Consider the following 57,671-nt stretch of genomic DNA (forward strand, 5'->3'; position numbering starts at 1 on the left):
ACGCGTTGACCATCTCGGCCACGATCGAGTCCTTCGAACCCGTCCACTGGAACTCGGTGCCGAGCAACGCGCAGGCGTCCTGCGCGCCGTACTGCGTGGGAGTGAAGAACGGATTCGTCGTGACATGACAGACCAGCACGAACCTCCACTTCGGCGTGGCCGGGAAATCCCCGGCCGCGCCCGCCCCGCCGGTGGCCGCCGGCTTCGGCTGATCGGACGAGCACGCCGACAGCAGCGCGGTCGCGGCGGCCGACGCGCTGACGAGGCCCGCGCCGGTCAGGAGGCGGCGACGCGCGGCACGGTTCAGGTCGAGTGTGTCGAGGGCCTCCTCGACCTTCGGGTGGATGTCTTTCATTGATCCTGCCTCAGGTCGGTTCAGGACACGGTGGAGAACGCGTAGATCGTCGTGGTCTGGTAGACGTCGCCGGGCCGCAGGACGGTCGAGGGGAAGTTCGCGTGGTTGGGCGAGTCGGGGAAGTGCTGCGACTCCAGGGCGAAGCCGGACCGCTTCGGGTAGAGGCGGCCGCTGGTGCCGCGCAACGTGCCGTCCAGGAAGTTGCCCGAGTAGAACTGCAGGCCGGGCTGGTCCGTGATGACCTTGAGCACGCGTCCGCTGTCCGGCTCGACGACGGTGGCCGCCGTCCGCAGGCCGCGGCCGTCGAGGACGTAGTTGTGGTCGTACCCGCCGCCGCGGACGATCTGCTGGTTCCCGCTGTTGACGCGGTCGCCGATGGCGGTGGGCTCGCGGAAGTCCAGCGGCGTCCCGCCCAGCCGGGCGATCTTCCCGGTGGGGATGAGCGTCTGGTCGACCGGCGTGTAGCGGGAGGCGTTGATCTGCAGCTCGTGGCCGAGGATCCGGCCGTTGCCCTCGCCGCGCAGGTTGAAGTACGCGTGGTTGGTGAGGTTGACGACCGTGGGTCTGCTGGTGGTGGCGCGGTAGTCCATCCGGATCCGGTTGTCGCGGGTGAGCGTGTAGACGACCCTGGTCCGCAGCGTCCCCGGGTAGCCTTCCTCGCCGTTCGAGCTGGTGTAGGTCAGCGCGAGCCCCACACTGCCGCCCCGTACGAACGGATCGGCCTTCCAGACCCGCTTGTCGAAGCCCTTGGCGCCGCCGTGCAGGTGGTTGGGGCCGTCGTTGGTGGCCAGCCGGTACGTCTTGCCGTCCAGGGTGAAACGGCCCTTGGCGATGCGGTTGGCGTACCGGCCGGTGATGCACCCGAAGTATGGACTTTTCTTGACATAGTCGGATAAGTTGTCGAACCCGAGGGTCACGTTGGCCAGCTTGCCCTTGCTGTCGGGGACCTCGATCGACTGCAGGATGCCACCGTAGGTGAGGATCCTCACCCGCATCCCGGCCGCGTTCCGCAGCGTGTAGACGTCGATCTTCCTGCCGCCTGCCAGGGTCCCGAAGTGCTTCTTGGAGATGCCCGGCCGGCCGCCGTCCGCGGCCCGCGCCGGGGACACCGCCACCAAGGCAGGCACCAGAGCGGCCACGGCCACCAGAACGGTGGCGAGCCTGGTCCGGGTGAGGGTGCTACTGGGCATGAGGGGTCTCCCTTCACCTGCGCCTCGGTGCCCACACCTGTGCGGTCCGGATTGCGGCTCGTCGCCTCATCGCGCGGGGCTCCGAACCGGAGACTCCTGAATCACGAAATGAAAACGAATGGATGCAATCGTATTCAGTGCCGGTTACGTTGCCATCAGCAGGGGGTCGTGTCAACCGGTTCACTCCAGCGAGAGGAGCCCGGCAAATGAGAACCCATTCCAGATGGCCCGTCCGGGCGGCCACCGCGGCACTGCTGATCACAGCCGCCGCCTGCGGGCAGGAGGAGCCGCCCCCCGCAGCCCCGCGAGCGCAGGCCGCGACTACGACCTGCGCCGCCAAGGGCGACCTGACGATGTGGGAGCGCTCCGGCGGCAACAAGCAGATGGTGGACATGCTGGTCGCGGCGTGGAACACCAAGAACCCCGACTGCGAGATCAAGCTGACCTACATCCCCCACACCGAGATGGTGGGGAAGATCGCCCAGGGCGTCGCCTCCGGCGAGGTGCCCGACCTGCTGGGGATGGACCTCATCTACGCCCCGCAGTTCGAGAAGGAACAGCAACTCGTCGATCTCACCGGCCAGCTCAAGGACTGGCCGGAGCTGAAGACCGCCAGCAAGGGCCACATGACGGTGGCGACCTGGGAGAACCGGCTCTACGGCGTGCCCCTTTACGCGGACGTGTCCGCCCTCTTCTACAACAAGGATCTCTTCACCCGGGCCGGGCTCGACCCGGACAAGCCGCCCACGAGCCTGGCCGAGCTGCGCACGTACGCCGACAAGATCACCGCACTGGGCGGCGGCGTCAAGGGCTACTACCTGCCCGGCAACTGCGCGGGCTGCAACATCTTCACCGTCGGACCCCTGATGTGGGCTTCCGGAGCCACCATCGAGGCGGCGGGCCCGGGCGACGAGCCGCTGGTCGGCGATGGCGTCAAGCAGGTGCTGCAGTTCACCCGCGACATGGTCGCGGCCGGCAACGTCCCCGAAGGGGCGCGCGCCGAGAACGGCGAGACGTTCCACCTCCAGTTCGGCTCCGGCAAGGTCGGCATGATGGGCACCGGCAACTTCAACATCACGCTGGCGCGCCAGCAGAATCCGAAGATGAGTTTCGGCATCGCCCTGCTGCCGGGAATGACGCCGAATTCGTCGGCCTCCTTCATCGGCGGCGACCTCGTCGTGGTGCCCAAAGGCAGCAAGCGGGTCAACGACGCGGTCAACGTGATGAAATTCCTGCTCTCCGACGAGGTGCAGACCGAGGTCTACGCCAAGGCGCTCAATCTCACCACGCGGACCGACATGGTGAACAACAAGTACTTCCAGGCCGAGCCGCTGGTGCAGGACGTGGCGAAGGCTCTCACGGTGGGACGCACGCCGTACACGGTGACGTTCTTCGAGCAGATCAACTCGCCGCAGGGGCCGTGGCTGAAGATGTTGCAGCGCGCCTATTACCGCGACGACGCACTCGACACCGTCATCGCCGACGCCAAGAAAGAGATGAAGGCCATCGCGAGCCGGTCGTAGCTCCGCGATCCTCGCCGGGTCCACCAGGAGGAGTCGTCATGCGTCATGGCCCGCGCGGCCGCCTGGCCGGATTGGCCTATGTGGCGCCGGCCCTGCTCTTCGTGCTGGTCTTCACCGCCTATCCGCTGGTGCGGATGGCCTGGATGTCCTTGCACGACTGGTCGCTGCTGTCCCCGCCGAGATTCGTCGGACCGGCGAACTACGAGCGGGTTTTCAGCGACACCCAGTTCTGGGTCTCCTTTCGCTTCACCCTGCTCTACACCGCGCTCATCACTCCGGTTCTCATTGTCGGCGGTTATCTGCTGGCGTTGCTCACCGTCCGGAACACCGCCTTGCGCAGGCTCACCCGTACGGTGGTCTTCATTCCGGTCGTGATCGGCCTCGGGGTGTCGAGCCTGCTCTGGTACTGGCTTTTCAGCGCCGATTTCGGCCTGGTGAACCGCGCGCTGGCCGACCTGGGCCTGGTGGACGAGCCCGTGCTGTGGCTGGGCGTGGACGCCGGCCTCTCCAATGCCGCGATCAGCGCCTCCGTGGTGTGGAAGGTGATCGGCTTCGGGATGATCCTGTTCGTCGCCGCGATCCAGGCCGTGCCGGCGGACGTGGTCGAGGCCGCCCTGGTGGACGGGGCGAGCCACCGCCAGCGGGTCACCCGGGTGATCCTGCCGCTGACCCTGCGCACCGTGCTGCTGGTGACCCTGGTGAGCGTGATCGGCTCGCTGCTCGCCTTCGACCAGTTCTACATCATGACCGCCGGCCAGCCGGGCAACGAGACGGCGACCTCGGTCTTCTACATCTACCTGAATTCCTTCCCCTATTTGAAACTCGGGTACGGCGCCGCGCTGTCGATGATCCTGGCCCTCACGATTCTGATCGGCACCGTGATCCAGCTCCTGCTGACCCGCCGGAGCCACCAGTGAAGGGACGCGGGAAATACCTGACGGCGGCGGTCTGCGTCGCCGTCTGCACGGTCATGCTGATGCCGCTGGTGATGTCGGTGCTCGCCTCGGTCAAACCCACGCAAGAGGCGGCGGCCTCGCCGCCGACCTACTTCCCCCACGGGCTCAGCTTCGACAGTTACGTACGGCTGTGGAACTACCAGCAGGGCCTGCCGGTCTATCTCGCCAACAGCCTGGGCACCGCGTTGCTGACCATCGCCCTCACTCTGCTGCTGGCCGTTCCCGCGGCCTACGGGCTGGCCCGTTTCCCCGTCCCGGCAAAAGAAGTGCTCTTCGTGGTGCTGCTGCTGGCGCTGATCATTCCTTATCAGGCGCTGCTCACGCCGATGTTCCTGATGTTCGCGAGGATCGGCCTGACCAATTCACTGCTCGGCCTCGCGATCCTGCACACCGCCATTCAACTGCCGTTCAGCCTGTACGTCCTGCGCAACAGCTTCAGCGCCATCCCGGCGGAGCTGGAGGAGGCGGCCATCATGGACGGCTCCTCGTCCTGGGAGACGTTGCGCTGGGTCTTCATCCCGTCGGCCGTGCCCGCCATCGTCACCACCGCGCTCTTCGCCTTCATCACCTCGTGGAACGAGTTCCTCGGCGCTCTGGTGATGATGAGCCGCGGCTCCAGTTTCACCCTGCCGCTCATTCTCGCCACGTCGAGAACGGAGACCAGCCTCGGCGGCACCGACTGGGGCATGCTGCAGGCCGGCGTCACCATTTCCATCATCCCGTGCGTGCTGTTCTATTTCCTGCTCCAGCGCTACTACGTGTCGGGGCTCATGAGCGGAGCCGTCAAATGAACGCGGGCAGCGTGTCAGCAGCGCGGCGCGCGCGGTGCGGGTGTGGATCCCGGCCTGACCGGCTCACGGCGGCGCCGTCGAGTCGCGCACGACCAGGGAAGGCTGGAAGATCTCCAGGGCCGGCGGGCGCTGAGCACCGGCCGGCTCCCTGGCCAGCCTGACCGCCTGCGCGACCGCGTGGCCGACGATCTCCGAGATCGGCATCCGTACGGTGGTCAGCGCCGGCACGGTGTGGGCCGCGATGAGAATGTCGTCGAAACCGACGACCGACAGCCGATCGGGCACCGTCACGCCCAGGGCGTGCGCGGCGTGCAGCACGCCCGTGGCCACCACGTCGGTCGAGGCGGCGACCGCCGTCGGCGGGTCGGGCCGGTCCATCAGGCGCCGCAGCGCGGCATCGCCGCCTGCCAGGGTGCTCGGGCTGCGCTGGGCGTAACCCGGCGGCACGGCGCCGAACCGCTCCCGCATGAAGGCGAGGTACGCCTCCTCCCGCGCCCGGTACTCGTTGGGCAGTTCCGCGTTGACGAAGGCGATCCGCTCGTGCCCCAGCGACACCAGGTGCTCCAGCCCCGCCCGGATGCCGGCGCGGTCGTCGGCGTCCACGGTCGGGAACTCGCGCGGGCTCGTGCCCGGCCAGAGCGCGACCACCGGCACGATCGACTCGCGCAGGTCGGCCAGGAGCTGCGGATGCTCCTGCATGTCGCCGAGCAGCACCACCGCGTCAGTGTGCCGGGTCTCCAGCACGGTGGTCAGCGAGACGCTCTCATCGCCCGTCCGGCCCGGCACGTGCCCCAGCACCACGTTGTAGCCGTGCGCCATCGACTCGACCACGAGCGCCTCGATCACCCCGGCGAAGAAGGGGTCGCTGAAGTCGCGCACCACCGCGCCGATGAGGTTCGTCGAGGCGCCGCGCAGCCCGCGAGCCAGCGGATTGGGGCGGTAGCCCAGCTCCCGGGCCGTCCGCAGCACCCGCTGGCGGGTGGCCGGCGCGATGGGCACCGCCGTGGGCACGCCGCTCAGGACGCGGGAGACGGTGCTCTGCGAGACGCCTGCCACGGCGGCGATGTCACGCATCGTGGGCACGGGCCGCTTGCCCGTCGGCTCTTCAGGCATCCAGGCCAGCGTAGCATCGTCATGCAGGCATACGATTGCACGCTTCAGTGATCATCGTCGTCCGCCGGACTCCCAGTTGTGGACCTCGACCTCGGCATACCGGTCCGGGGTCAGGATCGTGCGGGCCGTGTCCCGATCCGTCGCCCGGATCAGGGCTGCCGTGCCCAGCCAGGTGACGCCGTCGTCGGACAGCAACGGCCCGTACGCGATCAAGTCGTCCAGCCGGTCGGACGGTGGGACGAGGTCGGCGGCCTCGCCCGTACCGAAGCCCAGGACCAGATAGCGGTTGCCGCCCTCGCGGCCGCCCGGGAAGTCCCACATGGTGCGGCCCAGCAGGTTGCGCCAGCGGCGCAGCAGCACGTCCCGGTACACGCCGGCCTGGTAGTTGGGCTCGTCGAAGGCGAAGGCGCGCGCGGCGGCGGGGTCAGGCAGGTCGGCGATGTGCACGCTGCCGGTGGCCGTGTCGCCGTCGAGGGTCGGGCCGCGGGCGATCAGCTGCTTGTCGTAGTGGTCCATGTAGGACCAGTGCGCCTCGATCAGCTTCTCGCGCAGGGGCGCGGAGCCGGGCCGGTCACGGTGGTAGCAGAAGAACTCCATGTCGGGTTTGTCTACCACGGGTCGTGGCAGGGGCGGGGCGTCCTGCGTTCGCGGGTAACGCGTTCGTCACTATGGTCCCGCTCGTCCGGGTTCGGCAGCATTCTGGGGACATGTCGACAGCGGATGGCACCCCCTCCTGCGGTGAGGAAGCGCGGCATGCCCGGTTCCGGGCACAGGCCTCCGGGCAGGGCCGGGTGTATCAGTCCGCCAGGGACCAGATCATCCACCACCACTACCCGCCCGCGCCGGGCCCCGGCCAGATCGTCGAGGGCGACATCCCGCAACGCCCGCCCGGCTTCCAGCCCCGGGACCTGCTGCTGCGGCAACTCGCCGACCTGCTCGGCGACCCGGCCCCGGGTGACGGCGTGCGGGCGACAGGCGACGGGACGGCGGATCACGACGCGCGGAAGGCGGGTGGCGGGGCACGGGATCACGACGTGCGGAAGGCCTGCGGCGAGGCACCGGATCACGACACGCGGGCGACAGGCGGCGGGGAGCCGGAGCAGGACGTGCGGGCGACGGGTGGCGGGGCGCCGGAGCACGGGGTGCGGGAGGCGGGGGGTGGGGCTGCGGTGATCTGCGCGGTGGCCGGCACGCCCGGGGTGGGCAAGACCATGCTGGCCGCCTCCTACGCCTGGGCCTGTCAGGCGGCGCGCTGGCCGGTGGTGGCGTGGATCGCCGCCGAGACCACCGACCAGATCCTGACCGGCCTGGCCGCCCTGGCCGAGCGGCTGGGTGAGCGCCGCTCCGACGAGGACGCCGCCACGGCCGCCCGCCGCGCCAGGGCATGGCTGGCCGCCACCGCCCAGCCGGCGCTGCTGGTCTTCGACAACGCCACCGACGTGGCGGCCGTCCGCCGCTGGACCCCCGCCACCGGCGCGGCCCGGGTGATCGTCACCACCCGCAACCGGGCCTTCGCCCGCGCCTACGCACCGCTGGAGGTGGCGGTGTTCACCGCGGGGCAGGCGGAGGCCTTCCTGCGCCGGCGCACCGGTCTGACCGACCCCGAGGGGGCCGCCGAGCTCGCTCACGAGCTCGGACATCTGCCGCTGGCGCTGGCCCAGGCGGCCGCGGTGATCGTCCGCCTGCGGTTGAGCTACGCCGGTTACCTGGAGCTGCTGCGCGGCCTGCCCATCGGCGATCACCTGACCGCCCAGCACGGCGACGCCTACCCGGCCGGCACCGCCGAGGCCATCATGCTGTCGGTCGCCCAGGCCGAGGACGCCCTGCCGTTCGCCCGCGAGCTGTTGTCGACCCTGGCCGTGCTGTCACCCTCCGGCGTCCCGCTTCACCTGCTGAACCACGCGCAGAGCACCGAGCCGGTACGCCTGCGTGAGATGCTCGCCGACCTGGCCGACACCTCGTTGATCGCCTTCAGCGAGGACGGCGCCACGGTCCTGATGCACCGCCTGGTCCAGCGCGTACTGTGCGACCGGGCCGCCCACCACGGCGACTTCGGCGCCGTCCTGGAGCGGGCGGTCACCCTGCTCACGGACTACGCCGACCCGCTGCCGGACGGCGCGCGGACCTGGGCGGCCCGCGCGGCGGTCGAGACGGTCATCGACCAGAGCGACGCCCTCTACCGGCGAGTCCCCGCCGGCGAGCTTTCCGAGGATCTCCTGACGCTCCGGGTCTGGTGCGGCAAATCTCTGCAGGACCTGGCCGAGCCCGGCCGCGCCGTACAACTGCTCGAAGTCACCCTCGCCGACTGTACGCGGGTGCTCGGTCCCGACCACCCGGGCACCCTGGTCTGCAGCGGCAACCTCGCCGGCGCTTACCGGGATGCGGGAGACCTGGGCCGCGCCATCCCGCTGTACGAGGCGACGGTGGCCGACTGTGAGCGGGTGCGGGGCGCCGACCACCCGGAAACTCTGCTGAGCCGCAACAACCTGTCCAGCGCCTACCACGCGGCGGGAGACTGGCAGCGGGCCATCGCGCTGCTCGAGGCCACCATCGCCGACATGGATCGGGTGCTCGGCGCCGACCATCCCGACACTCTGGCCTTTCGCCACAATCTCGCCATCGGATACCAGGAGGCGGGCGACCTGAGCCAGGCCGTCCGGTTGTTCGAGGCCGCCCTCACCGGGCGCGAACACGTACTCGGCTCTGATCACCCCTCGACGCTGTCTTCCCGCACCTACCTGGCCGCCACTCATCTGGCGGCGGGGGACCTGAGCCGGGCCGTCCGGCTGTTCGAGGACACCGCCGGCGACTACGAGCGGGTGCTGGGCGCCGACCACCCCGACACCCTGACCTGCCGCACCTACCTCGCCAACACTTACCAGGCGGCAGGGAGCCTGGACCAGGCCGTCCCGCTGTTCGAGCGGACGCTGGCCGAGCGCGAGCGCGTGCTCGGCCCCGACCATCCTCACACCCTGGCCTCCCGCACCTACCTCGCCGGCGCCTACCGAGCGGCGGGAGATCCTGATCGGGCCATCCCGCTGCTCGAAGCCACCCTCAGCAGCCACGAGCGGGTGCTGGGCGCCGACCACCCCGACACCCTGACCTGCCGCACCTACCTCGCCGGCGCCTGCCAGGCGGCGGGTGATCTGAGGCGGGCCATCCTGTTGTTCAAGGCCGGGGCCGAGGACCACGAGCGGGTGCTGGGCGCCGACCATCCCGCGACGCTGTCCTGCCGCAGCAGCCTGGCCGACGCTTACTGGACGGCAGGAAACCCGGGCCGGGCCGTCCCGCTGTTCCGGGCCGTTCTCGCCGACCGTGAACGCGTTCTCGGCGCCGGCCACCCCGAGACCCTGGCCTCTCGCGGCGACCTCGCCCGTGCCCACCGGACGGTGGGGCTCCTGAGCGCGGCCGTCGCGCTGTACACGAGCCTCCTCACCGATTGTGAGCAAGCACTGGGGAGCGATCACCCCATGACCCGTGTCGTCAGGGAGAACCTCGCGATCGTCACCTCCGAGGCAGCACAGCCGCACGGTCGCCTGCCTGGATCGGCGCTCTAGACCCGCAGCACCTTGGGGCCGGACGCGCCGTAACGCTGCGCGGACGCCCGGGACAGCTGCTTGCCGGTGATCACCCAGGACAGCTCCCCCACGTCGGCGAACTTGGCGAAGCTGGCCACCCCGAACCGGGTGTGCTCGCACAACAGCACGCACTCGCGGGCCGCCTGCATCGCCGCCGTCTTGGCCTGCGCCACCGCCGGGTCCGGGGTGGTCAGCCCGCGTTCGATCGACACCCCGTTGGCCCCCATGAACGCCAGGTCGACGTTCAGCTCCGCGAGCATCGCCGTGGCCCACCGGTCGACGGTGCCCATGGTCGTCGGTCGCAGCCGTCCGCCGACAACGATCACGTCGTGATCGGTCTGACGGCCGAGTTCGGCCGCAACGGTCAGGGAGCGGGTCACCACGGTCATCCGCTGCAGCCGGCGCATCGGCCCGACGAGGTCCTCCGGCAGCGCGCCCTCGTCGAGGAACACCGTGCTGACGTCGGCCATCATGGCGACCGCGGCTTCGGCGATGACCAGCCGCTCCTCGGTTCTGGCCTTGTGCCGGTAGGCCACCGGCGTCTCGTAGCGGCCGATGTCGGTGGGGTAGAAAACGCCGTACGACCGGGCGATGAGCCGCTGTGTCTCCAGCGCCCGCAGGTCCCGGCGGAGCGTCGCGGGCGAGATCGCGAACAGGTCGGCGATCTCGGAGACGACCGCGCGGCCTTCGTTTCTGACATGACTGAGGATTCGCTGCTGACGATCGAAGGCACGGCCGTGGAACGAGCTTGACATCCTGTTTTGCACCCTTGCACATGTGATTGAAACGTGCGCGAAATAATCACAGATCGGCCACCATCTGACCAGGTTTGAGCACCTGACCGCCAGTAAAGTCTCCAGCGGTTCAACGCCGATGCGGATGGGTGGTAGCCCGTGAGCAGTGGGGCAAGCGATCTCGAGTCGAGATCAGCTCTGTCGGTCAGCGCCCGCCGACCGGCCGATTCCGGGGGGACCACCTCCGGGCAACGATCAGCGGCGGCACGCCGGCGGCGGCGCGGTTACCTGCTGTTCGCCGCCTTCGCGTTCCCCAATCTGGCGTTGATCGCCGTGTTCTCCTACTGGCCGATCGTCGAGAACGTCTATCTGAGCTTCACCACGTGGGACTTCATCTCGCCGCAGGCCGAGTGGGCCGGCCTGCTCAACTACGTGGCCCTGTTCAGCAACTGGTCCTTCCCCGCGGTGTTGTTGCGCACGCTGGTGTGGGTGGTCGTCGTCGTGGTCGCGACGCTGGTGCTCGGCCTGGCGCTGGCGATGCTGTTCTCGCGACGCATCCGGGGCACCACCGCGGTGCAGACGCTGGCGTTCGCCCCGCACGTGCTGTCGGGGGCGGCGATCGCGACCATCTGGCTGCTGATCTTCGACCCTCACCACGGCCTGAGCCGGCTGGTGTTCGAGGCGTTCGGCGCGACCTCGCCGGCCTGGACGACCGACGGCTCGTGGGCGCTGTGGGCGTTGATCATCGTCTCCGTCTGGAAGGGGCTCGGGTTCGTCGCGATCGTCTACCTGGTGGGCATCCAGCAGATTCCGGCCGAGGTGCTGGAGGCGGCCCGGCTCGACGGCGCCGGCCGGTGGGCGCAGTTCCGGCGGGTGGTCTTCCCGTTGCTCTCGCCGACCACGTTCTTCCTGGTGATCACTCAGACGATCTCGGCCTTCCAGGCCTTCGACGTGATCGCCATGATGACCGGCGGCGGGCCGGCCCGTTCCACCACCACGTTGAGCTGGTTCATCTACGACGAGGCGTTCAGCCGTACCAACGTCGGTGTGTCGAGCGCGGCCTCCATGATCATGTTCGTGGTGCTGATGGCGATCACCGTCCTGCAGTTCCGATTCGTCGAGCGGAGGGTCCACTACTGATGACGGTCAAGCCGGCCACGCTGACACCCGAGCGTGCGCGCTGGTGGGGCGTGATCGCCCTGGCGGGCACGGCCCTGGTCTTCCTGATCCCGCTCTACCTCTTCGTCAGCACGGCGTTCAAGACCGACGCCGACATCAACGCCTGGCCGCCGCGGCTGATCCCGGGGTCGCTGACCCTGGAGAACTTCGTCAACGCCTGGACGCTGGCCCCGTTCGGCCAGTTCCTGGTCAACTCGGTGGTGGTGGCCGTCATCGGGACGGTGCTGAAGGTCGTGCTGGCGATCTTCACGGCGTACGCGTTCGCGTTCCTCCCGTTCCCGGGCAAGCGCTGGCTGTTCGTCTTCATGCTCGGCGCGCTGATGGTGCCGGGGCACGTGACTTTGCTGGTCAACTACATCACCATCGGCCAGCTGAACCTGGTGAACACCTACGCGGGCCTGATCCTGCCGGGCGTGGCGTCGGCGTTCGGAACGTTCCTGCTGCACCAGTTCTTCCGGTCGCTCCCGTACGAGGTGCTGGAGGCGGCGCAACTGGACGGCGCCGGGCATCTGCGGACGATCGTCTCGTTCATCGTGCCGATGGCCCGTCCGGCGATCATCACGGTCGGGCTGATCGCCCTGATCGACGAGTGGAACGGCTTCGTCTGGCCGCTGATCGTGACCAATTCGGTGAACATGCGGACGCTGCCGATCGGGCTGCTCTACCTCAAGGAGAACGACGGCATCAACGACTGGGGCGCGCTGATGGCCGGGACGCTGTTCGTCGTCCTGCCGGTGGCGATCGTCTTCCTGCTGGCCCAGCGCTACATCGTCGCCGGTCTGGCCGGCAGCGTGGTGCGCCGATGATCACCACGTACTCGCGAGCCGGTTCGACCAGGGAGGAAGCAGCGTGACCGGGACCAGTTTGAGCCGCCGCCGGCTCCTGACCGGCGCCACCGCCGCCGCGGCCGGCCTGGCGCTGGCCGGCTGCGTCGGCCGCAAGGAAGGTGACTACGCCCAGGTGAGCGGGCAGGTGCCGGCGCAGTTCGCGCGCCGCGAGCGGATCGTGTTGTGGAGCGCGTTCACCGCACACAACGCCACCGTCCTGCAGTCGATCATCGACGGGTTCAACGCTTCGCAGCAGGACATCTTCTGCGAGATCCAGCTGTTCCCCGGCTACCCCGCGCTCGACTCGAAGCTGGCCGCCAGCTTCGCCGTGGCGCAGGTCCCCGACCTCGTCACGCTCAGCGACGTGAACTGGAACCGCTACTTCCTCGCCGAGACGCTGGAACCGCTGAGCGGCTACTTCGACGCGGGCTTCGGCCCCGACGCCTTCCACCCGAGGTTCCTGGCCGAGGGCACCGTCCGCGGCCAGGTCCACTGGCTGCCCTGGGCCCGCTCGACGCCGCTCTTCTACTACAACAAGGAGATCTTCGCCGCCGCCGGGCTGCCCGACCGCGGCCCGAAGACGTTCACCGAGCTGCGCGAATGGGGACGCCAGCTCAAGAACTTCAAGTACCGCGGCTCGCCGGTCAAGATGCGCGGCTACACCGGCAAGGACGACTGGTACTTCCAGGGCTCGACCTGGGCCTTCAACGGCGGCTACTCCGACGGCATGACGCCCAGGCTGGACTCCGAGCAGACCGTCCGCGCCCTGGAGTTCGATCGCGCGTTCATCCACGACGACCGCATGGCCTACCTGTCGGGCGACATCAACGCCGACTTCGTCGCCGGCGTGACGGCGACCATCTGCAACTCCACTGGTGCGCTCACGTCGCTGCTCAAGGCGGCCAAGTTCGAGTTCGGCGCCGCGTTCCTGCCCGAGCAGGACGCTCCGGGCGTACCGACGGGAGGCAGCGGGCTCGCGGTCATGCGTAACTCCACGAAGGCGCGCAAGCAGGCGACCTGGGAACTGATCAAGTACCTGGCCGGCACGGGCGCGCCCGAATGGAGCCTGAACACCGGCTACCTCCCCGTGACCACCAGCTCGCTCAACTCCTCCGAGATCAAGGAACGCAACGCCGCGACGCCCGCGTACCAGATCGCCCAGGACCAGCTCGGCCGCGCCCGCCAAGCGGACGTGATGCGCCGGTACGTCAACGAGACGATCTCCGAGATGCTGATCGTGCTGGAGAAGGTGTACGCCTCCGACGCCGACCCGCGCGAGGCGCTGCGCGAAGCGGCCCGCAACCTCGACCCGGCCATCCAGCGCGTACTGCCGAAGTACCAGCGCCTGGTCGCGTCCTGACCCATCCATTCAGAGAGGAAAATCGTGGCATTTGCCATTGTCGGACACCGTGGCGCCATGGCCGAAGCACCCGAGAACACCGTCGCGTCCTTCCGCGTGGCGGAAGAGGCCGGCGTCGACGAGCTGGAGACCGACGTCCGCATCAGCTCCGACGGGCAGCTCTTCATGCTGCACGACGCCACCCTGGACCGGGTCGCGGCCGGCCCGTCAGGCAAGGACCTGGGCCCGGTCGCGGAGCTGCCCTGGTCGAAGATCGGCTCGGTGGACGTCGGCGCGGGCGAGCGGGTGCCCACGCTGGAGCAGATGTACCAGGCGACGACGCGGTTCGTCCAGCTGGAGATCAAGGACCTGGCCGCCATCGACGGCCTGGCCGGCTTCTTCCCCCGCCACCCCGCCTACGCCGCACGAACCATCCTGACCGGCTTCTCGGCCGAGGCGATGACCACCGTGGCCCGGAAACTGCCGGACATCCCGCGCGGCATCATCGTCTCCAGGTGGACCGACGCCGAGTCCCACCCGGGCGGCTACCGGAAGCTGATCGAGGAGACCGGCTCCTGCCGCATCCACAGCGGCGGGGAAGGGCTGACCGCTGAGATCGTCCGGCAACTGCACGACGAGGGCTTCCCCGTGCACGGCTGGCCGACCCGCACCGAGGACGATCTGCGGCACTGGCTCGAACTCGGTGTGGACGGGACGACCAGCGACGATCCCCGCACGGTGCGCCGCTGGCTCGCCGAGGCCCTGCGATGACGGCCGCCCCCGGCTCCGGGCCGCCTGTCGCTTCTGGCTCCGGTCCGTTGGAGGCGGTGCTGTTCGACATGGACGGCACCCTGTTCGACAGCGAACCCCTCTGGGACGTCAGCCTCGCCGACCTGGCCGAGATGCTCGGCGGCACGCTGTCGTCCGAGACCCGCCGCCGGGTGATCGGCGGGAACCTGCGGGACACCACCCGGATCATCCACGAGGACCTGGGCGTCGAGGCGGACGTCGAGGAGTCCGCCGCGTGGCTGCTGGAGCGCACCCGGCAACTGTTCGCCCTCGGGGTGCCGTGGCGGCCCGCCGCGCAGGCGGTGGTGGAGTCCGTACGGCGGCAGGGCATCGCCACCGCCCTCGTGACCTCCAGCCACCGGGCCCTTGTCACTGAGGTGCTGGCCCAGTTGGAGCCTGGTCTGTTCGACGTCGTGGTGTGCGGTGACGAGGTGAGCCGTCCCAAGCCTGATCCGGAGGCTTATCTGACGGCGGCCGAGCGGTTGGGGGTCGATCCGCGGAACTGTGTGGCGTTGGAGGACTCGGGGCGGGGGATCGCGGCGGCCCTGGCGGCGGGGTGCGTGGTCGTGGCCGTGCCTGAGGACGGTGCGGCGCTGGGCGATGGGCATGGCGCCGTGGTGGTTCCGCTGGAGGCCGTCACCGTCGATCGGCTGATGTCGCTGCTGGCTGACCGCGTCCGTCCGCGCCTCACTCTTTAGCCGCCCAGGCCGCTGCCCGCCGCGGGCGGGTGAGGTGCGCCCGGTAGGGAGCCAGCCGCTCGTTCACCCAGTCGGCCCCCTCCAGGTCATCCAGATCCCGCCCGAAGGAGTCAGGCGTCAGGCAGCCGGCCGGGCAGCGGTCACCGAAGAGCACCACGGACGGTTCCCCGCCCTCCCTCTTCGAAGGCCAGATCAGGCCCTGTGCCCGCGGCTCCTGCTCCCTGATCCAGCTCGCCCACCGCCTGGTCGCGTGGTAGTCGCGCGGATCGGCGTGGACGAGCCAGCCGTCCTGGGCCACGGCCGCCCAGGCCACGCCGGACAGCAGGTCGACCAGGATCAGGTCCTCGGTGTTCACCACGACGCTCGCGCGCCGTTCGCGGACGAGGACGCGCGGGATGATCCGGTATCCCCGATCGTTGAAGGGCAGGTCTCGCAGCAGCGTCTCGGCCAGCGCCGTCTCAGCGGCCAGGCCGGCGTAGTAGCTGGGATAAGGGTCGCGGTCGGTGCCGTCGAAGCGGCCGCCGCCGAAGTTGGCGTCCGTCCTCCTGGGCTCGCCGGTGCTCTCCCGGGGATTGAAGTCGGTGGCCTTGTAGCACCTCAGGTGCACCCGCCAAAGCGAGGTCCCCGCCGGCAGCAGGTAGAGCTGCGGGATCGCCCTGTAGAGACGGGGCGGAGCGGTGTTCGGCATGTCACACCCCCGCCGTCTCGCTACGGGCAGCGGCGATCAGTTGCTCGTCGGGCACCCGTCCGATCAGCCTGGCGGGGGCGTCGCCGAGCCAGCCGTTGTCGCTCAGCCACCAGCTCGCCGCCCCGAGGGGGTCGTCGAACGCCTCCAGAATCCCGTTGATCAGCCGTACCAGCGGCAGGGGTGTGCCGTCGGCATCGAACTGGAAGGCTGGCCATCGGCCCGCACCGTCGTCGTCCTGCAGCCGGATCAGTGCGGGATCGCCGGGGTTCTGGCCCAGGGCACGCAATTCGGCGGCCGTCAGCGCCGGGGCCGCGAGCAGCCTGGCCACGGCCTCCCGCTCCACCTCAGCGGGCGAAGGGGTGTGGCTGAGCAGAGCGCGTAATTCAGCGAGGGGCAGCGAGGGTTCCGCGACGCCCGCCCGCCGTTCCGTGCGCTCGCGCAGGGCCACGGAGAACGGGTGGTCGCCGGGCAGCCGCCTGCGCAACAGGCCGGCGATCTCGTGGGCGATCTCCTCGGCGGCCTCCTGGTCGTCCTCACGGAGGAGCCTGCCCGCCAGGTCCGACAGCGCCTCGATCGCCTCCGGAGACAGCCGGGAGTGGATGTCGTGCCACTGCTCGGCCAGCACCGCCATCGCTTGCCGTAGTCCCATGGATCTCCCCTATCGCGTCTCAGGAACTGATGTCATGGCGGGCCACCGCCGTCCTGGCCTGGTCGACGGCGGCCTCGTCCAGACCTCCGATCTGCAGCTCGAAACGGACCTCCCGGCCCGACACCGGCTCCGTCGCGTGCACACTGAGCAGCCCCGTCGCCGCCATGGCGAACGTGACGTGGATCGGCGTGCCCTTGGGCAGCCTCGGCGGCAGGCCGAGCAGCATCCCCCGCCCGACCAGCGTGTTGTCCGCCAGCTCCGCCGAGATCTCCCGCCCGTTCTGCTCCCACACCTCCAGCTCGATGCCCGGCTGGTTGTCCATCGCGGTGGTGGCGACGACCGGCCCGGTGTCGGCGGGCAACGGCGTGCCGGCGGGCAGCAGGTGTATGACGTAAGAACGCGCGCGCAGCGGTTGCGTGGCGGCCAGCGGGTCGTTGTGGTCGAGCACCTTGACGCCGAAGCCGCGCGGGATCACCGTGGTCACCCGTCGCGAGCGCATGTTCTCGGCCTGGGCCTTCGTGATGCCGAGCCGGTCGGCGACGTGCTCGCTCTCGTCCTGCTGCGTCTGCCTGATCAAGGCGAACATGGCCGCGCCGCGCGCCACCGCGAGATCGGGCTCGTGCTGCCTGGGTGTCCTGCCGAGCAGCCGCTCCAGCCGATCCGCCACCACGGGCATCCGGGTCATGCCACCGACCAGCACGATCTCGTCGATCTCGGCGACGCCCTCGCGGCCGGCCTTCTCCACCGTCTCCTCGGTGATTTTCATCGTCCGGTCGAGAAGGTCGGCGGTCAGCTCCTCCAGCCGGCTCCTGCTCAGCTCCACCCGGGCGGTCTGCCCGGCGAAACGGAGGTTCTTACGACGGGTCAGCGCGTTGCTCAGCTCTTCCTTGACCTGTTCGGCCTTGATCCACAGGTCCTGCATGAAGCCCTCGTCCGCGGTGGGATCCAGCCGCGGATGTTGTTCGGCGAACGCGTCGAGCAGGAACCGCCTGATCTTCTCGTCCCAGTCGGCGCCGCCGAGCCGCCGGTCACCGTCGGTGCAGACAGTGACGACGTCCTTGCCGTCCACCTTGATCACGGTGGTGTCGAACGTGCCGCCGCCCAGGTCGTAGACCAGCAGATGCCGTACGCCGGACGCCGGGTGCTGCTCCTGCCGGGAGATCGCGGCGGCGACCGGCTCGGAGAGCACGTCCAGTACCGTCAACCCGGCGATCTCGCCGGCCTGCCGGGTGGCCTGCTGCTCCGCCACGCCGAAGTAGGCGGGCACAGTGATCACCACCTCGCGGACCGGCGTGCCGAGCTGTCGTTCGGCGGCGTTCGCCAGATCCTTGAGGATCAGCGCCGAGATCGACTCCGGCGTGTACGTCGTGCCGTCAAAGGCGTACTCGACGTCCTTGCGCCCGATCTGCCGCTTGATCAGCTGAACGACGCGGTCGGGGGCCAGCAGGGCCGCGTTCTTGGCGGCGCTGCCGATCACCACGCTCTCCTTGCGCTCGAAGTAGACGACCGAGGGGGTGGTGTACTCGAGGTTCGCGTTCCTCAGCACGACGGGCCGCCCGGCGTCGTCGACGTACGCGATGCACGAGTTGGTCGTGCCCAGATCGATCCCGAACGCGGTCATGGAGGCTCCCTCATCGGCCTTGGTAGGTGAACGCCGCCCACGACTCGGGCTCGTGCAGCGGCGTCTCGTCGAGCAGCCCGGCCAGGTCCTCGCGCAGGGCCGGCGGGACGCGCCGGTGCGGGTCCAGCATCCACAGCTGAGCCGCGCGCAACGCGACAGCCGGGTCGTCGTATCCGGAGTTCAGATAGTGGTGGAACATGATCATGCACAGCAGGGTCGGAAGGTCGTCGACGGGCCAGCGCGTACCCACCGCGCCGCTGGCTCCCGCACCGAGGAACGCGCTGGTCAAGGTCAGCGCCTCGTCGTGGTGACCGCTGCTCAGGTCGCTGCCGCAGGCCGCCAGCACGACCAGGCCGCCGGGTCCTCCGGCAGGGCGTGCGCGAGCCTGGCGCAGGATGTCCGTCATCCGCAGGACTTCGCCACCGGCCAGCAGGAGCCGCGAGTCGACAGGACGGCGCTCGGCGGCGGCGTGACAGCCCAGGTGCAGGAGGGTCACACCATCCGTGCCGGCGCCAGGCAGCAGGCTGAGCACGTTGGCGGGGGTGGCCGCCGTGTCCTCCGTGGCGGGGGATGATGTCCGTGAGCCGGTGGCGGACGCCGGTCCTGGGAGGATGGCGGACGGCGTTCGGGGAGCGTCGGTGCCGCGGCCGGCGAGCAGCCGTCCGTGCCCGTAGAACTGGCGGTGGAGGGTCTCGGCCTCTTCCCAGGCCCAGTGCAGGCCACGGATGCGGACGAGCGCCGGCTCATCGGCCCATGGGCGGTGGCCGGCCCGCCGGGCATCGACGTACTGGCGGGCGGAGGCGGCGTACGAGATCACGGCGTCCTGGCAGGCGTACCGGGTGAGGCCGTTGCCGGTTACGCGGCGCGCGGCGTGCCAGGGCACGGCGCCGAGCTCCCCGACGGGCACCAGCACCAGCCGCCGGCGGGTCAGGTCGAGGACGTTCATGAGGGGCTCCATGGCGGCGGTCCACGCCCAGTCGCACAGATCATCGAGGGCGTACCGCCACCGGCGCAGGGCCCCCTCGCTGTCTTCCCTGTCGCGCTGCGCCCGCGCGAACGCCGCCAGCCTGCTGTCCTGCCCCGTCGCCAGCCGCGGTAGCCGCACGTCGCGGACCTCCCCGTCCGCGTCCACGACGATGGCCAATCCCCCGCGACCGTCCTCGTGAGGCACGAGATAGGCGAGGGCCGCCGCGCCTGCCTCGCTCAGCGTCCGCGCGATCTCACCGATCGACGGGGCGGCGAACAGCCTGCGTTCCGTCTGCGTGCCCTCGATGGCCGCCATGACGCGATCCCTGAGGTTGCTCGGCACGCGAGCCTCCGGCAGCCTCTCCACCAAGTCCGCGTGGCTGGCCGTCTCCGAGGCGTCCCACGGGGCGGGTGCGAGCTCCGCTAGCGCCGATTCCCATTCCGCGGCGAGATCGCCGTACCCGGCCTCTCGCAGCAGCGACGTCATGCCCAGGTCGGTGGTCGCGGTGTGCAGGACCATCGCCCGGCCCGACTCCAGGGCCTCGACCGCGCTGTCGAGCAGCCCCCTGGCAACGCACCGCAGCGCCACCTCCGCCGCTTCTCCCGCGCCGGCCACCGCCGCGTCGAAGGCACGTTCCGCGTCGCTCTGCAGCATCACCCTCCAGGCGCGGATCCGCAGGCCTTCGAGCCCCGCCTCGGCCACTCGCCGAGGGTCGCCGAGGCGCTCGTCGTTGCGCTGGTGGTACAGGTCGCACAACGTCTTCAAGGTTCCGGCCGCGAAGCCGCCGAACGAGTCGGACTCCTGTGCCCGGCGCGCCGCCTCCAGCCGCGCGATGGCATTGGTCAGGTCCGCGCGGTCCCTGGTGATCTCGTACCGCATGGCCAGGCCGTCGCCGATCTGCGACATCAGCACGGGCCTCAGCGGCAACCCGACGGGGGCCGCGTCGTACGCCTCCGCCAGCGCGGCGAGTCCCGCGTTCATCGCCCGCACGTCGCGGCGCACGAACCCGTGATGGACTCTGGCGAACGCGGCCACGCCCAGTTCGGCGCAGAAATACGGGCTGTCGGGATGCGACGTCCGTGCCTTGGCCTCCATCTCGTCGATGAGCGCGGCGAAGCGCTCGGGATCGGCCTGGAAGGCCGTCGGATCGAGGCCCTCGGGCCCGAAGGCGCCACGGGCGAACCGCAGCGCGTGGATGTCGCTCTCGATCCGGGGCCGGAGATGGTGTTCCTCGGGCAGCCGGCCGGCCACCGACCGCAGCCTGGCGATCATTTCCTCGACATGGCGGCCGTCGAGCTCGTGCTGGTTGCGCAGGAGCGGCGTAAGGGCTTGCAGCCAGTCCATGGTGCGCAGCGCCGTAGGGTCGGAGTCCTCGCTTTCCTCCGTCTCCGCCGCTATCCGGCGCGCGTAGTAGTCGGCCGCGTCCAGGTGCTCCAGCCCGCCGCCGTACATGAAGCGCTGAGCGAGCACCATGGTCAGCAGAGTCGCCGCGGCCACCTTCAGCCGGTGGCCGGCGGGGAACAGCGTGACCGCGTATTTGATCCGGTCAACGATGTCGTCCGGCCCGCCCAGGTTCTCGCTCCAGCTGCCCTGCATGCACTCCACGAGAACGAGCAGGAACTGGTTGAGCGCGTCATTCTCCGCGTCGGCGGCCTCGCGCGCGGCGGCGGCGAGCAGCAGTTCCCTGACCCGCTGCAACCGTTCCAGCGAGTACGACTGCGACAGGCTGCGGATGAGGGACCTGGCCAGCCGGCTCAGCGTGGACGCGCGCTCCGGATCGTCGTCCGGCATCTCCTCCAGGACCTGTTCCAGCAGCCGGAGCGCCGCCTCACGCTCCTCGGAGGCGGAGGCCTCCATGTCCCAGGGGTCGCCGGCCGCGTCGCGGTACTGCCCCAGTACGGCCTGCAGCACGTCACGCAACGGTGTGTCCTCGCCGAGCCCTTCCACCGTCTCGGTGACGGACCTCATGGCCGCGGCCACCTCCTCGCGGCCGCCGCCGTGGGCGGTCCGGGCGGCACGCAGAAGCTGGTACATCACCTTCAGCTCGACGTCTGCTCCGTCGCCCTCCGCCACCTCACCCAGGTCCGCCAGGGCTTCGTCCAGCACCTCGGTGCTCAGATCCAGCCCCCCGGCGGCGGCGGTGGCCGCCATCCGCATCGGCGTCACCAGCTCACGCAGCGCCGAGCCGTCGCTCCGGCCGTCGTCGTCCGGCAGGACGATCCTGTCCAGGTGCGTGAGCGCGGCCCGCGCGTCCTCCGGAGCGGCCATGGCTCGCAACGCCATGATGCGGGCGAAGTGCCGCAGGGTGGCGCCCTGCCCGCCGATGCGGAACTCCTCCGGCAGCGACCGGTTGAAGTGGAGCAGGGCCATGAAGACGTGGCAGCGATTGGCGATCGCCTCGCCCAGTTCAGGCTCCTCGAGTACCGCGCCGAGATCGTCCAGACCCCTCCGCGCGTCCTCGGCACTCCCGCCGAGCATGGCGAAGCGCATGGCGTGCATGATCCCGCGCCAGTACCTGACGGCCGGCCGGTACGGATCGTCGGCTGCCATGCCGTGCCAGCCCTTGTCCAGGGTGCCGAGCGCCATGGCCACCCGGCCGTCCAGCTCGCTCCGCTCCCGTTTCCTCTCCCCCGGGGCATCCCCCAGCCTGAGTACGTCCCGCTGGGCGGCCATGGCCAGGGTGACCCCGAGCCTGCCGGTCACATGGGCGGCAGGTTCGGCGTCGCCGGGCAGGAGGCCGATCGATCCGTGGAACGCCTCGGCTGCCTCCCGCAGGTCCTGCTCCGCACCGGCGGGGAACCACTCCGCCCGCAGGGCGAGCGCCGCGCCCAGGACGCAGCGCGCCATCGCGAGCTCCAGCGGACCGTCGGTGGCCGGCGAGTCCTGACCGTCCGCGGCGCAGGCCCGGCGGGCATAGGCGAGGGCGGTTTCCAGCGCGGCCGGATCCTCGTCGAGCTCGGCGCGGGCCAGCAGCGCCTCGGCGAGCACGGTCAGGTCGCCCGGATCGGCCTCGCCCTCGCCGGGCCCCGGCGGCACCCCTTCTGTGCCGGCCGGACCTGGTGAAAGGTTCTGCGTCCCCGCCGTTCCGGGTGCGGGCCCGTCCGGCCCGGACGCGGGCGGGACGCGGTCGTCCGCCGTCATCGGCCCTCCAGGCGCTGGCCGGTCATGGTGGCGAACACCGTGCCGTAGATCAGGCCGAGCTGGTCGGCGTCTCGGAACCGCCACAGGGTCGCGCGGCGGTGCCAGCGGTGCGAGCGCGTTGTCAGCCGGTCCGCCGATTCCGGCACCACGAGGTGGACATCCTGGTAACCGGTCCGCTGCATGATCGGGTCCAGGCGGTAGGCGTCGTCGAAGAACTCGCCGTCGCTGATCACCATCAGGCTGCACCCCCAGGGCTTGACCGGACGCCTGCCACGCAGCTTCACCAGCAGCCGGATCGCCGGTTCCAGCAGCGTCCCCTCGCCCACCGATCCCTGCGGGTGGTCGGTGACCTGGCCGAGCCTGCGCACTTCCACCGGCGGGACCAGCACTGCGGCCCTGCCCGCGAAGGCCACCGAGCTCAGCAGGTCGCCGTCGGCCATCTCCCGGCGGGCGAACTCGCCCAGCGATCGCAGAGCCGCCGTTCGCAGCCCGGAGTACTGCTCCATGGAGTAGGACAGGTCCACCGCCACCTCCAGGCTCACCGGGCCGCGCACCCGGCGCTCGCCGACCATGCGCGCGGACTCCAGGCTCGCCATGGGGAGCAGCCCGCGCACCGGACGCCCGGCGGGGTCCGGCGGCGCGGCCCTCTCCCGCCCGACCGCGGCGTCCGGCACGGGCACCGCCCGCGCGGAATGTGTGGCGGAGCGGCGAAGGTGGTAGCCGGCCGCCTCCGGCCCGAGCGCGCGGGTCAGGTCGGCCTCGCCCGCCAGCCCGTACCCGATCTCGCGGAACCACCAGGCCCCCTCACGCAGATAGCATTCGCCGAGCAGGTGCACCGGCTCCGGCGTCGCCGCCCCCGCTGCGGCTCCGGAGAGCACGACCAGTCCGGAACCCACCGCGCAACGCAGGCCGCTCATCCCGGACAGTGATCCGCCCGCGACCTCGGCCGCGAGAACGACCCGCGTGGTTCCCTCGGGCAGCCCTGCCAGCTCCACCATGAGCCTGTGCTCGTCGGTGAGCGTCGCCAGGCACCCGCCCGACGCGTCCTGGAAGACGCCGACCAGTGTGGCGCCGCCCGGCTCCGGCTGGTGCAGCTCCACCGGGACGATCGCCCCAGGTGGCAGCGGCACGTCCTGTGCCTTCCGCAGGCCGCTCCCTCCGCCCGGCATCTCAGCGCCCCGCCACGGCCAGCAGCAACGAGGCCAGGATGGAGACCACGTACAGGGCCGCGACCACGGTGACGACCACGAAGACGGCCATCCGCCACCGGCTGTACGGGTTGGGGTGCATCGTTGGTTCCCCTCTCGGTTCGGGTGTCACGCGGAGTTGTGGACGCGCAGGCCCTCCTTGGCGAGGATCCAGCCGGACAGATCCAGCACGCTGTGGTCGATCAGCCCGTCATGGAGCCAGGAGGAGGTGCGGAAGAAGCGGATCTCGCCGAAGTGCCGGCGCATCGTGCGTACGACGCCGTCCAGCCCGGCGGGCCCCTCGAGCCAGCGGCGGATGTCCTCGCTCCCGTGGCCGACGCCGGCCAGGACGGGACTGTGGCATACCAGGTCGTCCTTGGTCAGCGCCACGACCAGGCGCGCCCGCGTGGTCGCGACGCCGAGCCCTTCGATGTTCTGGACCAACTGCCCGAACACGAAGTCCGTCGGCACGTCGGAGCGGAGTTGTGCCTGCCTGGCCTGTTCCTCGGGCGGTAACGACGCCCAGACGGCGTCCACGGACAGCAGGTCGAGGGTGAACAGGAACGTGCGCGCGACCTTGATGTAGCGCAGCTCGCGCAGCAGCTCCGACCTTCCGACGAGCTCGCCGGGCGCGTCGAAGATGTGCAGCAGCCGCGGGGAGCCGCTGGGCGGCGCGACACGCAGCGAGTAGGCCCGCAGCGGCGCGTCCTTGGCCTTGATGGTCTTCCACGTGTGCACGCCGGCGCGCAGCTTGTCGGCCAGGCCGCGGTAGGCGTTCGCCGACTGCTCGTCGGCGAAGCGCGTCGTGGCCCCGTGTCCTCCTGGCCCCTCCACCAGGCCCATGACCAGCGCCGTCATAAGGCGGGTCTTGCCGGTGGTGGCCGCGCCGAGCACCGGGATGACGATCTCCGGCACGGCACCGGCGCCGGCCGACATCGGTTCCCCGCAGTGCGGGCAGAACGCCCGCATCCGCCCGTCGCCGCTTCCCATGATCAGCAGGGTCGGCAGCAGCGTCCCGCACGCGCACCTGCGCTTGACCACTCCGAACCGGCCGGGCCTGATGTCGCGGTGCCGCCGCCCGCAGCTCGATGCCGAGCAGTCGTACGAGGGGTAGTGCACGTGCTGGTGACAGGACGGACAGCTGGTCCGGACGCCCTTGACCACGCGCATCCCGGAGTCGGCCGCCCGCAGCACGAACCCGGCGGCGATGACGGCGAACGCCATGAGCCCCACGATCGTCAGTTGGATCAGGCACAACATCGTGACGACGAGGAAGCCGCTGCCGATGCCGACCGCCATGCTCAGCCAGCTCACGATGCCGAGCGGCACCATCAGCCCGGCGGGATCGCGGCCCTGGAAGGTGCGGCGGATCAGGTGGTCGTACCGCCTGCCGACCTGCCACGGCGCCGGTAGGGCCACCCGTACCGCGTGCCGGAGGTCGACCAGCGCGGGCCCGAACAGGTAATGGACGTAGGCCGGTTCGTTCCGGCCGGCCGGCCGGTCGGGCGGCGGCGGGACAGGCGCGGCCGCCGCCCACCGGCCGACGCCCATGACAGAGGCCAGCCGTTTGAGGTACTCGTACAGGCAGTGCCCCGTGGCGCAAACCACCATCACGGACGTCGCCGGGATGAGCAGCCACAACAGCAGAGGCGACAGGCACATGGCCACCAGGCAGCCGCAACCCACGGCGGCCCCGTCGCCGGATGGGACCGGGTTGCGGCGGTATCTCGACTGAGACCCGCCGTAGTATCCCGACATGGTGTGATCCCCTTCGTGAAGCGGTGCTCAGCTGGGCGACGGCCAGCTCGGGAGCCAGCGCCGCCGGGGGCGGCAGTGTGCCAGCCGCCAGCGCCTGAACTCGTCGGCCATGCGGTTGGAGTGGCCGCGCAGTTCGTGCTCGACGTCGTTGAGATCGCGTTTGCGCCACTCGGACAGGTGGGTGAGCAGAACGTCCTGCAGAGCATCGGCGACGTGCACCGTGTCCCGGTGGGCCAGCGCGGTGTAGAGGGTGGCGAACGCCGTGGCGGCGGTCGCGCCCGCCTGCTCCCCGCCCAACTGCCGGTCCAGGTCATCCAGATAGGCCTGCGCGATCTCCGGGGGCGCGTGCGCGATCAGCGTCGGAAGCCGCTCGTGCGGCCCCGACACCAGTTGCTCCGCCAAGTGCGTCCGCAGGTAGGTCCGGACGGCCGGCGTCTTGGTGGCCGCGTGAAACGCGAGCAGCGTCTGGATGGCCGCGCGCCACTTCTTGTCGTCTCCCTGACGGGCGGCGTCCACGATGCGCCGCTCCGTCTCGTGGATCCGCACCATTTCCGCGACCCGATCCCGCGAGCCGACCGGCAACGTCCCGGCCAGCGGCAACCTGGCCAGCAGACCGCACAGTGCCGCGTACGAGTCCATCCCCTGGCGGTCGCCGTCAGGCAGCGGCCTGTCCAGCACCGCCGTCACCCAGGCAACCAGCACCGGGTCGCCGAGTGCCGAGGAGGGAAGTCTCCTCAGCATCGCCGTGGCGTCGCTCACGGACCAGCCGCCCGGCCAGAGTTCCCTCAGCACGGTCTCGTCGAGGCTGCGGCCCCGCCCGGACAGCAGCGCGAGCGCCGTGTCCACACGGCGCTCCGGCTGTCTGCGGGCGCGGACGAGCAGGGCGGCCTCGCGCAGGGCCGGCTGGGCGAGCAGTTCCTCCTCGGGTATGGCCGTGTCCAGCCCGAGCTCGAACACCTCGCGCAGCGACCGCCCCTCGGCCGCGGCGTGATCGAGGCACGCCAGCACCCCTGAACGCAGGTCCGGCCAGCGCTGCACGGCCTCGTACGTGGCGGGTTCAGGCCGCTGCCGCAGCAGTTCTGGGCCGATCGTCCGCAGGCCGCACTCCCGCAGGGCGCGGGCGTCTGGCCTGATGTCGTGCGCCACGGCCAGCCGCAGCAGGCGCAGCACGGTGGCGGGATCGGCCTCGGCCAGCGCCCGGGTGTACCTGTCCGCGGCGAACTCGCGGGCCTTCTGCGACCGCAGCCGCCGGCTGACCGGCACCGCAGACGGAACCTCGGCCGCGACCCCCGCGTGCGAATCGGTCCCCTCCGGCCTGACCGTCTCGGCGACCTGGCGCGTCACCAGGAGCTCCTCCGTCTGCGCGAGCAGCTCCGCCTGCCCGCCCTCGGCGGCTGCGTCGGCCAGACCGGTCAGGTGGGCGGCGGAGACGGCGTCGTGACCGAGCACGGCCGCGGCGATGGTGGCGAGTATGCCGCCATCGAGGCGTGGTCCATGCTCCGCCATCCAGGCGCAGACCGCGTCGAGCTCCTCCGGCCCGACGCCCACCCCGCCGTCCAGCAGCGCGGCCGCGACCGCGACCGCGTACCAGTCGGCCAGCCGCACCTCGCCGCCCGCAGCCAGCGCCGCCGCCCGGCGCCAGAGAGGCCCGGCCGCCACCGTCCCGGCCGCCGCCAGCAACACCGGCAGCGGGCCCACCTCCGACTCGGAGGCCCGGCCTGTCGTGAAGTCGAACAGATAGAACGCCTGGAACGAGCGCTCGTCCGCGACGATCTCCGCTCCTGGCTGCGTGCCGATCACGTGGTATCTGCTGTAGGACGGGCGGAACTGATAGGTCGCGAACGACATCCGGGCGGCCACCGGCGGCGGCAGCAGGAAGGACACCGCGGCGATCCAGCGCGCCACCTCGTCGGCGTCCGCCGCGTAGATCACCACCGAGCGTTCCTCGTCGAGCACGGCCCGCTCCACGGCGCTGAGCAGGGCGGGCAGCAGCGACCGGCCGGGTGCCCTGTCCAGGAAGTCGTCCACGGCGTCGCGGCCGAGCGGCCCGGCCGGAAGCGGGCTCGGCACGGGCGGCAGCTCGGTGCCGTCCACCGTCTCCCGGGTCCACAACGCCGCCCGCCACAGCTCGATGGGCAGCGGCCCCTGCCAGCTGCCCGCCTCGGGCACGAGCGCGTGCGCGAAATAGTTGCCGAACCTGCCGGAGTAGTCGGTGCCGGTGAAGACGACGTTGGCCGCGATCGGCCGCGGGCCTGGCACGAAGCACAGGTTCACTGGGCAACCGGCGATCTGCTCGGGCGTCGGCGAGTGCCCCAGCGTGCTGGGCGGCTCGTACGAGCTGAGCGCCTCGACCTCGCTCATCACCTCGGGGGCCACGCCCGGCGTGACCGCGTTGAACTGGTAGCCGGCATACCCCGACAGCCCCGATCGGCACGACGTGTAATAGAGCTGGTGGAAGTCCATGTCACCCCTTGGTGGACGGGAGCGCGTTCAGCCGGCTGAGCAGCCACAGAAAGGGGTCAGCCACCCGGTACGGATGGATGCCCCGGGGATCGACGCGGTTGTCGGCCGTCGGGCTGTCGCCCAGGGAGGACAGTCCGAAGTAGCGGTAGGACGCGTAGTGCTTGCGCATGATCTGGTCGATCTGCTCGCCCTCCCATTCGTGCAGCAGCGCCCGCACGTGATCGTGCACGGCCAGGCTGTCGGCCTGGTCGAAGACGGGCTGGTCGGCGGGCGGCTCACGGAGCAGCGGGCTGCCCGCGGCGAAGCCGTCCCGCAGCGCGTCGATTTTGGACATGGCGACGGCGACCGGGATCTCCAGGCGCCGGTTCGGGCCGCGGCCGTGAGCCTCGTAGAGCACCTCGGTGACCCGGGCCAGCACGTTCACCGGATGATCGGTCTTTGCGTCGGAGTCCGGCAGCCGGACGCCCGGCCGCGCGGCGGCGCGAGCGCCGCGCATCTGCAGGGGGTCGAGGAGCAGGATGATGCCGTCGGCGCTGCGCAGGTAGCGGACGTTGAGGTCCACGCTCTGCTTCGTGATCAGGTCCTCTCCCGCGGTGTCGAAGAACGAGGTGATCGTGTGCCGGTCACGGGTGCCGAACAGCCCCGAGCGGTCGAGGGAGACCTTGAAGACCAGCGGGCGCCGCAGCTCCGCCTGTCCGGGGACCGTCGTGGCGGGCAGCACGTTCTGCCGGTAGAGCATCTCCTCGTACCGCTTGGAGAACTCGCTGCGCGTGTGGTCGTCCGAACCGACCACGGCGGCGTCGAAGCGTCGCCCCACCGAGTGCATCAGCTCGTGCAGCAGGACCGTCATGTAGATGGTCTTGCCGGTGCCCTTGGCGCCGATCAGCGCGATGAGCCGGCTGTCGACCCGGCCGAAGTGCACCGGCAGCTGGCTGTGGCAATGCGGGCAGATGCGCTGGGTCGACTCGCCGCCGCAGCCGGGGCAGCACGCGCTCATGCGCCGGCTGGTAGCCAGCGAGCCTGGGCTGAACACCGGGGGCAGCGCCTCGTTCATCCGGAACCGGCCGGACAACGCCGTGTCGCGCTTGGCCTCACACCTCTTGCCGTTGGGGCCGAGCAACCCGGTGCAACGGAACATGACCTTCCGCGACTGGAATGGCTGGTAGCAGTACGGGCAGGTCAAGGTGGGCAGTAGGGGGATCCTCATCGTTCACCACGTTCCTGGAAGCGGGATCAGGGTCACCACGTCGGCCGTGCCGGAAGCCACGAAACAAGCCAGCCTTGACGGCTTCGCGGCGTGCGGCACCGCGATCCGCAGCGTGAGCGGGCTGTCCGGGCTCAGCTCCTGCGCCGGCACCTCGTGGATCACCTCGCCCTGCTCGGGCCGCAGCGGGAGCACGGTGCCCGCCCGGCGCACGACGACCAGCGGCGGCACCTGGCAGTGTCGTTCCGCGGTCAGGATCAGCACGGCCTCGCGGCGCCGCGACAGCCGGGGGCGGCGGAACTCGTAGCGGACCTCAGGGCCGATCCCTGGGACGCTCGCCGTCACCGGCCTGGAGCGGATCTCGCCGGCCACCGTGCGCACGCTGGCCACGACCGCACCCGGCCCGATCTCGATTCGGCAGCCGTTGTCCTCGTAGGCACGGCGCCGGCACTCGACGGTGACCGTCCCTGCGCCCGGCTCCTCCACGCTCGCTCCGGCTGGCGCCCAGGTCACCTCCACGAGCTGGGCGCCGACCGGCCACTGCCAGCTCAGCGCCATCGTGTCCCCGAGCCGCAGTGCGGTCAGCTCACGTACCGGCTCCACGATGACGAGCCGGGCGGAGGCACCGATCACCGCTCGACCGGCGCCGACGCTGACCGCAGTGAAGTAGGCGCCGGCCAGCGGCGCGCGGATGGTCATCCAGCCGTTCGCGCCCTCTGCGGGCACGGCCGGCACCTCGGAGCCGTACCGCTCCACCTCGGCCTGCGTGAGCGTCGTGCCGCGCGGCCAGGGCGGCGGGCCGTCCGCGGCGCGGATGACCACGCGCCCGCCGGCCGGTGGGGGCCAGCCGATCCGCGCCGCGGGAGGCTCGCCGTCCAGCTCGACCGTCAGATCCAGGACCGCCCGCGGCGCGCTCTCCGGCAGCCCCGTCAGCACGACGCCGCGTGAGAGCCGCCTCGTGCCGTCGGAGCGTTCGTAGGCGACCTGGACCCGGTAGCGATAGGTCTCCCCCGGCGTCACCCCCACGTCGGCGAACCCGCTCCCGCCTCTGCTCGTCGGCTGCCCGACGTGCGGGTCGAGCCTGCTCACGATGGCCTCCGACGCGCCCGGCGGCAGCCGCCACGTCGCGGTCACCTCCCGCTCTCCCGCTGTCACCGCCGGCGCGATGATCTCGGGCAGCACGGTCAGCCGAGGGGCGGAGACGGGTGCCGACCAGATGCCGGCGGCACGCCCGGCGAATACGGTGTAATACAGCTCCTCGGCGGGTGGCGGTGCCCGGTCCACCAGCTCGTTGGTCTCCGTCTCGCCGACCGTGATGCCGTCGGCCGCCCCGCTCGCCGGAGCGCCGATGGTGCGGACCACGCGGTAGTGGACGGGGCCGACGTGGGCGGCGCTCGGGGCCCACGCCACTGTCACCCGGCTGCTCTGCGCTCCCGCGCGCACGTCGCCGGCCGGAGGCGGCGGCAGGGCACGCAGCCGATCGCCGATGGCCTCATCGTCCGCTGCGCTCCGCCAGGCCTTGTCGAGCAGTTCGGCCGCCGCCTCCGTACAGCCGGCGGCCAGCTCTTCGGTGGCCTGCCCGGTCCACGCAGCGACCTGACGGCCGCGCTCCTCGATGCGGCCACGCAGTGGATCGTCGGGCGCCAGCCCCGGCAGCAGGCGCTCGGCGGCACGCAGCCGGCCTTCTTCCAGCGCCTCCTGGATCTGATACGCCGGTCCGGCGGAGCGAGGCTCGTGCGCGAGCATCGCCAGCGCCAGCTCCTCCGCCTCCTCCCTGACCAGCCCCAGGGCCGCGGCCTGCTCACTGATCATCTTGGCCGGCAGTCCTGCGGCCACCTGCGGCCGCAGGATTTCCATGACCTCCCAGAGGAGCATCGCGTCCAGCCGCTCCGGTTCGCCCGCCGCCTCCTTCAGGGTGGACAGCACGCTCTCGGTCGCGGCCTTGCGCTCGTCCCTGACCCGAGCCGCCGAATCTCGCAGGACAGCGGCGATCTTCTCCTTGGTCAGCGCTACCCCTGCCGGCGCTCCGCCGGCCAGCCGGAAGCCGTCACGCAGCCGGAAGCCGCGGCGCACTTCTTCCGTGCCGACCACGACCTCGGCCGACAACCGCAGGCCGAGCAGGTTGAGGGCGTTGCGCATGGTCCGGTGCGCGGGCCAGGGCGGCGCGTCGGGCAGGACCCAGGTCCGCTCGACGATGGAGATGCCGTGCTCGACCAGGATCTGGCGCACCTCGGCCTCCGAGAGGGTGCCTCCGGTGTCGGCGACCAGGTGGCCGAGCGCGGCGCGGCTGATGCGGGATCCGCTGCCCGCCAGTGTGACGGCCGCCTCCGCCAACCGCGTGGTGGCCGCCTTCACCTGCCGGTCCGTCTCGGCCTTCAGCGCGTCCCAGGTGAGGGCGTTCTGCTCGGTCAGCTTCGCGTGCGCGACGAGCAGTCCGTCGATCAGCTTCGCGTACGACTTCTGCCGTTGCCTGACCGTGCGCCAGTACGCGACCACCTCTGCCAGGTGCTCGGTCAGCCGATCGCCCTGCAGTTCCTCCTCCGGGCGCAGCGCGTACCGCGCGAGCAGGTCGGCAGGCAGCGCGTTGCCCCGGGCGCGTGCGGGGTCGAGCACCTCGCGCCGGTAGGCGTCCTTGTCCAACACTTGTGTCACTCGCCAGCCTGCCGTCACTCCGAGACCGCGTAACGCGCGACCGCTTCCTTGGCCTGCCGGACCTGCGCGTCCGACAGCCCCTGGATGCGTACCTCGATGCGCAGGTCCTTCTTCGTCTGCAGCTCGACGGCGTGGACCGTGAGCGTGCCCAGCTCGTCCATGGCGAAGGAGATGTCGATGGGAGAGTTCTTGCGCAGCCTGGGCAGCTCGGGGATGACGCCCTCGCCGATTTTTGCGTTGTCGGACAGCTCCGGCGATTCGATCGATCCGGCCTGCTCCCAGATCTCGATCTTGATCTCGGTCTGGTTCTCGTACGCCGTCGCGAACCGCTCGGCGCCGGGCGCCGCGGGCAGCGCGGTGTTCGCCTTGAGGACGTGGCTCACGGTGAACACCTCGCTCCCGTCGTCGGCGAAGTCGACCACCTTGACGCCGAACGCGCGCGGCACCACGGTCGTCACCCGCCGGCCGGCCAGCATCCGCACCTTCTCCGGCTCCAGCCCGAGCTGGTCGGCCGCCTGTTCGTACGCCTCCCGCGTCTCCGCCTCCGACAGCTTCTCCGCGTCGCCGGGCAGGCGCACCTTAACCGCCTCGATCAGCGCGAACTTGGCCGCCCCCTTGGCCACCGCCAGGTCCGGATCGTGGAGTTTGGGGTCGAAGCCGAAGCGCTGCCGCAGCCCTTCCGCCACCGCGGGCATCCGGACCGAGCCGCCGACCAGCAGCACGTCGTCGAAGTGATCGATCCCGTGCTCGGCGGCCTTGTCGACCGTGCGCTTGGTGATCTCGAACGTCCGGGCGAGCAGGTCCTCCGTGAGGCTCTCGAAGTGCTCACGGGTCAGCTCCACCCTGGCGGTGCCGCCGTCGAAGCGCATGTTGTAGCGCCGGGACATGGCCGCGCTGAGCCCCTTCTTCATCTCCTCGGCGGCACCGGCCAGCTCTTGCAGGAAGTCCTCGCTCCGGTCCGCCGCCGAGCCGGCGTTCTCGGCCATGAAACGCTCCAGCAGATGGTCGGCGATGCGCTCGTCCCAGTCCGCGCCGCCGAGCCGGTGGTCGCCGTCGGTGCAGACCACCCGTACGTCGTTGCCCTCCAGGCGGATGACCGTGGTGTCGAAGGTGCCGCCGCCCAGGTCGTACACGAGGATGGTGGTGGACTGCTCCGCCGAGAGAGTCTCATAGTGCAGCGCGGCGGCCACCGGCTCGGGAATCAGGTTGAGCACGTTGAGCCCGGCGATCTCGCCGGCCTTGCGGGTGGCCTCGCGTTCGGCGACGCCGAAGTACGCGGGCACCGTGATGACGACGTCGCGCACCTCCTCGTGGGTGTGCTCGGCGGCGGCCTTGGCCATCTCCTTGAGAATGAGTGCCGACACTGATTCGGGCGTGTGCGAGGCACCGTGGAAGTCGAGCTCGAACTTCTGCCCCATCTGCCGCTTGATCAGCGAGACCACCAGGTCGGGGAAGAGCTTGGCCGAGCCCTTGGCCTCCTGCCCGACCACGACGTGGTCCGGTGTCTCGAAGTAGACCACCGACGGGGTGGTCTCCTGGCCGACCGCGTTCTTGGTGACGACCGGCCGGCCGGTGTCGTCGAAGTAGGCGATGCAGGAGTAGGTGGTACCGAGATCGATGCCGTACGTTGCCATGCGCGGTGTCCCCCTCGCTCGATCAGGTCATGTCCGGAATCGGGGCGGCCCCGGCTTCCGGTTCCTGCTGCCGCACAGCCTCGGCCGGCTGCACGGTCTCCGCCGCCTGCACGGTGTCCGCCACATGCACGGTCTCCGTGGGCTGCGCGGTCTCCCCGGACCCCACGTGCTCCGCGGGCCCCACGTGCTCCGCGGACTGGGTGCGGCGGTACTGGTGGAAGCTGGCTCGCACCGGACGGCGCACCCGGCCCGTCTCCCGCTCCACGAAGCCGATCGCCATGACCTCGGCTACGGTGTTGTCCGCCGTCTCGTCCGGGGCGGGAACGACGGACACCGCGGTGTGCCGGCCCGCGTCGAAGCGGTCTCCCGGCCGGGCCGTGAACTCCTCGAGCCCGCAGCGCTCCAGCAACAGCAGCGTGTCGTCGGCGAAGCTCTCCAGCAGCCTGCCGAAGGCCGGGTCCGCGTGTTCGCCGGACAGGCGGGCCGACTCGCGCAGCAGTGAGTCGTACATGCGGATCAGGTCGGTCACCACCGGCTCCAGGATCGTGCGGTGCAGGCCACCGCGCAGCACCTGGTTCTCCTCGTGCAGCCGGTCGATCACCGCCTCGCGATGCGCGGACCTGCGGTTGAACTCCGCGACCGCACTCTCGATCGCCGCCATCCGCTCGTCCAGCCCCGGCTGCTCCGGCGCCTGTGCCTGCTCCCCACCCGCTTCGGCCTCGTCCGGCGCGGTGGTCGCGACATCGTCACTCACCATGGCCCCCTCCGCACATGTCACTTTGGACAGCGCACGCGAGGGCGACTTCGTTACGGACAGAGAGCCCGCGTGCGTGATCTGTATCGAGCCGGACGTCAACGCCCGTCTCGGGCCCGCGGTGAACGCGGCCTTCGCCCAACTGGGCGCCGCGCCCGTCATCCTTCACTTGCATCGTCACCTACCTGGGGGGTGAGGGCCGTCGAGGAACTGGCCCGTTTCCGGAGATTTCCGGCACGACTGGCGTAATTTCGCCTCGCGGTACGAGTGTGATCATTCGGGAATTCACCTCTCCCGAAAGTCGGTGAATCGGAGGCGAGGCAACGAAGGCTACTACACATTTTTCGATATCGTGACAAGGTAGCATTTGTCCGGAATGTGAGGAATGTGGAGAACTAAGATCGGCTTACCGTTCACCTGGACACCTATCTCGATCAGGACCCCCCGCAGCGCCCACTCGTGAATCACCGCTCCCAAGAAGGACGACGACCTCCGGGCGAAGATGCCCCATTCCATAAAAATCCACAATCATCTGGAATCAGGCACCACCCCCACCAACACCGACACCCGTCTATTCTGTACGACATAAGCATGGAATGGCTTTCATCTCATAAAAATCTGTGGCACGCTCGTTGATCAATGGACTACGACTCAGGAATCGGAGTCCCACCGCATGGACGTGCCCCACTTCCTCAGGACGCTCGCCAAGCACCTCCCTGATGTCCGCTCCCATCTCGACGCGGACGACCAGGACGAGCTGGATCGGTTGTTGTCCGAACTCCAGCGCCCCACCGGCCGCGAGCGCCTGAACGACCTCGTCATCTCGATCATGGACGTGGTGGAGCCGTGGCTTCCTCCCGGACATCCCGTCCGCCGAGCGATCCCCACCGGGATCCGCCGGCTGGACCGGGCGGACGAGCCGGTGGATCAGGCCGGAGCGATGTGGGGCGAGTTGATCGAGAGGTATGGCCACCGGCTGCTCCCCGAGATGCCGGATCCCTCGCGCTCGCCCGCCGAGCTGCTGGCCGCAGTCCAGCGGCGGCTGCTCGGCGCGCCGTCACACCTGCCGGGCGAGGTCGCCGACGGCTACGGCGCCGGGCTGGTCCGCCTGGACACGCCGGAGGGCACGACCCGCCTGCCCGCGTTCCAGTTCGACGCGGACGGCCGCGCAAGACCCCTCGTCCTGCTGGTCAACAGCCTGCTCAACGCAGAGGAAGACCCCTGGGGCGTCGCCGACTGGTGGCTCGGCGGCAACGCCTGGCTGGGTGCGGCGCCCGCGGACCTCATCGGCACAGAGCGCGACGACGACCTCGTGGCGGCCGCCCAGGCCGAGCTGGAAAGGATCTGACCGTGCCGCTCCAACTGCCGCCAGAACGGTGTCCTGGCCAGGTCGCGATGAAGGTCCTGCCCGCCGGCACACGGCTCTGGCGGGTGCACAGCGCGCGATACGCGGCCGACGCCTGCAATCCCGTGCCGGCCGACAGGAAGATCGGCGGCGGCCGGTTCGACTGCACGATGATGCGGCCGTTCCCCTACCTGTACGCGGCCCGGGAGCAGTCCACCGCGCTGATGGAGACGGTGGTTCGCAGCCTGCTGTTCGACGGCGAGAACGGGGGCCGGCTCGTGCGGCACGCCAGGCTGGAGGCTCTGCGCATGTCGGCGATCGACGTCGTCCGCGACCTCCGGCTGGTGTCGCTGCTCAGCGCGGAGGACCTCAGCGGCGTCTGCCAGGACGGCTGGCTGCTCGACGCGGAGGCGGAGTACTACCACATCACCCGTCACTGGTCGTTGTGGCTGCACGAACGCGACTGGCGTGGCCAGCACGCCTGGCCGAACCTGGTGCCGCAGGGGTTGATCTGGCAGGCGAAGCGGGATCGTCCGCGTGAGGCCATGATGTTCTTCGGCGACCGGTGCATGGACGCCTTCCAGCCGGTCGCGAACGAGGGCTACCTGCTCGCCGACGAGCGCTGCCACGACCAACTGACCGGCCTGCTCGCCCCGTACGGGGTCACGCTCGGCCCGTCTCCCAAGCGGGCCGACCGGCCGCTCAGCGTCCCTGGTGCGTGAAGGCGGCCCAGATCACCGGATCCGCCAAATCCAGCTCGAAGGCCAGCCGCACCAGCCCCGCCGAGATCCCGGGAGGGAGGTCCTCCCTGCGCGGTGCCAGCGCCCAGACCTGAGTGCGTCGCAGCGCCTCGGCTCGATCACAGGTGGCGAGGAACGCGTGATACATCACCATCAGGAGGGCGGTGCGTGCGTCGTCCTCGACGCCCCAGCGCGACCCGATGACGGTCGAGGCCCCGGCCGCGAGCAGCGCGGTCGCCAGTGTCAGCGCCTCGTCGTAGTCTTCGGCGGTGAAGTCGCTCGTGCAGGCGGACAGGACGACCAGCGGCCCGGGGCCGCCCGCGCGGGGCCGGGCGAGCAACTGCCCGGCCGTCACCTCGCCGGCCAGCCGGAGCTTCGCGTCCACGGGCGACTGCGTGGATTCGGCGTGGCCGCCGAAGTGCAGCAGTGTGGCGGGCCAGGTGCCTCCTGGCAGCAGGTCGAGCAGCGTGGCCGGCGTGGCGACCGGCGTCACCTCGTCCCCCTTCCACCGCCCGAACCGCCGCGCGGAGGAGTAGAACAGGCGCGACAGCTCATCGCACTCCCAGCGGCACCAGCGTAGCCTCGCCCCTCCTGGGTCGGCCACGATGGCGGGGCGGGCGTGGTGGTCGGGGTACGGCGGCGCGGTGCGGATGAGCTGCCTGGCTGAGACGGCGAACGAGATCACCGCCCGCTGGCAGGCGTACACGCCGCTCGCGGGATCGCCAGCCGCCTGCCACGGCACCGCGCCCAGGGTTCCCCAGGGAACCAGGACCACGCGAGCCAGCGGCCGGCCCGCCGCGATCTCGGTCAGCAACGGCTCCATGACCACGCGCCACGCCCACGCGCCGAGGTCGAGAAGGGCCGCCCGCCACGGTGCTCGTTCGTCCAGGGAGAGCGAGCGCTGATGAGCCCGCTCATAGGCGCGCACGCGCGCCACCTCCTCGCCGTCGAGGCCGGGCAGCGGCAGCGTCCGGACCGTCCCGTCCGGGCGGATCATCAGTGCCCGGCCGTGGCCGCCCCCGCTTCTGGGCAGCAGGTAGGCCAGGGCGTCCCAGCCGTGGTCGCGCAGCGCCGCCGCGATCTGCGGGACCGTGGGCGGATCGAGGAACCCCGGCTCGGTGGCACGCTCGATCACCGCCCTGCTGCGCACGTCCGTCGGGAGGGGGATCGTCCGCCCGCTCGGATCCGGCGCGGGCTCGTCCGGCAACCCGGCGGTGGCCGCGTACAAGGTCGTCCCCCGGGCGAGTTCCAGGGCCTCGACGGCCGCCGCGTCCCGGCCGCCGGCCAGCGCCCGGGACGCGGTTCCCAGTGCGTCCTCGGCCGTGTCGCGTGTCACCGCGAGGGAACGGCCGACGCGGGTTTGGAGGAGCGCGTCGGCCAGGCGCGCCCGGAGAGCGGCCAGCTCGCCTCTGATCGCCTCGTCGGGTCTGCCGAGAGCCCACCAGGCCTTGGCTGTGGCCGCGCGGGCGAATGTGTCGCCGAAACGGCCTGTGCGCTCGTCGAAGTCAGCCGCTGCCCGCAGCACCTGGCGGGCGGCGACCTGGTCATCGGGGAAGAGTTCGAGCCGCAAGAGGCCCTCCACGAGATCGGCGACCGGGTACCTGCCCTCGATGAGCTCCGTCTCCGGGCCTCTGGCGAGATCGATCATCCGCTGCAACTCGGCGGGGCCGAACCGGGAGCCGCTCAGTGTCTCGGCGGCGTCCATCGCGGGTGCGAGTCCCCGGCGGATCGGCGAGTCGGCGGGAAGGTCCGCGAAGCCGCGTGCGAGTTCGTCCATGGCCGTCCGGCGGTCCTGGTCCGTCTTCCCGTACAGCGCGCGGGCGAGGCGTGCCGTGCCCCGCGCGATCAGCAGGGCCGGAGACTCCGCCCACGCGGGGTCTCCGGCGAGCTCATCGAAGATCTCCAGCGCGCCGTCCAGGTACTGCAGGTCCTTGTCCACGCTGAAGCGGTCCACCATGGTCATGGCGATCGCGTAGCGGAGCCCCGCCACGTTCGGGTCGGTGGCGGGCAGCAGGTCGATGGCCCGGTTGAAGGAGGCCGTCGCCGTGTCGAAGTCGGCGCGGGACGAAGCCCAGATCCCGCGCACGGCGTGCACGACGCCCCAGGCCAGGTGCGTGGCGGCGTCCTGCGGCCCGTCCGGCGCGACGGCGCGCAGATCTTCGACGAGACGGTCGAGCTCCGCACGCGAGGTGTGCGGGCGCACGCCGTCGAGAACGGCCCCGATCAGGGCGGCCATCGCGACGGCCCGCACCGGGTCGTCCGGTGGGAGCGCGGGCAGCGCCGGCACGAGGACACGCATGGCCTCCGCCGCCGCGCCTGCGGCCTGCAGCTTCGTCCCGAGGCGGGCGAGGAGCTGCGGGCGCAGCGCGTCCTGGGCGGGCAGCGCCGCGACGGCGGCGCGCAGGTCCTCCTCCGCGGGATCGCGCGCGGTCAGCAGCTCCAGCGCCCTGGCCTGCGGCAGGTCCGGGTGCTGCGCGGCGACCCTGGCCGTGTGGCGGTGCACGGCGTCCAGCTGTTCCGCGGTGGCCACCGGACAGCCCGACAGCACCATCCGGGCGCCCGCCAGGGTGCCGTTGATCCGCACGTCGTCAGGCGCGAGCCGCGCCGCCCGCTCGAGGTGATCGACCGCCTCGGCCAGCACAGCACGGAGCTCCGGCCGCTCGCGCAGCGCCGCCGGGAGCTCCTTCAGCCCTTCAGGGGTCACCATCGGCTTCCGGGGCGGAAGGGCGGGCATCAGCCGGCGGATCAGCAGGAAGGCGAGGTGGGCGTGGCGCTCGGCGGAGTGGCGGACCGGCTCCGCGAGCGCTGCCCGGATCCACCGCTCGGCCGCCTCCAGTTCCGGCGAGATGCCCGTCCGAGGCGCCGGCGCCTCGATGAGCACGCTGAGGTTGATGGCCACCTGCGCCCGTCCCGGTCCGGGCTCCATCCGCTGCCATGCCTGCTCGTACAGTGTGATGGCCTGCCCGGGATCGCCTCCCGCGAGGTTGTCCGCGAGACGGATCATCACCTCCGGCCGCATCGGGTGCTCCTCTGGAAGCAGGCCGAGCAGTTCGCCCAGGTCGCCGGCCAGCCGTTGCAGCGTCTCTTCCGCCGGCGTGCCCGCCGAGAGGCAGATCGCGTGAAAGTACAGCGGCGCGATCCGCTCCTGGCCCTCGCATGTCGCCAGGCCACGTTCGAGCAGAGCCGCGACCTCCGGCGTGCAGGTGCCCGCCTCGGCCAGGAGCTCACCCAGCGTGCCCGCCACGACGTCGCCGTACGGGTCGTCCTGCGGAAGCCGGGTCAGCAGCCGGTCGAGCACGGCTGCGGCCGTGTCGCGATCCGCGGCCGCCCCGTGTGCCTGGTAGCGGGCCAGCAGCAGGACGGCCAGGCCGTCGAGCTGCTCCTCGTCGGCCTCGTCCGCGTCGTACGCGGTGGTCAGCGTCTCTATGGCGTGGTCACGATCCGCCGCCCCCTCCGGCTCGGCGAAGCGGGCGGCGTGCGCGCGCCAGTCCGGCCTTTCGCCGTTGGTCATGGCGTCGTCCACTGGGCGCTCCAGGCGTGCGAACGGCCCCTCATCATCGCTCCTCTTCCTCGTTCATGACGGCCACGACCCCCTCCGGGCCTGCCGCGAGGCGGACCAGGTCACCTCGCGACAGCGGGTGCCGCCGGTTCGGCGGCAACTCCTCACCGTTGCGGAAGGTGCCGTTCGGGGTCTGCTCCGGGTCGATCCACGCGCCGCCGTCCGGGTCGAGGCCCACGGTGGCGTGCCGCCGCGACACGTTGCGGTGCGCGGACAGGGAGGTGGCGTACGGCGACCAGAGAGGGTCCCTGCCCAGCCGCACCGGCGAGTCCGGGCACGGGAGGACGTCCCCGAAGGCGAACCGCACCGCGAGCACGCCGGCGGACGCCCCACCGCCCACCGTCTCCTGCTCTCCCGGACGGGTATCGCCGGCCGGCGACCCGGGTTCGAGGTCGGATCCGCAGTGCGCGCACATCGTGGTGGAGCCGGGATCTGCGCAGCCCAAGGGGCACTTCACGGCGACTCCACGCGCAGGGTCACGGGATCGCCCCCGTCGACGCCCAGGATCCGCAGGGTGCCGCCGGGTGCCGCGTCCCGGTCGAACAGCTCCCGGGCGAGCGGGTTGATGAACGCCGACTCCAGCGCGTTGCCGATGCCCCGCCCGCCGTTCTGCGGCGAGAACGGGCACAGCTCGCGCAGGTCGTCCCTGGCCCGCGAGGTGAGGTCGACGGTGACCCGGTGCTGCTCGCTTACCCTGCGGATGATGTTGTCCAGCTGCCCGTCGAAGATCTGCGCGGCGACGGTGGCGGAGATGAAGTCGAAGACCACGATGTTGTCGCCGAACCTGTTGAGCAGCTCCGGCCGGTTGAGCTTGTCGGTGAAATGCTGGTTGATCGTGTCCAGGACGGTCTCGCGCACCTCCTCCGGCTCCATGCTCTCGTCGACGGTGCGGACCCTCTCCCCGGTCCGCGGGTCCTCCCTGCGGATGCCGAGATTGGAGGTGAAGACCAGCACGCACTCGGAGAAATGGGTGGTCATGCCCTGGCCGTCGGTGAGACGCCCGTCCTCGAGGATCTGCAGGAACTTGTCCAGCACCTGCGGATGGGCCTTCTCGATCTCGTCGAAGAGGATGACGCGGAACGGCATCCTGCGCACCGCGCTGGTCAGCTCGCCGCCCGCCTCGAACCCGACATAGCCCGGCGGCGCCCCGATCAGCCGGTCGGCGGCGTGCTCGGCGGAGAACTCGCTCATGTCGAAGCGCAGGAACGAGTCGGCCTCCCCGAACACCAGCTCGGCCACGGCCTTGGCGAGCTCGGTCTTGCCCACCCCGGTCGGCCCGGCGAAGAACAGCACGCCGCGGGGACGGGTGCCCGGGGCAGTGGCCTGGGCGCCGGACAGGCCGAGCGCCGCGCGTTTGAGTATGTCGAGGGTCTTGAGCACTGCTCGCCGCTGGCCCCGCACCCGCTCGTGCAGCCAACTCTCGCCCTCCTGGATGCGCCTGCGCAGCTCGCCGCGATGCCAGAGGTTGTCCTCGAAGCCCAGTTTGTAGATGCGTACGGCGTCGGGCAGCTCCGTGGCTCCCATGCCGCGGTCCCGTGCCAGCCGGACGATCTCGTGCAGGTCCCGGGTCCGCATGCCGTCGGTCTGGCGCGCGAACTGTTCCATAGCGCGGGCACCGTCCGACCCCGCAGGGGCGTCCAACAGGCCAAGGTCGACGGCGAGCATCCGGCTGGTCCTCGCGCGCTCGTCCAGGCCGGGCAGTGCCACTCCGATCGTGCGCACCCGCGGCCCGGACGCCATCAGCCACGCCGGCAGGTCGCGTTCTCCGTCCACCAGCCAGATCAGCGGGTTGAACAGCGCCGCCTGCCGCTCCGCCGGTCCGCCGAGCTGCGGGGTGGCCTGCTCCGCGAGTTTGAGCGCGAACCGGAAGAAGTCGTGTTCGTCCTGGTTGATGTGGGCGGGCGACACCAGCAGGCGGGAGGCGTAGTCGATGACCAGCGCCATCCGGGCAGGCCCCTGGGCCACGGCGGTCAGGTGCTTGCGGAGCGCGTCCATGGACGGCGCAGAACCGATGACGCCCGTGCCCAGGAGGCGGGCCGCCACTCCTTGCTCGGCCTCCGCGTGTGCGGTGAAGCCGTGCACGGGGTCGTAGCGGATCAACGCCAGGTAGCCGTCGGGCCGCAACGCCTCCCACAGCACGTCCACGAGCGGGAGAGACGAGGGCTTGGGCGGCACCAGGAACCGGTCGCGCACGTTGCCGTGCAGGATGTACTGGGCGTGGACGGACAGCGTGCCCGCCAGTTCGCGGACGAACGGCGGCCAGTCCGTCAGCCGCTTCGACCAGCCGTTCACGATCGTCTCCTGGCCTTGCGCTCCTGACGCACCCGCGAGATCGGCTCGGGCCGGGCGGCCACTTCGACCTCCTCGTCCGCCGACACCCGCGGCCGGCCGTGCTCGACGCGCAAGCCTGCGGCCAGGCCCTCGAAGTCGCGGGCGAAGTCCTGGCACCGCTCGCGGTCCTGACGCCGCCCGTCGATGCCGGTGGGCGGCACGCGCCTGACGACACGTCCCCGGACCAGGCGGTCGCCGACGTCGACGGTGGCGTAGTGGCCTGGCCAGTCGCCCCTGGTCAGGGTGAGGACCTGGTCCTCACCGCTGACCTCCCAGCCAGAGGCCCGCATCAGGGCGGCAACGGTCTCGCGCAGGTACATCTGCTGGGCCCGGCACAGCGCCCGGCCGTTCAGTTCCTCGGCTCGGGCGCGCAGCGCCGCGTCGAGCGGCGCGTCGCCCGCGACGACCGCGTTCAGGTTTTCGACCACGCGCGCGGCACCGCCGTCCCCCGCGTCGGGGATGCCGGTGGCCCGGAACGACTGCAGATACGCACCGGCGGTCACCGCGTCCTCGTGGCGGCGCCGCGCCGCGGCGTTGGCGTCGTGGATCAGTCTGAGCAGCTGGTCGAGGCCGGACCGCTGGGCCTGGACGGACGTGGCCGTCCGAGTGCGCGCCGCGACCTCGAGGATCTGGGCGTACTCCCGCGTGCTCACACCGGGGTCCAGCTTGGCGAGCCGCGCGTCGATCCTGGCGGCGGCGCCGCCCGGCGAGGCCGCCTTCACCGGCGCCGCTCCTGCCCGCGCCCTGGCGAGCGCCTCGGCCGCGGTGATGACCGGCTCGGCCTCGCCGCCGAGGCGTTGCGCGAGCCGGCGGCACGCCTCACCGGCCACGTGCCCGCTCAGGACGGCGCGGGCCCGCGCGAGCCCCTTCTCGGTGTCCGCGCACCAGGACCGGATCGTGGCCATGTCGCTGCCCGCCACGTCCAGGGGCTCGGGCAGGGTCAGCGTCACCGGCACCTTGCCGGCCGCCGCGCGCAGCGCCGTGATCTGGGCGTTGTGCCGCACGACCACGGCCGTCGCGTCCCGCCACCGGTCCGCGGCGCGGCGCTCGCCGGCAAGGCGTCCGGCCTCCGCGTCCATGGCGTCGCCGAGCATCACCGCCCCCTCCGCGGCCAGCTCGGCCCCGCGGGCGGCGGCCCGCGCGATCAGGAAGGCCGCCCCGCCGACCGCCAGCGCGCCGACCGCCAGCGGCAGCACCACCGGGACCGCGATCACCGCCATCGAACCTGCGCTCATGTCCGTCCTCCTCGCTCGTCTTCCTGCTGTTCGCGCCTGGCTCGCGCGAGCTGATCCGCCCTGTCCTCCTCGTCGGCCACCCAGCGGCGCTGCCGCGCCACCGTCCAGATCACCTGCACGACGACCGTCCCGATCGGCAGCACGGGCGGCAGGAAGGCCGTCGCGGCCAGCACCGCCAGCAGCGCTCCTCCCACCACCGCGAGCCCGAGCCAGCCGTTGCCGCGTACCGGCCTGGCCACCGCCCTGGCCAGCCGCGCGGTGCCGCCGATCAGCGAGTACGCCGGGTGGTAGGGCCCTCCGACGCCGGCCGCGAACGCCAGCTCCACGCCGATCACCAGGACGATCGCCACGATCACGCAGAGCCAGCCGAGGTCGGTCATGGTCGTGGTCGCGATCGGGATCAGATCGCTCACCACGATCAGCCACACCCAGAACACCGCCACCAGGCAGCAGCCCGCAGCCGCCCAGCCCAGCGCGATCGGCCGGTCCTGGTTCCGGTACCACAGATGCGTGGCCTCCTCGCGCAGCAGCCAGGCCCGGCGTACGCGGGCCGCGTGCAGGTCGGCGGCCTCGACGCGGGCGGCGGGCTCCAGCAGCAGCGCGCACAGGCGGTCGAGCGGCCCGGCCCGCGCGCCGGTCAGCTCGGTGAACCACGGTACGTCGTGAGGCAGGTCGGCCCGCAGCTCCCCCGCTGTCTGGCGCAGGGCATCCGCCGAGGCGTCCGGGCTGGTCGCCAGCGCCAGAAGGTGCGGCAGCAGCCGCGCTGGCGCGATCCCGGCCAGGGCCTCGCCCAGATCGGGGCGAGCGGCGCGGAGGCGGGCGGTCACGGCCTGCCAGGAGACGTGCGACTCGCGCCAGCGGGCGTCGGCCTCGGCGAGCCCGCCACCGAGCGGCGCACGGGCCAGTTCCAGCAGTAACCGGTGGTTCCACAGCTGCAGCATCAAGTCGGGCACGTTGCCTGGCGTGCCGCCGAGCGCCTTGCGGGCCAGCTCCGTGACCCGGTCGAGCGTGAGGACCTCGTTGCGGTAGAGGGCGGGCATGGTCGGGTCCAGCCAGCGGACCAGGCGCAGCAGCTTGACGTCCGGCGGCAGGTTCGCCTCCACCGCCGCGAACAGACCGTCCGGGTCCCCGCCCAGCCTCGCGATCCAGCCGCGCAGCCGCTGCCATGGCGGCGCCGTCCCCGTAGCGGTGAAGTAGTACGCCGCCGCGCTGTCCCATTCCCCGGCGAGCAGTTGCGCCAGCTGCCGGCGGCCGGTGACCGTCCTGCCCCGATGGTCGTACGGCTCGAACTGCGGCTCCTCCAGGGCGGCGGCGACCACCGGCGGGGATCCGCCCCTCAGCCATTCGGCCACTTCTTCGCCGCCCCATCGGTCGGGGGCGTCCTTGGTCAGCAGACCGCGCAGGAGCAGCCGGACGCGCTCGTCGTCCGCTCCGGTGAAGTCGATGTCGCGCACGTGCTGGAGCGCCATCACCTCGGCGTCCGCCAGGTGGCCGTACGGGTGCCGTCCCGCGCTCAGCTCCAGCAGCGTCATGCCGAGGGCCCACCAGTCGACGGCAGGTGACACCCGCCGTGCCAGGAGCTGCTCGGGCGCCATGTAGATCACTGTGCCGTGGCGGCTGTCGCGGATCTCTGTGCCGTCGGTCACGCGGCTGATGCCGAAGTCGATGACGGCCAGCTCCAGCGGCTCACGGGAACGCAGGAGCAGGTTGTCCGGTTTCAGGTCGCGGTGCGGTACGCCCACCGCGTGCAGCGCGTTGAGCGCGGCGGCCATCTGTCTGACGATCTCGGTCACCGTCACGGGCGGCAGTCCGCGCGGCGGGTCTCCGAGCAGGGTACGCAGGTCGCCGCCGGCCAGGTGCTCCATCAGCTCATAAGCGCGCCCCGCGACCGTGCCGCGCTCGTACACCTCCACCAGGTGGCGTTCGCCGCTCAGCCGCGCCAGCGCCTCGGACACCTCCGGGTCGGGCCCGTGCCCGGCGCGGTAGATCTTGAGGATCCGCTCGCGGCCCTCGGGGTCCGTGACGAGGAACAGCAGCGCCTCCGAGCCGCCCACCAGCTCCCTGACCAGCTTCAGGCGGCCGGCGAGTGCGGTGGGCAGCCTGCCGGCCCCCCAGGCGTCTTCGGTGAGCGGCTCGCGGCCCGCGTCGATGAAGGTCGGCGGAACCTCGTCCGTGCCCGTGCGCCCTGGATCCAGCTCCGTCGGGGGCGCGGAGCGTCCCGGATCGAGCTCAGTGGGCGGTGGATGAGACATTCTTCCAGCTTTCGACATTCCATGATTTTCGGAATTTGTATGGAACGGAAAAGCGACCGGCGCCTTGTTCCATGTATTCCAATGCCTTTCTGGAATGCAGGGACGACAGCGCCCGCCCAGCCGAAGTATGGCATAGTTTTTCCTATTGCCGTCGAGTGCCGTGAAACTCCAGAATTGCCCGGACGTTGCGACGGAGAAAGGAGCATCCACATGACCGCGGTGGACAGGGGCGCCAGGAAAGGGCCACCCGCCGAGGATCCGCCCGCGTTGACCGCCGGCCAGCGCAAGGCCGCCATGAGGGAGGGCAGGCGCGCCTCGCGCCGGATCTGGAAGCAGGCGATGGCGCAGAAGAAACTGATCACCGAGCCGATGACGGCCGCGGCTGCCAGCGCGCTGGGCGCCGCCTACGTGCACGAGATGCAGGAGCACGCCAGGGCTGAGTCCAGCGCGGCGCTCAAGCGGCTCATCGACCGCCGGGGCGATCTCCTGCGGGAGATCTCCCGCCAGGCGGCCGAGGTCCTGCGCGAGCACGAGGCGAACGGCCAGGCATCCGCCCGCACTCGCGTCAGGCTCCTCGAGCTGATCACCGCCTGGCGGGTCGACGTGGCCTCATGCCACCAGAACGCCCTCGTGCGGCACAGCCGGGCCGGGCAGCTCGTCGCCTGCTACTGGGAGGGCGTGCTGCGCCGGCGGATCCGGCGCAGGAGCAAGGGCGGGGTGACCGTCGGGTCTGTGCCGCTCATCGAGCCCGACCCGCTCTGGGACGCGCCGGACGAGTTGCTTCTCACGCACCTGCGGGGAGCATCCGGTCCCGTGCGGCGCGCGCTGGACCTCGTCGGATGACCGGGGGAACCGCCATGAACTCACATCGCGCGTCGCCTCCGTCCCCGCTCCCGGCGGGCCGGTTCGCGTCGGCTCTCGCCGTGGCCGCCGTGCTCTGCGCCGGGCTCACCGGTTGTTCGGAGGACCGGCTGGCGGGCGTGTGCGACGTCGTCCTCGACGGATCCGGCTCCTCGGAACCGAAAACGGGCTTCGACGCCGAGCAGCGGGTCAGAGCTCAGCTGCCCAGGCAACTCTTCCAGGCCGGCTGCCGGACCGTGACGTTCGAGCCGATCACCGGGGCATCGCGCTCGGCGTACTGCACCGCCGACGATGTCGACCTGGACCCTGACGCGGCGGGCAACCTCGACCGGCCCGCCCTCCGGAACACGCGGCGCGGCCTTGCCGTCCAGCGCGCGGGTGAGCTGCTCGGCTGCGTGCGCACCGATCAGCGCGAGGTTCCCGGCTCCGACGTCCTGGGCGGCCTCTGGAGGGCGGCGGAGGAGCGCCCGACCGGCGGAGCGGGCTATCACCTGATCGTTTTCAGCGATTTCATGGCCACCGATCCGAAAGGCGGCGACCATCCCCTGAACCTCTATGAGGATGATTTGAGCACTCCGGAGAAAAGGCGGGCGATCATCGAGAGGCTGGCCGCCGACAAGCGCATTCCCAACCTGTCCGGCGTGCGACTCGTCACGATCGGATACGGCACTCTGCAAGGCAGGGATCCGGTGGCATTTCCAGCCTTCGACGCCTTCTGGAAAGAACTCCTGAAAGACAAGGCGCATTGCCCTGTCGAGCCGAAGAAAGTCTGACCGGAGGATCACGGGCATGACCCATCCACAGCCTCCCCTGCCCGGCCCCTTCGACATCGGGCCCATCGGCTACACCGGCGACGGGGTGCCCGAGCGGGCCCATGAGCAGGGAGTCTCCGACGCCCGCGGGGGCATCCTCGACACGTGGTCGTTCGACCCCGGCGCGCCGCCGCCCCACCTGAGCGTGCTGCAGGCCGAGGAGGAACGCGTGCTCGCCCGCCTGCCCGCCGACGATCGGACGAGGATGGAAGTTCTACGGGGGCGCGTCGCCGAGGGCGAGGCGGCGCGGGCCACCACGGTCGCGCTGGTAGCAGATCTGGAGGCGAAGCACGGCAGGGCGGTGCACGAGGCGGACGACGTCCGGGCCCGGATCGACGCGCTGGCCAGGGACGACGAACGCCGCCGCAGGCGTGGGTTGCTCCGCGAGGGAGACTCCCACGAGGGCCTTCCCGGCGGCGTGGACGCGGCGGGGCCGGAGACGGCCAGGTGGGAGGGCCCGTACACGGCTCCGCCGCTGCCCTCCAGGTTGAAACAGGCGCTGCTGATCGTGCTCGTGGCCATCGACGTGCCGATCCAATGGGCCGTGTTCGACTACTTCCATGGCGACACCCTCATCGAGCAGGTACTCAGCGGGGTTTTCGCGGTGTCCGTGGCCTCGATCATGGTTCTGCTGCCGCACCTCGCCGGCTATCTCTACAGGGGGCGGCATACCACCGGCGAGGAGCGCAAGGTGATCCTCACCGGGCTGGTCCTGCTCCTGCCCGGCCTCTATCTGGCGGCCGTGCTCGGCTACCTGCGGGCCAGGGTGCTGCTCGTACCGCCCACAGTGGTGAACGAGAGCGGCGCGGTGGTCGAGGAAGGCCTGAAGAGCGCGGCCGAGCCGCTGCACGCCAGTGACCTCAGCATCATCGCGCTGTTCGTCATGCTGCTGTTCATCACGTCGGGGATCTCGTTCCTGTTGGGAACGGCGAGATTCCACCCGCTGCGGACGGCGTACGAGGGTGCCGCCGACGCCCGCGACCTGCTGGCGGACCGGCTCGCGGACGATCGAGGCCGCCTTGACTCCATCTGCGCGCGGCACGCGGAGCTGCGAGCCGCCTGCGACCGGCTGGAGGCGAGCGCGCAGCAGCGCATGACCGCCGACCAGGACGTGGTGCGCCAGACCTTCAGGACCGCCCGCATCCGTTACCTCGACGGCGTCGCCACGGGCCTGGCCGACGCCAAGGCCACCGAAGCCATCGCCGAGCTGATCAGGACCTTGTGATGGCGGCCACGTTGCGGGTGAACCGCGTCCACAGCCCCGTCATCACACTCGGGTTCGGCCGCAGGCTGGGCATCTGGACGCAGGGCTGCCCGCTGGCCTGCCCCGGCTGCATGTCCCGCGACACCTGGGACGAGGCGGCGGGAGCCGAGGTGCCCGTGGAGGAGCTGGCGCGGCTCTGGAGCGCCGCCGTCCGCGACGGGGCGGACGGGCTGACCGTCAGCGGCGGCGAGCCTCTCGTACAACCCGAAGGGCTGGCCGCGTTGTTGTCGGCGGCCGATGTGATCAGACGACGCGCGGCACGGCCCATCGACCTGCTGGTCTTCACCGGCTACGAGGAGTCCGAACTGGACGACGACCAGCGTGCGGCGGTCAGGCACGCGGACGTGCTGATCACCGGCCGGTACGAGGCGGGCAGACCGACCGGGCTGATCTGGCGGGGCTCGGCCGGCCAGCGCATGCTGCTCAGGACCGAGCTCGCCGAGAGCCGTTACCGGCCCTTCGCCGACCTGGCGCCGGAACGGTCGCCGATGCAGGTCGTGACCGACGAGCACGGCGTGTGGCTCATCGGCGTCCCTGCCGAAGGGACCCTGCCACTGCTGGAGCGCGCGCTGCGCGCGCAGGGCGTGCGGCTGGAGCCCCCGAGCTGGCGAACCGGGCACGGGAAGGGGCCGCACGAGCGGTGAACGCCGCCGGCCGTCAGCACGCGCCCAGTTGCTCCCGCGCCTCCACGCAGTACACGCTGTCCTCGGGGAACCAGTCCAGCCGGCTGCGCAGCGCACGCCGCGCCGCTGCCACCGCCTCGGCCCGGTCCGTCCCCGCCAGCACACGGGCCAGTGTCAGTGGCGCCAGACCGGGGTCGATGCCGCCGGGCCAGCCATCCTCTCTGCCCCGGTGCAGCTCACCCGCGAGCCGTGCCTCGGCCTCCGCCTCCGCCTGCCGGCCCGCCGCGAGCAACGCCTGCGCCCGCAGCAGCAGGCCCTGGAGCAAGCGCGGCTCCCGAAGCGCCTGTCTGCCCGTCATGAAGTCGGTGGTCATGCGCACCACCTGGTCAGCCAGCTCCCTGGCCTGCGCGGTGGTGCGCTCACCGGCCGCCGGTCCGAGCAGCGCCTGGCAGAGCGCCACCTTACCGGCGACACCGCGGGCCTCCCAGGTGCGCAGGTCGTCGTGACCGCAGACGACGCTTCTGTGTGCGATCTCCTGGGCGCTCAGCTCCGCGGCCTCGGCCAGGTCCGCGGAGGGCACGGCCTTCACGGTGTGGTCCAGGTGACCCAACCTGGCACGTTCCACCAGCGTCGTGGCCAGGTCGAGGCGGACCGTTCCCGTCCAGTAGGCCTGCACCCCCAGCGCGGATTCACGACGGGCCAGTTCGGCACGCTGGTGGACCACGGCGTTGTCCAGGTCCGTCGGCTCGCCTCGACGGCCGAGCCACCTGCCGTATCGGGAGACGATCTCCAGATGTGCCGGGTCGCCGGCTTCGAGGGCATCGGCCGCGCAGCGTACGAGCCGCTCCCAGACCGGCACCGACTCGGTCACCGGCCGGGTACGACTGGCGTACGTCTCGGACTTGCAGGCGATGAGCAGGGTGAGCGGGTTCGAGGGCCCCAGCTCGGCCGCGGAGCGGTGCCACAGGGCGGTCAGGTCTCGCGGGCAGCCCGTCATCGCGGTCAGCATCTGGGCCCGCAGTTCCGCCACCACCGGACGCCGGCCCCTCTCCTTCGAGCACATGTCAGATCACCGGCGAGTCCGCGCCGGTCTCCCGGCCGGGATCGGTCAGCAGCATCTCGCCAGCGCTCCTGAGCATCTTCCCGATCTCGGCGAGCCGCGGACCGCTGATGGTCGGGTCGTTGCGCACCGTTTCGATCGCCTCGGCCAGCCGAGCCTGCGCCGCCGCGCCGTTCATCCGCCGCAGCAGGCCGTCCAGCTCGCGCTCCGCGCTGTCGGCTGCCGCCTCGGGCGGCATGCCGGGCGCGGCAGCGACGGACGTGAGCAGGCGGGCCAGCAGGCCGTACAGGGTTTCCGGGCTCGCGCCGCGGCCCAGCACGATGGCGAAGTCCTCCACCGCGCACATCGGCGGTCTGCCTCCTGACGCCCGCATCAGACCCTGCCACCCGGCGGCGAAGTCGGCGAGCACGAACAGGAGCGCCCGGGCGGCACGGTCGCGATCGCCGTCGATCGAGCGCAGCCAGCCGGTCCTGTGCGGCCAGTACGCCCACACGGCGGTCTCGTGCCCGAGCCAGGCGGCGACGTTGGGCGCGGGGTACAGTCCGGCCAGGCCGGGCAGCGCCCCCTGATAGCGCGCGAGCAGCGAGTGCAGCGCCTTGGGCCCGCTCACCGTGTAGAAGGTGCTCTGCCTCCCGCCGGCGAGGGACACCACCTCCTGGCGGTCGGGAAGCTCGCCGGTTCTGGATGAGAGGGACAGGAAGGCGTTGTAGTAGTGCTGGGTCGTGTCCCAGTGACGCCTTCGCTTTTCATTCTCCGCCCACCACCGGGCGGCAACGCTACAACGCAACGCATGGATCATGTCCACCATGACGCCGAACCGTTCTTTATGTCACTGTAGTTTTCCATCGCACTAACCTGAAGCTCACTGTACTACAAAGAGGGGCGAAGCATCCGATACTTCGTCAGCGTGGACGTCCCTCACGACGGCCATCAGCCGCCGGGCTGCCGGCCAGCGCCGGGTGAGCGCTTCCCACCGGCCGGCGAGGTCGGCGCGTAACCGTACGGGCAGGGCGAGATCGTCTCCCGCCAGCAGGCGCAGCGGCCCTGTCACATAGGTCGCGGCCAGCGTCGGCAGCGCCGCCAACTCGGGTTCCCGGTGACCGGCGGCCCGCCGCAACGTGCGTCCGGTCAGGCGGAGCCTGCCGGGGAACCCCGGCAGGCGGCCGATCCGCTCGGCGATCCCGTCCCGCAGGCAGCCGGCGACCCGGCCCTCGCCGCGCTCCGAGCTCTCCAGCAGCGCGACCAGTTCCACCGCCATGGCGTACGACTCGGCGGCGAGCAGGCCGTGCCCGAACTCGGCCGGGTGCGGGCCCGTGAGGGAACCGGGCCGGCCTTCTCCCGCCGCCAGATGGTCGAGGTGCGCCCCCTCGTGAATGCCCCGCCAGACCCGGCGGTAGGGCTCGGGCGCGCGGCGTGGCACATCGACCAGCACGGCGGGGTGGCCGGGCAGCCGCATCCATACTCGCCTGGCCAACCCGGTGTAGGGACGACCAGGCACCACAAGATGCCCGCGCCGGGCGGAGGGCCGGTACTTCTCGCCCCACCAGAGATGGTCCGCGGCCCGATCGGGTACGCGCGGGTACCCGCGGCGCGCGGGCAGCGCGTCGCAGAACTCGGCCAGAGCCGCGCACAGGTGCCACGTGCTCTCGGCCACCGGCGGCACCGGTCCTGGCGACTCGGCCACCGGGTAGTAACCCGGCACCGGCCCCGCCACGGCGCGCAGGGCACGCAGCCGCGCGGCGGCGATGCCGCCGCGCCGCACACCGCGACCGGCGATCACCTGGTCCAGCCCCGCGAAGGCTCCCGGCCTGGCGAGTACCGCGCAGCCCAGGGCCACCTCGGCCCAGCCGTACACCGTCCACACGGCGGCCTCCGCCCCCTCGGCGGGCACGCGGGCCGCCGCACTCGCCGCGTCGATCGCCCATCGGCGCGCCTGGCTCATGACGTCCACACCCGTACGCGCAGCAGCATGCGGCGCGGATCCCGGAAGGACGTACGCGCGTGCATCACGTGGTGGTTGTCGATCACGATCATGTCGCCCGGCCGGTGCTCCAGGCATACCGTGCCGGGCAGCACCCTGAGCAGACAGGCGAACCAGGACGCCACCCTGCGCTGTTCCAGGGTGAGGTCCACGAGGTTGTCGGCGCGCCACCGTACCGTCCCGTCGCCGGGCATGACCGCGGCGCGCGAGCAGGCGCCGTCCTCCCCTCCGCCGAACACCTCGGGCACCCGCCACTGCCACCTGGGCTTCCCGAGCTCGGCCAGGACGCGCTCACCGAGAGCGTGCCGCCGCAACTCGGCCTTTACCGTGGCGGCGTGGAGCAGCAGCGTCAGGCCCCCGTCCGCCGCCGGCCTGACGACGAACATGCAGACGACGCCCTCGGGGTCGGCCCGGTAGGCCGCGTCGGTGTGGAAGTCCGCCGCGCCCGCCCGTTCCGACAAGGTGGCCGCCGGATCCGTTCGCGACGGCCGTATCGGCCAGATCTCCTGGCCACCGTCCCGGCGCGACGGCACCCCGAACTCCCGGGCGAGGCGCAGTACCGCCGCGTGGTCCACCGCGTCGCCGTCGGTGTGGCGTAGACCTGTGTGGAGCACCGCCCACCCTCGGCCGGCCAGGTCATCTCTGGCGTCGGCGATGTCCGTCCGAGTCATCGAATCGCCCCTTCCGTCGTTCCTGGGTCTGCTTTCCAGGCAATCAGCAGGGCCGTCCGCGTTCCGGGCGTATCTCGGTCGGAAGCCGGGCGTCTTGGAGCCATCGCCCGGTCATAGTGGAGTGCACATACTTGGTAAATAGGAGCAATAGTCAGATATAGTTACTTTCATGATCCAGCCTGAGGTGTCCAGCCCGGCTCAGGAACGCAGGCTCGCCGCGATCGCGGCTGCCTCGGCGACGGCTTTCCGGCACAGCGCCTACCACCAGGTGAGGGCGGAGGACGTGGCAGAGCTGGTCCGTCTGCCCAGGAAGGGCACCCGGGGCAAGGCCCGCAGTGCGGTATGGCTCTACAACGAGGTGCGCAGCCGCCGCGTCCTGGTGGCCCTGGCGCTCAAGTACGCGTTCGAGGAGTTCGCCGCGGACGACCCCGAGCCGAGCCCGCCCGAGACCGTCACCGACGCCGAAACCCTGGTCGCCGTCGCTCTCCACCGGATCGCCGCCTTCAGTCAGGCTGAGCGGTTCCTCGTGGGCCAGGTCAGGCTCGGGATCGGGGACATCTCCACCTCGGAGAAGCGTCCCGCCCCCCAGCAGAGCTCCCCCGCGTGGCCGGACGGGCCATACGGGCAGGCCGCAGAGTCGGGGTGGGAAGGGCGCGTGACCGCCTACGCGCAACATCTGGCCGCCCGGATCGAGACGGCGGTGTCCGCGGTCGCCGTGCCGCCGGAGGGCTGGGCGCGCAGGAGCGCGGAGCGGCTGTCCGAGCTGGCCTTCCGCGCCTTGGCCGACGACGCGGACGCGGCGATGGAGCGGCAGGCCGAGGCGCTGGCCGCGTACTGGTTCGAGCGTGACGTCGTGCCACTGGCCGGGGAGTGGGCGAGCAGGCTGCGCACCGCCGAGCGGGCCGCCGCGCTGGCCGTCCACGACCACGCGGGCCCCAGGATCAAGGCAGCCGCCCTGGAGCAGGTCCTGCGCATCCTCATCGACGGCACGCCGCTGACCGCGCGCGCGATCCGCGTGGCGGCGGAGCTGGCCCAGCTGCTGGAGTCAACGGCCGGACGCGGGGATTCGGTCGGCGACCTGCGCCTGCTGTGCGACGTCGAGAGCCGGCACGGACTCCTCCTGCTGCGGCTCGGCGACCCGGCGGAGGCGCTCTCGCGGCTGGAGCGGTCGCGCGAGGTAGCCGTCAAGCTCCCGGACGTGGAGGAGGCCGAGTCCTACATCGCGCGGGCCGAGCACAACATCGCCGACGCGCTGATCGCCATGGGACGCCCGGCGGAGGGCGCCGCGCTGCTGCGGAAGGTCGAGGCGGCACGGGCCTCGGACGTTCCCGCCGAGGGGGTGAGCCCGCGGTGGCGAAGACTCACCCTCACCAGGCAGGCCGCCGTCAGAGCCGCGATCAGGTCGGGGCGCGTGGTCCGCGGTGTCCTGCTGGCGGAGGAGGTGCTGCGCGACCGCGTCAAGCGGCTCGGACCGGGCAACGTGAACACCGCCTCGGCACGGGTGGCCCTCGCCGAGGCCCTGCTCGCGGCAGGCGACCCCATCCACGCGCGCAGGCACCTGCTCGAGGCCATGAGCTGCCGGGCGCAGCACCTCCCGGCCAACGGTTACTGGCGCCAGTACGACAACGTGCGGCTCGCCGAAACCGAGCTGACCGCGGGCTTCCCCGCCCTGGCCGTCAACACGCTCGCGGAGTCGGTGGTCAGCACCCCGTGGTTCAGGCAGCGGGTTTCGAGGCGCCTGTCGGAGGAGGCCGCCATCGTGCACGCCCAGGCGCTAACGGCCTGCGGTTCCGCAGAGGCGGCGCTCGGCCTGCTCGACCGGCTGTCCCCCGGTGACAGGGGGGCCTCCCGGGCCAGGGCCGAGGCACTGCTGTCGCTCGGCAGAGCGGACGAGGCGGCGGCCGTTCTGGAGTCGGTGGCCGAGATCGAGCGCAAGCTGGGCGACGACTTCCCAACCCAGGCGCACACACTGCTGCTGGCCGCCCGTACAGCCGATGCCCGCGGCCGGGCCGCCGACAGCGAGAGCTTCGCCGCCGCGCTGGAGGCGATGGCCGGCTCCGAGCTGGACCCCCAGCACCCGATCGTGCTGGCGGGACGCCTGGCCACCGCGGCACGGCGGGTCCAGGCCGGCCTGGTCGGCGAGGTCCCGGGCCTGCTGGGGCCGCTGCTCTCACGCACGCCGCTCGACCACGCGCGCCCCGCGCTGGCCGAGGGTCACCCGCTCCTGACCGAGGCCAGGGCACTCGCCGCCCGCCTCGGCGCCCCGGTGCCGGTGGCGACCGCGGACCAGCTCTGGGAGGACATCTGATCGCAGGCCGCCAATCAGTGCTTCGCCCGTACGCCTGACCTGTGCACCCCCTCAGATCGATGCGACGATGATGCAATGGCACCCGCGATCCGTCACGCGGATCTCGTCGCGGAGCTGAGAACGGTGCGCGAGCGAGGGTTGCTCCGGCTCCGCCATACACCGCTGCCCGCGTTGACCGCGGCAGCCGCCGCGCTCGGCTCGCCGGTCGACGCCGAGATGGCGCCTTCCTCGATCGCCTCCCTGCTTGGCCACGTGGTCAACGGCATGGGCGACGGCACACTCGCGACAGCTTGCGCATACACGTTCGGGGTCATCGCAGGCACCCGCGACTGGCCTGCGCAGAGCCGCAGACGGCGCGCGTCGGAAGTGTACGCCGTCTCGCCGGAGCGCTTCCGCAAGCACCACGAGCGGATGATCATCGAGTACGCCGCCGAGGAGATTCTGCGCCTGTGCGGCGGGCAGGCTCGCCTTCCCACCGATGAGGGTCTGCCGCTGGGCGCCCGCCGCCGGCTGTTCCTGGGCCCGCCCGGCCGCGAGCGGCACGTGACCGTCTGCCGCATGCCCGTGCAGGCGCTGCGTGACATGGACATCCTGGTCTCGTCCGAGAACGTGTACCTGGAGATGTCCAAGACCTTCAAGTCGTCCCTGTCCGCCAGTCTGCGCTCGGCCGCCGCGCGCAGGAACGACGTCGGCGAGCTGATCGACGACGTCCTGCAGCGGGAGCTGCACGACTGGTCGCGCGCCCATGGCCGCGAGGGGCTGGCGGTCGCGCCGGGCACCGTGGTCGCCACCTCCTCGGGAGAGCTGGCCCGCACCGGGATCCGGCGCATTTACCACGCGGCGACGGCGATCCCGCGTACTCACACGAACGACTACGACGTCGAACCCACCGGGGTCGTGCGCGCGGTGGGCAACGCGTTCCATCTCGCCGGGCAGGAGCGGGACAGGTTCGCACCGCCTCTCCGGTCGATCTGTTTCCCGCTGTTCGGCGCCGGTCGCGGCGGGCTGGACCCCGGGACGAGCTTCGCCTATCTGTGGGCGGGGCTCGAACCTCAGCTGTCGGACGGCTGGGAGGTGTACCTGCTGACGCGCAGCACGGCGAGTTGCGCGGCGGTGCTGCGCTCGCTGACGGACCTCGGCGCGCGGCCCGAGTGACACCCACCGCGCGGTTCACGGCGCGTCCAGTGATGGCCAACGGGACATCAAAGCCGGAGCGGCCCCCGGGAGGCGCCGATACATTGCGCACGCGAAGGATGGATCGCATCACGGGGGCAGGACATGCGCAAGAAGATCGAGTGGGTTCGCGGACGGGTGCCGGTTCGCGCTCTGATACTGGTAGGCGGAACCGCCGCCGCCGTGGCCGTCGCGGTGGCCGTAGGCGGGAGGACGACCACGTCCACCGGCCGGCCGGGCTCCCCTCCGCACCCCGCCGGCGCCCAGACGGACGTCATCCGCGACGGCGCTCCGGCGGCTGTTCAACCGTGGCGCGAGCCGGGCCGCCCGGCCGCCGCTCGCGCTTCGGCGCCGACCGCTCTTCCGCGTGGTGCGGCCGCGGGTCGAAGCGACGAGGCCAGCGACGCGAAGGACGTGAGCGTGGTCAGGGATCGTGGGCGCGCCGACGAGCCGCATGGTCACCGCGAACTCGTACAGCCACGACGGCCGGCCGGCACCGCAAGCGATCAGCGGCCCGGTCCTCGGGCGAAGCGCGGACAGAACGGTCCGTCCCCGCACTCGCCGGTGCCCCATGGACGCGATCAGGGCTCATCACTGCTCGGCCTGAGGTGCGATGAGATGTTCCCGCCACGTCAAGCGGAGTTCCGGATGCGCAACGTCGCGTGTCATCGCCTCCTGGGCTGAAGCAGCGAATTGCTCCGCCCAGGTGCGATACGCCGTTCAGGTTGATTCGCCCTGGATGAGCCGGCCCTCGCCCACCTCGGCGAAGTCGGCCTCGGCCGGCTCACGGCGGGGGAGGAACTGGGCCAGGCGATCGTAGGAAGCGGGCAGGTCGAAGCGGACCGGCCGGCATCCTGCGCGGAATCTCGCTGGCCGAGCCCTTCCCCGGCGCGGACGACATCCTCTCCCATCCGGAGGCGTGGCTGGAGCAGGGACTGCGCGCGGGCATCGTGTACAGCACGGCCATGGGCGGCCACCAGGTCAAGGCGGGACTCATGTCGCATCAGCGATCTGAACTCACCGAGTGGGCTGAGCAAGCCCTTCCTTCCGAGGTGCGGGCGTCCTCCGCATTGGTCCGCACGCGGCGGGCGAGGTCTGCCAAGCCCCTCAACGCTCCTCCCACCGGCGTGAAAGGGAGGACAAGCCCGAAGAAGACGCCCGCAGGGCGGAGGAACGGCGGGTAGGCGCAGCCTTCGCGATGTCCTTGCTGACCCCGGAGGCCGATCCGGGAACGCTTCCCACGCTGGAGGCGCGGCTGCTCTGGCAGACCCGCGAGCTACGCGAGGCAGCGGTCACGGGACTCGTCGAACGCCTCGGGTCGAAGGGCGACGGCGGCGCCTTCACCGAGGCGCACTACGAGACCGCACGCCCCGGCGAACCGGTCACGCTTGAGTGGCAGTCCGCCGAGCTCAGCGTGCGGCTGCGCTGTGTCAAGCTGACGGCCGGCCTCGGAGAAGGGCTCGCCCTCCCGTCGAAAGGAAAGCACCGGACCTCCTCGGCGATCGGCGCGGCCGTCCGTGACCGGCGGGCCAGCGCCCGCTCCTGGCTCGCCGACGACATCACGGGCACGGCTCCCACGCTGGCGCTGGTGGAACTCGACCGCAGGGCCGACTTCGAGACCGGCGACCACGACCCCAAGTTCGCGCTCAGGCTCGGCTTCGCGAAC

42 protein-coding genes and 2 pseudogenes (1 of these 44 running past the window's edge) are annotated in these 57,671 nt (G+C 71.3%); 19 read left to right on the forward strand and 25 right to left on the reverse strand.

What is annotated here, in order from left to right:
• Nucleotides 1-355: pseudogene (locus ABD331_RS13490) on the reverse strand (hypothetical protein); the annotation flags it as partial.
• Between the two features lie 20 nt (nucleotides 356-375).
• Nucleotides 376-1,545: an aldose epimerase family protein gene (locus ABD331_RS13495; RefSeq protein WP_344474269.1), complete on the reverse strand. Its 1,170-nt coding sequence runs from the start codon at nucleotides 1,543-1,545 to the stop codon at nucleotides 376-378.
• A gap of 206 nt (nucleotides 1,546-1,751) precedes the next feature.
• On the opposite strand from ABD331_RS13495, the gene ABD331_RS13500 reads away from it, so the two are divergent.
• From ABD331_RS13500 to ABD331_RS13510, 3 genes are read left to right on the forward strand one after another with little or no spacing between them, the layout of a single operon-like run.
• Nucleotides 1,752-3,068 carry an ABC transporter substrate-binding protein gene (locus ABD331_RS13500; protein ID WP_344474272.1) on the forward strand — a complete coding sequence of 439 codons (1,317 nt, stop codon included), beginning with the start codon at nucleotides 1,752-1,754 and terminating at the stop codon, nucleotides 3,066-3,068.
• A 38-nt stretch (nucleotides 3,069-3,106) separates the two neighbouring features.
• Nucleotides 3,107-3,985 carry a carbohydrate ABC transporter permease gene (locus ABD331_RS13505; RefSeq protein ID WP_344474274.1) on the forward strand — a complete coding sequence of 293 codons (879 nt, stop codon included), beginning with the start codon at nucleotides 3,107-3,109 and terminating at the stop codon, nucleotides 3,983-3,985.
• A complete protein-coding gene (locus ABD331_RS13510; protein ID WP_344474276.1) occupies nucleotides 3,982-4,815 on the forward strand; it encodes a carbohydrate ABC transporter permease in 834 nt (277 codons plus the stop codon). The genes ABD331_RS13505 and ABD331_RS13510 overlap by 4 nt, the downstream gene beginning before the upstream one ends.
• A 63-nt stretch (nucleotides 4,816-4,878) precedes the next feature.
• Here ABD331_RS13510 and ABD331_RS13515 read toward each other — a convergent pair whose 3' ends face one another.
• Nucleotides 4,879-5,928 carry a LacI family DNA-binding transcriptional regulator gene (locus tag ABD331_RS13515; protein ID WP_344474278.1) on the reverse strand — a complete coding sequence of 350 codons (1,050 nt, stop codon included), beginning with the start codon at nucleotides 5,926-5,928 and terminating at the stop codon, nucleotides 4,879-4,881.
• A gap of 51 nt (nucleotides 5,929-5,979) precedes the next feature.
• Nucleotides 5,980-6,525, reverse strand: coding sequence for a YciI family protein (locus ABD331_RS13520; RefSeq protein ID WP_344474281.1), 546 nt, complete (start codon nucleotides 6,523-6,525; stop codon nucleotides 5,980-5,982).
• A 110-nt stretch (nucleotides 6,526-6,635) separates the two neighbouring features.
• On the opposite strand from ABD331_RS13520, the gene ABD331_RS13525 reads away from it, so the two are divergent.
• The gene (locus tag ABD331_RS13525; protein ID WP_344474283.1) at nucleotides 6,636-9,485 is read left to right on the forward strand and encodes a tetratricopeptide repeat protein; all 2,850 of its coding nucleotides are present in this window, start codon (nucleotides 6,636-6,638) and stop codon (nucleotides 9,483-9,485) included.
• Here the strand turns inward: ABD331_RS13525 and ABD331_RS13530 are convergent.
• Entirely contained in the window at nucleotides 9,482-10,261 is a 780-nt protein-coding gene (locus ABD331_RS13530; RefSeq protein WP_344474285.1) for a DeoR/GlpR family DNA-binding transcription regulator, read from the reverse strand. The genes ABD331_RS13525 and ABD331_RS13530 overlap by 4 nt on opposite strands.
• A gap of 138 nt (nucleotides 10,262-10,399) precedes the next feature.
• Here ABD331_RS13530 and ABD331_RS13535 point away from each other — a divergent pair, with 138 nt between their 5' ends.
• From ABD331_RS13535 to ABD331_RS13555, 5 genes are read left to right on the forward strand one after another with little or no spacing between them, the layout of a single operon-like run.
• Complete coding sequence (locus ABD331_RS13535; protein ID WP_344474287.1) at nucleotides 10,400-11,380, forward strand: carbohydrate ABC transporter permease; 981 nt, start codon at nucleotides 10,400-10,402, stop codon at nucleotides 11,378-11,380.
• Complete coding sequence (locus ABD331_RS13540) at nucleotides 11,380-12,225, forward strand: carbohydrate ABC transporter permease (protein ID WP_344474288.1); 846 nt, start codon at nucleotides 11,380-11,382, stop codon at nucleotides 12,223-12,225. The genes ABD331_RS13535 and ABD331_RS13540 overlap by 1 nt, the downstream gene beginning before the upstream one ends.
• Nucleotides 12,226-12,268: 43 nt before the next feature.
• A complete protein-coding gene (locus ABD331_RS13545) occupies nucleotides 12,269-13,606 on the forward strand; it encodes an ABC transporter substrate-binding protein (protein WP_344474290.1) in 1,338 nt (445 codons plus the stop codon).
• A gap of 57 nt (nucleotides 13,607-13,663) precedes the next feature.
• Complete coding sequence (locus ABD331_RS13550) at nucleotides 13,664-14,356, forward strand: glycerophosphodiester phosphodiesterase (protein WP_344474292.1); 693 nt, start codon at nucleotides 13,664-13,666, stop codon at nucleotides 14,354-14,356.
• 56 nt (nucleotides 14,357-14,412) lie between these two features.
• Nucleotides 14,413-15,072: an HAD family hydrolase gene (locus ABD331_RS13555; protein WP_344474294.1), complete on the forward strand. Its 660-nt coding sequence runs from the start codon at nucleotides 14,413-14,415 to the stop codon at nucleotides 15,070-15,072.
• On the opposite strand, the gene ABD331_RS13560 is transcribed toward ABD331_RS13555, so the two are convergent.
• The 11 genes from ABD331_RS13560 to ABD331_RS13610 form a co-directional block, all read right to left on the reverse strand.
• Nucleotides 15,062-15,760, reverse strand: a complete 699-nt coding sequence (locus ABD331_RS13560) for an RES family NAD+ phosphorylase (RefSeq protein ID WP_344474296.1) — start codon at nucleotides 15,758-15,760, stop codon at nucleotides 15,062-15,064. The genes ABD331_RS13555 and ABD331_RS13560 overlap by 11 nt on opposite strands.
• A 1-nt stretch (nucleotide 15,761) precedes the next feature.
• Nucleotides 15,762-16,409, reverse strand: coding sequence for a hypothetical protein (locus tag ABD331_RS13565; protein ID WP_344474298.1), 648 nt, complete (start codon nucleotides 16,407-16,409; stop codon nucleotides 15,762-15,764).
• A 19-nt stretch (nucleotides 16,410-16,428) separates the two neighbouring features.
• Nucleotides 16,429-18,030: an Hsp70 family protein gene (locus tag ABD331_RS13570; protein WP_344474300.1), complete on the reverse strand. Its 1,602-nt coding sequence runs from the start codon at nucleotides 18,028-18,030 to the stop codon at nucleotides 16,429-16,431.
• Nucleotides 18,031-18,040: 10 nt separating this feature from the next.
• Nucleotides 18,041-22,138, reverse strand: coding sequence for a CHAT domain-containing protein (locus ABD331_RS13575; protein WP_344474302.1), 4,098 nt, complete (start codon nucleotides 22,136-22,138; stop codon nucleotides 18,041-18,043).
• Nucleotides 22,135-23,268, reverse strand: coding sequence for a vWA domain-containing protein (locus tag ABD331_RS13580; protein ID WP_344474304.1), 1,134 nt, complete (start codon nucleotides 23,266-23,268; stop codon nucleotides 22,135-22,137). The genes ABD331_RS13575 and ABD331_RS13580 overlap by 4 nt, the downstream gene beginning before the upstream one ends.
• A gap of 186 nt (nucleotides 23,269-23,454) precedes the next feature.
• A complete protein-coding gene (locus ABD331_RS13585) occupies nucleotides 23,455-25,083 on the reverse strand; it encodes a TRAFAC clade GTPase domain-containing protein (protein WP_344474306.1) in 1,629 nt (542 codons plus the stop codon).
• Between the two features lie 27 nt (nucleotides 25,084-25,110).
• The gene (locus tag ABD331_RS13590) at nucleotides 25,111-27,546 is read right to left on the reverse strand and encodes a GTPase-associated protein 1-related protein (protein WP_344474308.1); all 2,436 of its coding nucleotides are present in this window, start codon (nucleotides 27,544-27,546) and stop codon (nucleotides 25,111-25,113) included.
• Between the two features lies 1 nt (nucleotide 27,547).
• Nucleotides 27,548-28,753, reverse strand: coding sequence for a TRAFAC clade GTPase domain-containing protein (locus ABD331_RS13595; RefSeq protein WP_344474311.1), 1,206 nt, complete (start codon nucleotides 28,751-28,753; stop codon nucleotides 27,548-27,550).
• A 3-nt stretch (nucleotides 28,754-28,756) separates the two neighbouring features.
• A complete protein-coding gene (locus tag ABD331_RS13600) occupies nucleotides 28,757-31,402 on the reverse strand; it encodes a SaeA-related protein (RefSeq protein ID WP_344474313.1) in 2,646 nt (881 codons plus the stop codon).
• Nucleotides 31,403-31,416: 14 nt separating this feature from the next.
• Nucleotides 31,417-33,036 carry an Hsp70 family protein gene (locus ABD331_RS13605; protein WP_344474315.1) on the reverse strand — a complete coding sequence of 540 codons (1,620 nt, stop codon included), beginning with the start codon at nucleotides 33,034-33,036 and terminating at the stop codon, nucleotides 31,417-31,419.
• Between the two features lie 22 nt (nucleotides 33,037-33,058).
• A complete protein-coding gene (locus tag ABD331_RS13610) occupies nucleotides 33,059-33,793 on the reverse strand; it encodes a nucleotide exchange factor GrpE (protein ID WP_344474317.1) in 735 nt (244 codons plus the stop codon).
• 670 nt (nucleotides 33,794-34,463) lie between these two features.
• Between ABD331_RS13610 and ABD331_RS13615 the strand changes: the two genes are divergently transcribed.
• Both ABD331_RS13615 and ABD331_RS13620 read left to right on the forward strand, forming a co-directional pair.
• Complete coding sequence (locus ABD331_RS13615) at nucleotides 34,464-35,138, forward strand: hypothetical protein (RefSeq protein WP_344474319.1); 675 nt, start codon at nucleotides 34,464-34,466, stop codon at nucleotides 35,136-35,138.
• 2 nt (nucleotides 35,139-35,140) lie between these two features.
• Nucleotides 35,141-35,857, forward strand: a complete 717-nt coding sequence (locus ABD331_RS13620) for an RES family NAD+ phosphorylase (protein WP_344474321.1) — start codon at nucleotides 35,141-35,143, stop codon at nucleotides 35,855-35,857.
• Here ABD331_RS13620 and ABD331_RS13625 read toward each other — a convergent pair.
• The 5 genes from ABD331_RS13625 to ABD331_RS13645 are packed head-to-tail and all read right to left on the reverse strand — an operon-like array spanning nucleotide 35,838 to nucleotide 45,252.
• The gene (locus ABD331_RS13625; RefSeq protein ID WP_344474323.1) at nucleotides 35,838-39,386 is read right to left on the reverse strand and encodes a CHAT domain-containing protein; all 3,549 of its coding nucleotides are present in this window, start codon (nucleotides 39,384-39,386) and stop codon (nucleotides 35,838-35,840) included. The genes ABD331_RS13620 and ABD331_RS13625 overlap by 20 nt on opposite strands.
• Before the next feature lie 43 nt (nucleotides 39,387-39,429).
• Nucleotides 39,430-39,891: an FHA domain-containing protein gene (locus ABD331_RS13630; RefSeq protein WP_344474325.1), complete on the reverse strand. Its 462-nt coding sequence runs from the start codon at nucleotides 39,889-39,891 to the stop codon at nucleotides 39,430-39,432.
• Nucleotides 39,888-41,726, reverse strand: a complete 1,839-nt coding sequence (locus ABD331_RS13635) for an AAA family ATPase (RefSeq protein WP_344474327.1) — start codon at nucleotides 41,724-41,726, stop codon at nucleotides 39,888-39,890. The genes ABD331_RS13630 and ABD331_RS13635 overlap by 4 nt, the downstream gene beginning before the upstream one ends.
• Nucleotides 41,723-43,000, reverse strand: a complete 1,278-nt coding sequence (locus tag ABD331_RS13640; protein WP_344474329.1) for a hypothetical protein — start codon at nucleotides 42,998-43,000, stop codon at nucleotides 41,723-41,725. Before ABD331_RS13640 ends, ABD331_RS13635 begins: the two co-directional genes overlap by 4 nt.
• A complete protein-coding gene (locus tag ABD331_RS13645; RefSeq protein ID WP_344474332.1) occupies nucleotides 42,997-45,252 on the reverse strand; it encodes a protein kinase domain-containing protein in 2,256 nt (751 codons plus the stop codon). Before ABD331_RS13645 ends, ABD331_RS13640 begins: the two co-directional genes overlap by 4 nt.
• 210 nt (nucleotides 45,253-45,462) lie before the next feature.
• Here ABD331_RS13645 and ABD331_RS13650 point away from each other — a divergent pair, with 210 nt between their 5' ends.
• The 4 genes from ABD331_RS13650 to ABD331_RS13665 all read left to right on the forward strand — a co-directional run bounded on the left by ABD331_RS13650 (nucleotide 45,463) and on the right by ABD331_RS13665 (nucleotide 48,833).
• A complete protein-coding gene (locus ABD331_RS13650) occupies nucleotides 45,463-46,095 on the forward strand; it encodes a hypothetical protein (protein WP_344474334.1) in 633 nt (210 codons plus the stop codon).
• Between the two features lie 80 nt (nucleotides 46,096-46,175).
• A complete protein-coding gene (locus ABD331_RS13655; protein WP_344474336.1) occupies nucleotides 46,176-46,886 on the forward strand; it encodes a hypothetical protein in 711 nt (236 codons plus the stop codon).
• Between the two features lie 16 nt (nucleotides 46,887-46,902).
• On the forward strand, nucleotides 46,903-48,150 hold the full coding sequence (locus ABD331_RS13660) for a hypothetical protein (RefSeq protein ID WP_344474338.1): 1,248 nt from the start codon (nucleotides 46,903-46,905) through the stop codon (nucleotides 48,148-48,150).
• Nucleotides 48,150-48,833, forward strand: a complete 684-nt coding sequence (locus tag ABD331_RS13665; protein WP_344474340.1) for a 4Fe-4S single cluster domain-containing protein — start codon at nucleotides 48,150-48,152, stop codon at nucleotides 48,831-48,833. The genes ABD331_RS13660 and ABD331_RS13665 overlap by 1 nt, the downstream gene beginning before the upstream one ends.
• A 13-nt stretch (nucleotides 48,834-48,846) precedes the next feature.
• Here ABD331_RS13665 and ABD331_RS13670 read toward each other — a convergent pair whose 3' ends face one another.
• The 4 genes from ABD331_RS13670 to ABD331_RS13685 form a co-directional block, all read right to left on the reverse strand.
• On the reverse strand, nucleotides 48,847-49,875 hold the full coding sequence (locus ABD331_RS13670) for a hypothetical protein (protein ID WP_344474342.1): 1,029 nt from the start codon (nucleotides 49,873-49,875) through the stop codon (nucleotides 48,847-48,849).
• 1 nt (nucleotide 49,876) lies between these two features.
• Nucleotides 49,877-50,659, reverse strand: a complete 783-nt coding sequence (locus ABD331_RS13675; RefSeq protein WP_344474344.1) for a hypothetical protein — start codon at nucleotides 50,657-50,659, stop codon at nucleotides 49,877-49,879.
• Between the two features lie 75 nt (nucleotides 50,660-50,734).
• Entirely contained in the window at nucleotides 50,735-51,814 is a 1,080-nt protein-coding gene (locus tag ABD331_RS13680) for a hypothetical protein (RefSeq protein WP_344474346.1), read from the reverse strand.
• Nucleotides 51,811-52,524 carry a TauD/TfdA family dioxygenase gene (locus tag ABD331_RS13685; RefSeq protein WP_344474348.1) on the reverse strand — a complete coding sequence of 238 codons (714 nt, stop codon included), beginning with the start codon at nucleotides 52,522-52,524 and terminating at the stop codon, nucleotides 51,811-51,813. Before ABD331_RS13685 ends, ABD331_RS13680 begins: the two co-directional genes overlap by 4 nt.
• Before the next feature lie 169 nt (nucleotides 52,525-52,693).
• Between ABD331_RS13685 and ABD331_RS13690 the strand changes: the two genes are divergently transcribed.
• The 4 genes and pseudogenes from ABD331_RS13690 to ABD331_RS13700 all read left to right on the forward strand — a co-directional run.
• The gene (locus ABD331_RS13690) at nucleotides 52,694-54,832 is read left to right on the forward strand and encodes a hypothetical protein (RefSeq protein WP_344474350.1); all 2,139 of its coding nucleotides are present in this window, start codon (nucleotides 52,694-52,696) and stop codon (nucleotides 54,830-54,832) included.
• Between the two features lie 75 nt (nucleotides 54,833-54,907).
• Nucleotides 54,908-55,987, forward strand: a complete 1,080-nt coding sequence (locus ABD331_RS13695) for a macro domain-containing protein (protein WP_344474352.1) — start codon at nucleotides 54,908-54,910, stop codon at nucleotides 55,985-55,987.
• An 863-nt stretch (nucleotides 55,988-56,850) separates the two neighbouring features.
• Nucleotides 56,851-57,189: pseudogene (locus ABD331_RS60915) on the forward strand (pPIWI_RE module domain-containing protein); the annotation flags it as partial.
• Nucleotides 57,190-57,203: 14 nt separating this feature from the next.
• Nucleotides 57,204-57,671: the 5' end (the start) of an RNaseH domain-containing protein gene (locus ABD331_RS13700; RefSeq protein WP_344474354.1), read on the forward strand. 1,203 nt of this gene lie beyond the right edge of the window; 468 of the gene's 1,671 nt are visible here — the first part of the coding sequence; the start codon lies at nucleotides 57,204-57,206; its stop codon lies off the right edge, out of view.

It is taken from the genome of Nonomuraea monospora, assembly GCF_039531895.1.
Classification (GTDB): domain Bacteria; phylum Actinomycetota; class Actinomycetes; order Streptosporangiales; family Streptosporangiaceae; genus Nonomuraea; species Nonomuraea monospora.

Bases quoted from the DNA above. Each gene is read 5' to 3' on its own strand.
- ABD331_RS13495 (WP_344474269.1), bottom strand. From the start codon at position 1,545: ATGCCCAGTAGCACCCTCACCCGGACCAGGCTCGCCACCGTTCTGGTG.
- ABD331_RS13500 (WP_344474272.1), top strand. From the start codon at position 1,752: ATGAGAACCCATTCCAGATGGCCCGTCCGGGCGGCCACCGCGGCACTG.
- ABD331_RS13505 (WP_344474274.1), top strand. From the start codon at position 3,107: ATGCGTCATGGCCCGCGCGGCCGCCTGGCCGGATTGGCCTATGTGGCG.
- ABD331_RS13515 (WP_344474278.1), bottom strand. From the start codon at position 5,928: ATGCCTGAAGAGCCGACGGGCAAGCGGCCCGTGCCCACGATGCGTGAC.
- ABD331_RS13520 (WP_344474281.1), bottom strand. From the start codon at position 6,525: ATGGAGTTCTTCTGCTACCACCGTGACCGGCCCGGCTCCGCGCCCCTG.
- ABD331_RS13525 (WP_344474283.1), top strand. From the start codon at position 6,636: ATGTCGACAGCGGATGGCACCCCCTCCTGCGGTGAGGAAGCGCGGCAT.
- ABD331_RS13530 (WP_344474285.1), bottom strand. From the start codon at position 10,261: ATGTCAAGCTCGTTCCACGGCCGTGCCTTCGATCGTCAGCAGCGAATC.
- ABD331_RS13540 (WP_344474288.1), top strand. From the start codon at position 11,380: ATGACGGTCAAGCCGGCCACGCTGACACCCGAGCGTGCGCGCTGGTGG.
- ABD331_RS13550 (WP_344474292.1), top strand. From the start codon at position 13,664: ATGGCCGAAGCACCCGAGAACACCGTCGCGTCCTTCCGCGTGGCGGAA.
- ABD331_RS13560 (WP_344474296.1), bottom strand. From the start codon at position 15,760: ATGCCGAACACCGCTCCGCCCCGTCTCTACAGGGCGATCCCGCAGCTC.
- ABD331_RS13565 (WP_344474298.1), bottom strand. From the start codon at position 16,409: ATGGGACTACGGCAAGCGATGGCGGTGCTGGCCGAGCAGTGGCACGAC.
- ABD331_RS13570 (WP_344474300.1), bottom strand. From the start codon at position 18,030: ATGACCGCGTTCGGGATCGATCTGGGCACGACCAACTCGTGCATCGCG.
- ABD331_RS13575 (WP_344474302.1), bottom strand. From the start codon at position 22,138: ATGACGGCGGACGACCGCGTCCCGCCCGCGTCCGGGCCGGACGGGCCC.
- ABD331_RS13585 (WP_344474306.1), bottom strand. From the start codon at position 25,083: ATGTCGGGATACTACGGCGGGTCTCAGTCGAGATACCGCCGCAACCCG.
- ABD331_RS13590 (WP_344474308.1), bottom strand. From the start codon at position 27,546: ATGGACTTCCACCAGCTCTATTACACGTCGTGCCGATCGGGGCTGTCG.
- ABD331_RS13595 (WP_344474311.1), bottom strand. From the start codon at position 28,753: ATGAGGATCCCCCTACTGCCCACCTTGACCTGCCCGTACTGCTACCAG.
- ABD331_RS13605 (WP_344474315.1), bottom strand. From the start codon at position 33,036: ATGGCAACGTACGGCATCGATCTCGGTACCACCTACTCCTGCATCGCC.
- ABD331_RS13610 (WP_344474317.1), bottom strand. From the start codon at position 33,793: ATGGTGAGTGACGATGTCGCGACCACCGCGCCGGACGAGGCCGAAGCG.
- ABD331_RS13615 (WP_344474319.1), top strand. From the start codon at position 34,464: ATGGACGTGCCCCACTTCCTCAGGACGCTCGCCAAGCACCTCCCTGAT.
- ABD331_RS13625 (WP_344474323.1), bottom strand. From the start codon at position 39,386: ATGACCAACGGCGAAAGGCCGGACTGGCGCGCGCACGCCGCCCGCTTC.
- ABD331_RS13640 (WP_344474329.1), bottom strand. From the start codon at position 43,000: ATGAGCGCAGGTTCGATGGCGGTGATCGCGGTCCCGGTGGTGCTGCCG.
- ABD331_RS13645 (WP_344474332.1), bottom strand. From the start codon at position 45,252: ATGTCTCATCCACCGCCCACTGAGCTCGATCCGGGACGCTCCGCGCCC.
- ABD331_RS13650 (WP_344474334.1), top strand. From the start codon at position 45,463: ATGACCGCGGTGGACAGGGGCGCCAGGAAAGGGCCACCCGCCGAGGAT.
- ABD331_RS13660 (WP_344474338.1), top strand. From the start codon at position 46,903: ATGACCCATCCACAGCCTCCCCTGCCCGGCCCCTTCGACATCGGGCCC.
- ABD331_RS13665 (WP_344474340.1), top strand. From the start codon at position 48,150: ATGGCGGCCACGTTGCGGGTGAACCGCGTCCACAGCCCCGTCATCACA.
- ABD331_RS13670 (WP_344474342.1), bottom strand. From the start codon at position 49,875: ATGTGCTCGAAGGAGAGGGGCCGGCGTCCGGTGGTGGCGGAACTGCGG.
- ABD331_RS13680 (WP_344474346.1), bottom strand. From the start codon at position 51,814: ATGAGCCAGGCGCGCCGATGGGCGATCGACGCGGCGAGTGCGGCGGCC.
- ABD331_RS13685 (WP_344474348.1), bottom strand. From the start codon at position 52,524: ATGACTCGGACGGACATCGCCGACGCCAGAGATGACCTGGCCGGCCGA.
- ABD331_RS13690 (WP_344474350.1), top strand. From the start codon at position 52,694: ATGATCCAGCCTGAGGTGTCCAGCCCGGCTCAGGAACGCAGGCTCGCC.
- ABD331_RS13695 (WP_344474352.1), top strand. From the start codon at position 54,908: ATGGCACCCGCGATCCGTCACGCGGATCTCGTCGCGGAGCTGAGAACG.